General features: G+C 74.2%; 50 protein-coding genes and 1 riboswitch (2 of these 51 cut by a window edge). Of the genes, 15 read left to right on the top strand and 35 right to left on the bottom strand.

The genetic code is table 11. The features are described 5' to 3' along the window. A protein-coding gene (locus JQN83_RS23700) for a Na+/H+ antiporter subunit A (protein WP_208569347.1) crosses the window boundary here: on the bottom strand, positions 1-235 show its start. Its footprint begins 2,600 nt before the window's first position; the window shows 235 of its 2,835 coding nt (coding positions 1-235); the start codon lies at positions 233-235; the stop codon falls past the left edge of the window. 105 nt (positions 236-340) lie between these two features. After that, entirely contained in the window at positions 341-718 is a 378-nt protein-coding gene (locus tag JQN83_RS23695; RefSeq protein ID WP_208569346.1) for a hypothetical protein, read from the bottom strand. Between the two features lie 291 nt (positions 719-1,009). On the opposite strand from JQN83_RS23695, the gene JQN83_RS23690 reads away from it, so the two are divergent. Continuing rightward, a complete protein-coding gene (locus JQN83_RS23690) occupies positions 1,010-5,578 on the top strand; it encodes an ATP-dependent helicase (protein WP_208569377.1) in 4,569 nt (1,522 codons plus the stop codon). Positions 5,579-5,675: 97 nt separating this feature from the next. Here JQN83_RS23690 and JQN83_RS23685 read toward each other — a convergent pair whose 3' ends face one another. Further along, complete coding sequence (locus JQN83_RS23685; protein WP_208569345.1) at positions 5,676-6,221, bottom strand: hypothetical protein; 546 nt, start codon at positions 6,219-6,221, stop codon at positions 5,676-5,678. Between the two features lie 101 nt (positions 6,222-6,322). On the opposite strand from JQN83_RS23685, the gene JQN83_RS23680 reads away from it, so the two are divergent. After that, the gene (locus tag JQN83_RS23680; protein ID WP_208569344.1) at positions 6,323-7,117 is read left to right on the top strand and encodes an SAM hydrolase/SAM-dependent halogenase family protein; all 795 of its coding nucleotides are present in this window, start codon (positions 6,323-6,325) and stop codon (positions 7,115-7,117) included. Positions 7,118-7,141: 24 nt separating this feature from the next. After that, positions 7,142-7,402, top strand: a complete 261-nt coding sequence (locus tag JQN83_RS33305) for a CPCC family cysteine-rich protein (RefSeq protein WP_307799628.1) — start codon at positions 7,142-7,144, stop codon at positions 7,400-7,402. Positions 7,403-7,459: 57 nt separating this feature from the next. Here JQN83_RS33305 and JQN83_RS33300 read toward each other — a convergent pair whose 3' ends face one another. Further along, complete coding sequence (locus JQN83_RS33300; RefSeq protein WP_244253049.1) at positions 7,460-8,818, bottom strand: DUF8814 domain-containing protein; 1,359 nt, start codon at positions 8,816-8,818, stop codon at positions 7,460-7,462. A gap of 109 nt (positions 8,819-8,927) precedes the next feature. On the opposite strand from JQN83_RS33300, the gene JQN83_RS23665 reads away from it, so the two are divergent. After that, positions 8,928-9,749: a zinc finger domain-containing protein gene (locus JQN83_RS23665; protein WP_208569343.1), complete on the top strand. Its 822-nt coding sequence runs from the start codon at positions 8,928-8,930 to the stop codon at positions 9,747-9,749. Positions 9,750-9,938: 189 nt separating this feature from the next. After that, the gene (locus JQN83_RS23660; RefSeq protein WP_208569342.1) at positions 9,939-13,535 is read left to right on the top strand and encodes a hypothetical protein; all 3,597 of its coding nucleotides are present in this window, start codon (positions 9,939-9,941) and stop codon (positions 13,533-13,535) included. Positions 13,536-13,734: 199 nt separating this feature from the next. On the opposite strand, the gene pspM is transcribed toward JQN83_RS23660, so the two are convergent. From pspM to JQN83_RS23640, 4 genes are all read right to left on the bottom strand, one after another. After that, complete coding sequence (gene pspM, locus JQN83_RS23655; protein WP_208569341.1) at positions 13,735-14,523, bottom strand: phage shock envelope stress response protein PspM; 789 nt, start codon at positions 14,521-14,523, stop codon at positions 13,735-13,737. A 23-nt stretch (positions 14,524-14,546) separates the two neighbouring features. After that, positions 14,547-15,419, bottom strand: coding sequence for a PspA/IM30 family protein (locus tag JQN83_RS23650; protein WP_208569340.1), 873 nt, complete (start codon positions 15,417-15,419; stop codon positions 14,547-14,549). Positions 15,420-15,603: 184 nt separating this feature from the next. Beyond that, on the bottom strand, positions 15,604-16,038 hold the full coding sequence (locus JQN83_RS23645) for a helix-turn-helix domain-containing protein (RefSeq protein WP_208569339.1): 435 nt from the start codon (positions 16,036-16,038) through the stop codon (positions 15,604-15,606). 165 nt (positions 16,039-16,203) lie between these two features. Then, positions 16,204-16,779 carry a CinA family protein gene (locus JQN83_RS23640; protein WP_208569338.1) on the bottom strand — a complete coding sequence of 192 codons (576 nt, stop codon included), beginning with the start codon at positions 16,777-16,779 and terminating at the stop codon, positions 16,204-16,206. Here JQN83_RS23640 and JQN83_RS23635 point away from each other — a divergent pair. Beyond that, a complete protein-coding gene (locus JQN83_RS23635) occupies positions 16,778-17,119 on the top strand; it encodes a hypothetical protein (protein WP_208569337.1) in 342 nt (113 codons plus the stop codon). The two genes, JQN83_RS23640 and JQN83_RS23635, sit on opposite strands and share 2 nt — an antisense overlap. A gap of 99 nt (positions 17,120-17,218) precedes the next feature. On the opposite strand, the gene JQN83_RS23630 is transcribed toward JQN83_RS23635, so the two are convergent. The 7 genes from JQN83_RS23630 to JQN83_RS23600 all read right to left on the bottom strand — a co-directional run bounded on the left by JQN83_RS23630 (position 17,219) and on the right by JQN83_RS23600 (position 27,568). Next, entirely contained in the window at positions 17,219-17,884 is a 666-nt protein-coding gene (locus tag JQN83_RS23630) for a response regulator (protein ID WP_208569336.1), read from the bottom strand. Positions 17,885-18,016: 132 nt separating this feature from the next. Then, complete coding sequence (locus JQN83_RS23625) at positions 18,017-20,029, bottom strand: GAF domain-containing sensor histidine kinase (RefSeq protein ID WP_307799625.1); 2,013 nt, start codon at positions 20,027-20,029, stop codon at positions 18,017-18,019. A gap of 45 nt (positions 20,030-20,074) precedes the next feature. After that, the gene (locus tag JQN83_RS23620; protein ID WP_208569335.1) at positions 20,075-20,536 is read right to left on the bottom strand and encodes a hypothetical protein; all 462 of its coding nucleotides are present in this window, start codon (positions 20,534-20,536) and stop codon (positions 20,075-20,077) included. A gap of 230 nt (positions 20,537-20,766) precedes the next feature. After that, positions 20,767-23,958, bottom strand: a complete 3,192-nt coding sequence (locus tag JQN83_RS23615; protein ID WP_208569334.1) for a hypothetical protein — start codon at positions 23,956-23,958, stop codon at positions 20,767-20,769. A 297-nt stretch (positions 23,959-24,255) separates the two neighbouring features. Beyond that, positions 24,256-24,843: a CDP-diacylglycerol--glycerol-3-phosphate 3-phosphatidyltransferase gene (gene pgsA / locus JQN83_RS23610; protein ID WP_208569374.1), complete on the bottom strand. Its 588-nt coding sequence runs from the start codon at positions 24,841-24,843 to the stop codon at positions 24,256-24,258. A 77-nt stretch (positions 24,844-24,920) separates the two neighbouring features. Next, on the bottom strand, positions 24,921-26,462 hold the full coding sequence (gene rimO, locus JQN83_RS23605; protein ID WP_244253048.1) for a 30S ribosomal protein S12 methylthiotransferase RimO: 1,542 nt from the start codon (positions 26,460-26,462) through the stop codon (positions 24,921-24,923). Positions 26,463-26,644: 182 nt separating this feature from the next. After that, on the bottom strand, positions 26,645-27,568 hold the full coding sequence (locus JQN83_RS23600) for an ornithine cyclodeaminase family protein (protein WP_208569372.1): 924 nt from the start codon (positions 27,566-27,568) through the stop codon (positions 26,645-26,647). 127 nt (positions 27,569-27,695) lie between these two features. Next, positions 27,696-27,759: riboswitch (guanidine-III (ykkC-III) riboswitch) on the top strand. Between the two features lie 54 nt (positions 27,760-27,813). Here JQN83_RS23600 and JQN83_RS23595 point away from each other — a divergent pair. Then, the gene (locus tag JQN83_RS23595) at positions 27,814-28,128 is read left to right on the top strand and encodes a DMT family transporter (protein WP_204923907.1); all 315 of its coding nucleotides are present in this window, start codon (positions 27,814-27,816) and stop codon (positions 28,126-28,128) included. Positions 28,129-28,213: 85 nt separating this feature from the next. Here the strand turns inward: JQN83_RS23595 and JQN83_RS23590 are convergent, their stop codons facing one another. Beyond that, positions 28,214-28,741, bottom strand: a complete 528-nt coding sequence (locus JQN83_RS23590) for a DinB family protein (RefSeq protein WP_208569333.1) — start codon at positions 28,739-28,741, stop codon at positions 28,214-28,216. A gap of 159 nt (positions 28,742-28,900) precedes the next feature. Here JQN83_RS23590 and JQN83_RS23585 point away from each other — a divergent pair, with 159 nt between their 5' ends. Then, entirely contained in the window at positions 28,901-29,146 is a 246-nt protein-coding gene (locus tag JQN83_RS23585; protein ID WP_208569332.1) for a hypothetical protein, read from the top strand. Between the two features lie 190 nt (positions 29,147-29,336). Here the strand turns inward: JQN83_RS23585 and JQN83_RS23580 are convergent, their stop codons facing one another. Next, the gene (locus JQN83_RS23580; protein WP_208569331.1) at positions 29,337-31,811 is read right to left on the bottom strand and encodes an FtsK/SpoIIIE family DNA translocase; all 2,475 of its coding nucleotides are present in this window, start codon (positions 31,809-31,811) and stop codon (positions 29,337-29,339) included. Positions 31,812-31,924: 113 nt separating this feature from the next. Here JQN83_RS23580 and JQN83_RS23575 point away from each other — a divergent pair, with 113 nt between their 5' ends. Beyond that, a complete protein-coding gene (locus JQN83_RS23575; protein ID WP_208569330.1) occupies positions 31,925-32,401 on the top strand; it encodes a type III secretion system chaperone family protein in 477 nt (158 codons plus the stop codon). Continuing rightward, positions 32,398-34,002 (top strand): type III secretion system chaperone family protein, encoded by a 1,605-nt coding sequence (locus tag JQN83_RS23570; protein ID WP_208569329.1) that lies wholly within the window; start codon positions 32,398-32,400, stop codon positions 34,000-34,002. The genes JQN83_RS23575 and JQN83_RS23570 overlap by 4 nt, the downstream gene beginning before the upstream one ends. Positions 34,003-34,180: 178 nt before the next feature. On the opposite strand, the gene JQN83_RS23565 is transcribed toward JQN83_RS23570, so the two are convergent. Further along, the gene (locus JQN83_RS23565) at positions 34,181-35,416 is read right to left on the bottom strand and encodes a S1 family peptidase (protein WP_208569328.1); all 1,236 of its coding nucleotides are present in this window, start codon (positions 35,414-35,416) and stop codon (positions 34,181-34,183) included. Positions 35,417-35,601: 185 nt separating this feature from the next. On the opposite strand from JQN83_RS23565, the gene JQN83_RS23560 reads away from it, so the two are divergent. Together JQN83_RS23560 and JQN83_RS23555 are read left to right on the top strand one after the other, a co-directional pair. Then, complete coding sequence (locus JQN83_RS23560; protein ID WP_208569327.1) at positions 35,602-36,486, top strand: helix-turn-helix domain-containing protein; 885 nt, start codon at positions 35,602-35,604, stop codon at positions 36,484-36,486. A 179-nt stretch (positions 36,487-36,665) separates the two neighbouring features. Further along, on the top strand, positions 36,666-37,646 hold the full coding sequence (locus JQN83_RS23555; RefSeq protein ID WP_208569326.1) for an SMP-30/gluconolactonase/LRE family protein: 981 nt from the start codon (positions 36,666-36,668) through the stop codon (positions 37,644-37,646). Between the two features lie 72 nt (positions 37,647-37,718). Here the strand turns inward: JQN83_RS23555 and JQN83_RS23550 are convergent, their stop codons facing one another. The 5 genes from JQN83_RS23550 to JQN83_RS23530 form a co-directional block, all read right to left on the bottom strand. Next, positions 37,719-39,407, bottom strand: coding sequence for a ribonuclease J (locus tag JQN83_RS23550; RefSeq protein WP_145918435.1), 1,689 nt, complete (start codon positions 39,405-39,407; stop codon positions 37,719-37,721). Positions 39,408-39,459: 52 nt separating this feature from the next. Beyond that, positions 39,460-40,386 carry a 4-hydroxy-tetrahydrodipicolinate synthase gene (gene dapA, locus JQN83_RS23545; protein ID WP_208569325.1) on the bottom strand — a complete coding sequence of 309 codons (927 nt, stop codon included), beginning with the start codon at positions 40,384-40,386 and terminating at the stop codon, positions 39,460-39,462. Between the two features lie 46 nt (positions 40,387-40,432). Continuing rightward, a complete protein-coding gene (thyX, locus tag JQN83_RS23540; RefSeq protein WP_208569371.1) occupies positions 40,433-41,176 on the bottom strand; it encodes an FAD-dependent thymidylate synthase in 744 nt (247 codons plus the stop codon). Between the two features lie 215 nt (positions 41,177-41,391). Next, a complete protein-coding gene (locus JQN83_RS23535) occupies positions 41,392-42,105 on the bottom strand; it encodes a DUF2752 domain-containing protein (RefSeq protein WP_208569324.1) in 714 nt (237 codons plus the stop codon). Positions 42,106-42,109: 4 nt separating this feature from the next. After that, positions 42,110-43,339, bottom strand: a complete 1,230-nt coding sequence (locus JQN83_RS23530) for a winged helix-turn-helix domain-containing protein (RefSeq protein ID WP_208569323.1) — start codon at positions 43,337-43,339, stop codon at positions 42,110-42,112. A gap of 78 nt (positions 43,340-43,417) precedes the next feature. On the opposite strand from JQN83_RS23530, the gene JQN83_RS23525 reads away from it, so the two are divergent. Continuing rightward, positions 43,418-43,969: a GNAT family N-acetyltransferase gene (locus JQN83_RS23525; protein ID WP_208569322.1), complete on the top strand. Its 552-nt coding sequence runs from the start codon at positions 43,418-43,420 to the stop codon at positions 43,967-43,969. Here JQN83_RS23525 and JQN83_RS23520 read toward each other — a convergent pair. Beyond that, positions 43,868-45,235 carry a glycosyltransferase 87 family protein gene (locus JQN83_RS23520; protein WP_208569321.1) on the bottom strand — a complete coding sequence of 456 codons (1,368 nt, stop codon included), beginning with the start codon at positions 45,233-45,235 and terminating at the stop codon, positions 43,868-43,870. The two genes, JQN83_RS23525 and JQN83_RS23520, sit on opposite strands and share 102 nt — an antisense overlap. 36 nt (positions 45,236-45,271) lie before the next feature. Between JQN83_RS23520 and JQN83_RS23515 the strand changes: the two genes are divergently transcribed. Further along, positions 45,272-45,877, top strand: a complete 606-nt coding sequence (locus tag JQN83_RS23515) for a GNAT family N-acetyltransferase (protein WP_208569320.1) — start codon at positions 45,272-45,274, stop codon at positions 45,875-45,877. Between the two features lie 129 nt (positions 45,878-46,006). Beyond that, a complete protein-coding gene (locus JQN83_RS23510) occupies positions 46,007-46,387 on the top strand; it encodes a VOC family protein (protein ID WP_208569319.1) in 381 nt (126 codons plus the stop codon). 11 nt (positions 46,388-46,398) lie between these two features. Here the strand turns inward: JQN83_RS23510 and JQN83_RS23505 are convergent, their stop codons facing one another. From JQN83_RS23505 to JQN83_RS23455, 11 genes are all read right to left on the bottom strand, one after another. Continuing rightward, positions 46,399-46,869 (bottom strand): GNAT family N-acetyltransferase, encoded by a 471-nt coding sequence (locus JQN83_RS23505; RefSeq protein ID WP_208569318.1) that lies wholly within the window; start codon positions 46,867-46,869, stop codon positions 46,399-46,401. 198 nt (positions 46,870-47,067) lie between these two features. Beyond that, complete coding sequence (dapB, locus tag JQN83_RS23500; RefSeq protein ID WP_208569317.1) at positions 47,068-47,835, bottom strand: 4-hydroxy-tetrahydrodipicolinate reductase; 768 nt, start codon at positions 47,833-47,835, stop codon at positions 47,068-47,070. A 183-nt stretch (positions 47,836-48,018) separates the two neighbouring features. Next, positions 48,019-49,389 (bottom strand): M16 family metallopeptidase, encoded by a 1,371-nt coding sequence (locus tag JQN83_RS23495; protein WP_372444109.1) that lies wholly within the window; start codon positions 49,387-49,389, stop codon positions 48,019-48,021. Positions 49,390-49,511: 122 nt separating this feature from the next. After that, complete coding sequence (locus JQN83_RS23490) at positions 49,512-51,896, bottom strand: polyribonucleotide nucleotidyltransferase (RefSeq protein ID WP_208569316.1); 2,385 nt, start codon at positions 51,894-51,896, stop codon at positions 49,512-49,514. Positions 51,897-52,117: 221 nt separating this feature from the next. After that, entirely contained in the window at positions 52,118-52,387 is a 270-nt protein-coding gene (gene rpsO / locus JQN83_RS23485; protein ID WP_208569315.1) for a 30S ribosomal protein S15, read from the bottom strand. 217 nt (positions 52,388-52,604) lie between these two features. Continuing rightward, complete coding sequence (locus JQN83_RS23480) at positions 52,605-53,531, bottom strand: bifunctional riboflavin kinase/FAD synthetase (RefSeq protein WP_208569314.1); 927 nt, start codon at positions 53,529-53,531, stop codon at positions 52,605-52,607. A 122-nt stretch (positions 53,532-53,653) separates the two neighbouring features. Continuing rightward, positions 53,654-54,538, bottom strand: coding sequence for a tRNA pseudouridine(55) synthase TruB (gene truB / locus JQN83_RS23475; RefSeq protein WP_208569313.1), 885 nt, complete (start codon positions 54,536-54,538; stop codon positions 53,654-53,656). Between the two features lie 80 nt (positions 54,539-54,618). Beyond that, a complete protein-coding gene (locus JQN83_RS23470; RefSeq protein ID WP_208569312.1) occupies positions 54,619-55,944 on the bottom strand; it encodes an MATE family efflux transporter in 1,326 nt (441 codons plus the stop codon). Positions 55,945-56,701: 757 nt separating this feature from the next. After that, entirely contained in the window at positions 56,702-56,911 is a 210-nt protein-coding gene (locus JQN83_RS23465) for a DUF6186 family protein (protein WP_208569311.1), read from the bottom strand. After that, positions 56,911-57,318, bottom strand: coding sequence for a hypothetical protein (locus tag JQN83_RS23460; protein ID WP_208569310.1), 408 nt, complete (start codon positions 57,316-57,318; stop codon positions 56,911-56,913). Before JQN83_RS23460 ends, JQN83_RS23465 begins: the two co-directional genes overlap by 1 nt. A gap of 19 nt (positions 57,319-57,337) precedes the next feature. Beyond that, a protein-coding gene (locus JQN83_RS23455) for a DHH family phosphoesterase (protein WP_208569309.1) crosses the window boundary here: on the bottom strand, positions 57,338-57,671 show its final stretch. 767 nt of this gene lie beyond the right edge of the window; only the last 334 of its 1,101 coding nucleotides appear in the window; its start codon lies off the right edge, out of view; it ends in the stop codon at positions 57,338-57,340.

Below are 57,671 nucleotides of genomic sequence, written 5' to 3'. Positions count from 1 at the left end.
TCAGCCAGGACAGCGTCGTCATCCGCAACGCCACGTCGAGGTCCAGCTGCCCGATCCACTGGTACGTCTCGACGACCGCGCCCCCGTCGCGGACCGTCGGGGTGCGGGTCAGCGCCCAGCCGAACGCGGCGGCGGGCACCAGCGCGAGCGGATAGCAGGCGCGCGGACCCCACCACCGGACCAGCAGTGGCGCGAGGAGCGCCGCCACCAGGTGCAGGAGCAGCAGTACGAGCACGCGTCCTCCCGTCGAACTGGCGGCGCATACCGGGCGAATTGTCCCGTTCCGCACCGATCACACGCCAGTTCAGCCCCCGGTGGGGGCTTTTCGGGAAATCGCCCGTCAGCCGGGCGGAGTCTCGCCGCCGGGGAGCGCGGGCGTCAGCGCCCGCCGTGGCTCGACCAGCAGGTCGGGGCGACCGAGCTGGAGGGCGACCTTGTCGACCACCCGCTGGGCGACGGCGAGCGAACGCACCGGGAGCAGCTTGCCGCGGCTCTCCCGGCGGAGCACGAAGTAGTGCACGGCGACGCGCACCTGACCCCGGTCGGCCGCGCTGGCCTGGGCGGTGGAGACGACCAGCTCCCGCAGGCTGTCGGCGAGGCGCTCGGCCAGCTCCAGCTCGGGGCCGCGCAGGCTGGTCCGCAGGGCGGTGAGATGCCCTTCGACCTTGCGGATGAGCACGTCGGTGCCGGGCGTCGGGCCACGCTCCTCGACGAACATCCGATTCCTCTCACCCGTTGCGGCAGTCCGAGTGAAGTTACTTTATGTTGTGGGTCGCAAGCAAGCAGTTAAGTAAGACTTAACGTACTAATCGGCTAATTCGCTATTCGCTCGCGGCGTCGGACAGACCAGCATCCGCTCCGGCGGGATGTCACACCGTCGAGGCAGGATGGGGACGTGACGAGGCGGGGCAGGGAGGGCAGGGCGGACCCGGAGGGCAGGGCGGACCCGGAGAGCACGGCGAACCCAGAGGGCACGGCGGGCACGGCCGGCGCGGGCGACGGCCGGGAAGTGCCGGCCGGCTTCGCCCCGGCCACCCGGGAGTGGTTCAGCGCCGCCTTCGCCGCCCCCACCGCCGCCCAGCTCGGTGCCTGGGCCTCGGTGGCCGCCGGCCGCAACGCCCTGGTGGTGGCACCCACCGGCTCGGGTAAGACGCTCGCGGCGTTCCTCTGGTCGCTCGACCGGCTGGCCGACGCACCGCCGCCGGCCGACGCCCGGCGACGCTGCCGGGTGCTCTACGTCAGCCCGCTCAAGGCGCTCGCCGTCGACGTCGAGCGCAATCTGCGCGCCCCGCTCGCCGGCATCCGGCAGGCGGCCACCCGGCTCGGGGTGACCCCGCCGGACATCACCGTCGGGATGCGCACCGGCGACACCCCCGCCGACGAACGCCGGGCCTTCGCCCGCACCCCGCCGGACATCCTCATCACCACCCCCGAGTCGCTGTTCCTGCTGCTCACCTCGGCGGCCCGGGATTCGTTGCGCGGCGTCGAGACCGTCATCCTCGACGAGGTGCACGCCGTCGCCGGCACCAAACGCGGTGCCCACCTGGCGCTCTCCCTGGAGCGTCTCGACGGACTGCTGGAAAGACCCGCCCAGCGGATCGGCCTGTCCGCCACCGTCCGGCCGATCGACGGGTGCGCCCGGTTCCTCGGTGGTGCCCACCCGGTGGACGTGGTGCAGCCGGCCACCCCCAAGACGATCGAGGTGAGCGTCCAGGTCCCGGTGGAGGACATGACCCGGCTCGACGAGACCGAGCAACCCCTCCAGGACGACCTGGGTGGGCCCGGCCCACGCCGGGCGTCGATCTGGCCCGCCGTGGAGGAACGGGTCCTCACGTTGATCCGGGCACACCGCTCGACCATCGTGTTCACCAACTCCCGGCGCAGCGCCGAACGGCTCTGCGCCCGACTCAACGAGCTGGCCGCCGAGGAACAGACCGTCGGAGCGCCGGCCGCCGATGACCGGGCCGCCCGGAAGCCGGCCGACGCCGCCGGACCGCCGGCCGAGGTGATGGCCCAGTCGGGCACGGCGGCCGGGGCCGATGCGGTGATCGCCCGGGCCCACCACGGCAGCGTCTCCCGGGAGGAACGCAAGCAGATCGAGGAGGCCCTCAAGTCCGGCCGGCTGCCCGCCGTGGTGGCCACCTCCAGCCTGGAACTGGGCATCGACATGGGCGCGGTCGACCTGGTGGTGCAGATCGAGGCCCCACCGAGCGTCGCGGCCGGCCTGCAACGGGTCGGCCGGGCCGGACACCAGGTGGGGGCGGTGTCCCGGGGGGTGGTCTTCCCCAAACACCGGGGCGACCTGCTCTCGTGCACGGTGGTCGCGGAGCGGATGGCGACCGGCGCCATCGAGGAGCTGCACTACCCGCGCAACCCGCTCGACGTGCTCGCCCAGCAGATCGTGGCCATGGTCGCCCTCGAACCCTGGTCGCTCGGCGACCTGGCGGTGCTGGTCCGCCGGGCCGCGCCCTTCGCCGAGCTGCCCGACTCGGCGCTGCACGCGGTGCTCGACATGCTCTCCGGCCGCTACCCGTCGACCGCCTTCGCGGAGCTGCGGCCCCGACTGGTCTGGGACCGGGCCACCGACGTGCTCACCGGCCGGCCGGGGGCCCAGCGCCTCGCCGTCACCAGTGGCGGCACCATCCCCGACCGGGGCCTGTTCGGGGTGTTCCTGGCCGGGGCGCAGCGCGCCGCCCGGGTCGGTGAGCTGGACGAGGAGATGGTCTACGAGTCCCGGGTCGGCGACGTCTTCCTGCTCGGCTCCTCGTCCTGGCGGATCGAGGAGATCACCCCCGACCGGGTGCTCGTCTCCCCCGCACCCGGCCAGGCGGCCCGGATGCCGTTCTGGAAGGGCGACCAGCTGGGCCGGCCGGTCGAGCTGGGCCGGGCCATCGGCAGCCGGATCCGGGCGTTGCTGCGCCAGGACGACGCCACCGCCCTGACCGCCCTGCGGGCCGGTGGCCTCGACGACTGGGCGGCCGGCAACCTGATGGCCTACCTGCGTGAGCAGCAGGCCGCCACCCGCTCGCTGCCCGACGACCGCACGGTGCTGGTCGAACGGTTCCGCGACGAGCTGGGTGACTGGCGACTCGCCGTGCACAGCGTGCTCGGGGCCCGGGTCAACGGGCCGTGGGCGCTGGCGATCGGCCGCCGGCTGGCCGAACGCTACGGCGTGGACGCCCAGGCGATGCCCTCCGACGACGGGATCGTGGTGCGGCTGCCGGACACCGCCGACGAGCCGCCCGGCGCCGACGTGGTGGTGTTCGAGCCCGACGAGATCGCCCAACTGGTCGAGGAGTCGGTGGGCACCTCCGCGCTGTTCGCCGCCCGGTTCCGCGAGTGCGCCGCCCGGTCGCTGCTGCTGCCCCGGCGTGACCCGCGCCGCCGGCAGCCGCTGTGGCAGCAACGCCAGCGCGCGGCCCAACTGCTCGACGTGGCCCGCGAGTACGCCGACTTCCCGGTCACCCTGGAGGCCGCCCGGGAGTGCCTCCAGGACGTCTTCGACCAGCCCGCCCTGGCCGGGTTGATGCGCGACCTGGCCAGCCGCAAGGTCCGCCTGGTCGAGGTGGAGAGCGAACGCCCCTCGCCGTTCGCCCGGTCGCTGCTCTTCGGCTATGTCGGCGCGTTCCTCTATGAGGGGGACGCGCCGCTGGCCGAGCGGCGGGCCGCCGCGTTGGCGCTGGACTCGGCCCTGCTCGGGGAGCTGCTCGGTCGGGTGGACCTGCGCGAGCTGCTCGACCCGGCGGTGCTCGCCGAGACCGAACGGCAGTTGCGCTGGCGCACCGACCAGCGTCGACCCCGCGACGCCGAGGACGTCGCCGAGCTGCTGCGGGTCCTCGGCGACCTGACCGAGGCGGAGCTGGCCGAGCGGGGCGTTCCGGTGGAGTGGCCGGTGGAGTTGGCGGCGGCCCGCCGGGCGCTGCGGGTCCGGATCGCCGGCGAGGACCGCTGGGTGGGCATCGAGGACGCGGCCCGGCTGCGCGACGCGCTCGGGGTGGCACTGCCGGTGGGGGTGGCCGAGGCGTACCTGACGCCGGTGGCCGACCCGCTCGGCGACCTGGTCGCCCGGTACGCCCGCACCCACGGGCCGTTCGCCGCCGCAACCTGCGCCGCCCGCTTCGGGCTCGGGGTGTTCGTGGTGGAGCAGACGTTGCGTCGGCTCGCCGCGACCGGGCGGGTGGTCTCCGGCGAGTTCGCCCCGGACAGTGTGGGCACCCAGTGGTGCGACGCCGAGGTGCTGCGGCTGCTGCGCCGCCGGTCGCTCGCCGCGCTGCGCCGGGAGATCGAACCGGTGCCGCCCCGGGTACTGGCCGGCTTCCTGCCCCGCTGGCAGCAGATCGGCTCGTCGGCGCGCGGGGTGGAGGCGGTGGCCGCCACGATCGAGCAGTTGCAGGGCACGGCGGTGCCGGCCTCGGCGTGGGAGCGGCTGGTGCTGCCCGCCCGGGTCGCCGACTACTCCCCCGCCCAGCTCGACGAGCTGTGCGCCGGGGGTGAGGTGGTCTGGGCCGGCTCGGGGGCGATCTCCGGCGGCGACGGCTGGATCACCCTGGCGTACGCGGACGTCGCACCGCTGCTGCTCCCCCCGCCGGACGACACGTTCGCCGGCACCCCGTTGCACGCCGCCGTGCTGGACGCGCTCGCCGACGGGCAGGCGCTGTTCTTCCGCCCGCTGTCCGACCGGGTGGGCTCCGACGACGACACCGCCCTGACCGCGGTGATCTGGGATCTGGTCTGGGCGGGGCAGCTCACCAACGACACTCTCGCCCCGCTGCGGGCGGCGCTCGGCGCGGGCGGCGCGCACCGGTCCCGCCCGGCCGCCCCGCGTACCCGCTACCGTCGCCCGGGTCGGGTGGCGCTGCCCAGCCGGGGTGGCCCGCCCACGGTGGCCGGGCGCTGGTCGCGGCTGCCGGAGCGCGACACCGATCCGACCCGACGGGCCGCCGCCCTGGCCGATCTGCTGCTCGACCGGCACGGGGTGGTGACCCGGGGCGCGGTGGTGGCCGAGCAGGTCGTCGGCGGGTTCGCCGCCGTCTATCCGGTGCTCGCCGCGTTGGAGGAGCGCGGCGCGGCCCGACGGGGCTACTTCGTCGAGGGGCTGGGTGCGGCGCAGTTCGCGGTGCCCGGTGCGGTGGACCGGCTGCGGGCGCTCGCCGAGCCGACCGACCGGGGCCGGGGGCGCGGCGACGGGCCGACCGTGGTGCTCGCCGCCACCGACCCGGCCAACCCGTACGGCGCGGCACTGCCCTGGCCGGAACGGGCCGTCGACTCGGGCGACGACGCCGCACCGGGCACCGGGCACCGGGCCGGCCGCAAGGCCGGGTCGGTGGTGGTGCTGGTCGGCGGTGACCTGGCCCTCTATGTCGAACGGGGTGGGCGGACCATCCTCTCGTTCACCGCCGAGCCCGACGCGTTGGCCGCCGCCGGCAAGGCGCTCGCCGACGCGGTGCACTCCGGGGCGTTGGGGGCGATGTCGGTGGAGCGGGCCGACGGTGGGGCGGTGCACTCGTCCCCGCTGCGCGACGCGCTCGCCGCAGCCGGTTTCCGGGCCACCCCGCGTGGCCTGCGCCTGCGTGGCTGACCGGGCAGGTCACCCCGCGCCCGCGCCGCAGTCGTCCGGGCCGGGCGACACCGGTCGGGGTGACCCCACCGGCGTCGACCGGCCCGGGCTGCGGCAGTCAGCCGAGTTTGGCCAGTACGTCGTTGTAGCGCTTCTGCTCGGCGGCGCTGGTCCGGGTGCCCAGGTAGTTGAGCACCACCGCACCCGACCGGTACGCCTTGGTCCCCCACACGTCGGTCTGGTTGGTGGCGCTCGCCTCGTCGGGGAAGACGTAGACGGAAACGGCGTCGGTGACGAGCAGTTGGGCGCAGCCGACCCCCGCACCGTTGGGTCCGCAGTCCTTGGACCGGTCGCGCGGGTCGGGCGCCTTCAGGCCGGCGGCCGTGAACGCGTCGACCACCTTGCGGGCGGCAGGGGCGCTGGTCTTCTTCGTCGGCAGCACGAACGGCGGGGTGGAGGGGCTCTCCCGGGGGGTGGTGCCCGGCTTCGCGGTCTTCGGCGGTCCGTCCGCCGGGGCGGCCTCGGTGGTGGCCGGGGCTTTCGACCGGCCGTCGGCCCACGCCCCGCCGTCCCGCTCGTCGGCGGGGTCGTCGCCGCAGCCGGCCAGGGCCAGGGCGACGAGGACGGTGGCGGTCGTGGACAGGATGCGAAGGCGTTTCGTCACCCCGGCAGTCTGCCGAACCCGCTGCGGGGACGGCACCGGCCGGTCGGCCGATCGGGGTGTCCGGTCAGTGATAGTCGGCCCGCCGCACTAGCCTGCCGGGCATGGCCCCGTCCCCCTGGATCTCGCTGACCACCGACTACGGGCTCACCGACGGGTTCGTGGCCGTCTGCCACGGGGTGATCGGCCGGATCGCCCCGACCGCCCGGGTGATCGACGTGACCCACCTGGTGCCGCCGGGGGACGTCCGGCGGGGTGCCGCGGTGCTCGCCCAGGCCGTGCCGCACCTGCCGTACGGGGTGCACGTGGCGGTGGTGGACCCGGGGGTCGGGACGTCCCGGCGGGCGGTGACCCTGGTCACACCGGGCGGGTTGCTGGTCGGGCCGGACAACGGGGTGCTGCCGGCGGCGGCGCAGGCGTTGGGTGGGATCACCTCGGCGGTGCAGTTGACCGCGCCGGGGTGGCTGGCGGCGGAGGTGTCGGACACCTTCCACGGCCGGGACGTCTTCGCCCCGGTGGCGGCCCGGTTGGCTCTCGGTGACCCGCCGGCCGACGCCGGGCCGCAGGTCGACCCGGCGTCCCTGGTGATCCTGCCCCCGCCGGTGCTGCGCCGGGAGGCCGACGGGTTCACCGCCGAGGTGCTCAGCGTGGACCACTTCGGCAACGTGCAGCTCGCCGCCGGGGCGGACCTGCTGGCGTCGTTGCCCGCGGCGGTGCAGGTCGACGGTCGACCGGCGGTCCGGGGGCGGACGTTCGGGGATGTGGCACCCGGTTCGCTGGTCGTGCTCGTCGACTCCGCCGGCCTGGTGGCGGTGGCCCGCAACGGGGGTCGGGCGGTGGACCTGCTCGGGGTGGCCCCGGGGGCCACGGTCACGGTGCGGGGGCGTATCAGGGGGTGAGCTGCGCTCCCTGGCCGACGTCCGGTGTGGAATGCTGCTGCGGTGGGTGAAGTGTGGGTTCCGGTGGGCTGTCCCTGTTGTGCGTCCCGGACGGGTGGGGGCACCTGTCCGGTCTGTTTCTGGACCGATGACGGCCAGGGTGACGCCGATGCCGACGTGGTGCGGGGCGGGGCGAACGGTGAGCTGAGTCTCACCCACGCCCGGCTGAACTTCGCGGTGTACGGCGCGAGTCACCCCCGCTACCAGGACATGGTCCGCCCGCCCCGCCCGGACGAGCGGCCCTGAGCCGACCCGCCCCCTGACCCGGCCGGGTCGGGGAGGGTCCCGTCAGCGGTGCACCGGTCAGCAGGGTGACACGGTGCCGCCGTACACGGTGGACACGTAGGCGTGGCTGACGTACTGGCCGCCGGCCAGCCGGTTCCACCGGTTGGTGGTCCGGTACGTCCCGGCGACCGTCTGCCCCTTGACGTAGCACTGGATCGGCACGTTGGCGTGCGTGGCGGCCAGCCCCCGGGTCGGGTACGAGGTGCCGGGGCCGGTACGGACGTTCAGCGGCCCGGAGCCGATCACGCCGCGCGGGCCGGAGCCGGTCCACAGGTAGGTGACGTCCACCCAGGCGTTGTCGGTGAGCAGCAGGCCGTCCCAGAAGGTGCCGTCGGCGAGGTCGATGCCGGCCGGGTTGAGCACGGTACGGCCGAACTGGTCCTTGCCGCCGTTGTAGCCGTACTGGTAGGCGGCCTGCGCCTCGGGGCGGCCCTGCGGCAGGTCCTTCCAGTTCTCCCGGACGGCGGCGGGGTTCCAGTAGTCGTCGCGGGTGTTCCACGGGCCGACGTCCCACACCGGCGCGTACTCGCAGCGGCTGCCGCTGGTGGTGCAGACCCGCACGGTGTAGTCGCCGGTGTCGAGCGGGGAGAGCCCGCGCCGGGACGGCAGGGCGACGAAGTGGTCCCGGGGTTGGATGGTGCGACCGTTGGCGGTCACCCCGCCGACCTCGCCCTCCCGGGTGGCGAAGACCCGGTAACTGCGTACGGCGGTGGGGGCGGGTTTCTGGACGGCGGCGGTGTCGGCGGTGAGCTGGACCGCGCGTACCGTGGCGGCGGCCTTCGCGTCGCGGGTGGTGAGCAGCACCCGGGCCTGGACCCGGCTGACCGGCCGGTCGAAGGTGGCGGGGGCGGTGCCGGCCTCCCGCCACTCGGTCCAGCCGGTGGGCAGCCAGCCACGCACCTGGACACCGACGGCGGTGCCGGTGGGGGCCTCGGCGGTGAGCGCGGCGTGGACCCGGTTGGCCGGGCCGGCGAGGGTGTACGCGGGGGCGAGCAGCACTCCCTCGGCGATCGGCGCACCGAGGGCGGCGGGCCGGTTGTGTCGGGTCGGGCGGGGGTCGGCCAGGCGTAGCCGGCCGGCACCGAACCGGACGTTCACGTCGTCGCCGCCGACGACGGTGAGGTCGACGGACCAGTGTTCACCGGTGGTCGTCGTGCCGCTCTGCCGCCCGGACCGCGACGGATCGGGGGCGGACCGGTCCAGGCCCGACCGATCGGGGGCGGAGCGCTGCACTGTGGGACCCGACCGGTCGGGCGTGGAGCGGCCGGGGGCGTGGGGTGCGGCGTACGCGGTGGCCGGGGCGAGCGCGCCGACCAGGGTCACGGTCAGCAGACCGACCAACAGGGACGATGAGGCACCACGAGGGCCGAAAGCCATAATATTCTCCTCAGAACTCTCTAATAGTGCATTTTTTCGTAGATCGACAGGAAGCGCGCTACAAATAGCGATACATGCGAATTCTGCTCGGACGAGGGAGAATGCTGGGGTGCCCGAAGGAGACACCGTCTGGAACACCGCCCGCGTCCTGCACCGGGCGCTCGCCGGCACCCGGCTCACCGGCAGCGACTTCCGGGTGCCGACGCTCGCCACCACCGACCTGTCCGGCTGGACGGTGCGCGAGTCGGCCAGCCGGGGCAAACACCTGCTGCTCCGGCTGACCGCACCCCCGCAGGCAGCCCCGACCACCGCCTGGACGCTCCACTCCCACCTGCGGATGGACGGCGCCTGGCGGGCGTACGCCCCGGGGGAACGGTGGACGGGCCGGCCGGCCCACCTGATCCGGGTGGTGCTGCGCAGCCCGGAGGCGGTGGCGGTCGGTTACCACCTGCACGAGCTGGCCCTGCTGCCCACCGCCGACGAGGAGCGCCTGCTCGGGCACCTCGGCCCCGACCTGCTCGGCGACGACTGGGACCCGGCCGAGGCGGCCCGTCGGCTCGCCGCCGCGCCGGAGGTGACCATCGGGGAGGCGCTGCTGGACCAGCGCAACCTGGCCGGGGTGGGCAACCTCTACAAGTGTGAGCTGCTGTTCCTGCGCGGCCTCTCCCCCTGGACGCCGGTCGGCGCGGTGCCCGACCTGGCCGGCACGGTGACCCTGGCCCAGCGGTTGCTCGCCGCCAACCGGGGCCGGTGGACCCAGAGCACCACCGGCTCGCTGCGCCGGGGGCAGACCAGCTACGTGTACGGCCGACGGGCCCAGCCGTGCCGCCGCTGCGGCACCGCCATCGCCAAGGAGGAGCTGGGCGAACGGGTCACCTACTGGTGCCCGACCTGCCAGCCGCCACCCGCCCCGACCCCGGCGGCCGGCTGAGCGGGCGCGACCGACGCCGGGTCACCTCCCGTCTGGCGGGACGACCCGCAGACACGGACGAATGGGTAATTCCTATCCGGCCGCCGACGTCGCATGCTGCGGTGGAGTGCTCACCGTTCGTGACCATCGGATGCGACCGCCCACCACGCCGGGGTGTGGGGCGGCGGGTCCCCGTGCCCGGGGAGAGCCATGGCCCTGTTCCGCAGACTGCGACCACACTGGACGACCCGGGTCGTCCACACCGAACGGCCCACCGTGCCGGCGGCCCGCACCGGCGCAGCCGGTCCCACCCCGGCGAGCCTCGACCCGGCCGCCGTGCCGCACTACTTCGGGCCGGTGCCGAACTTCGCCGGCAGCCCGCTGCCGGTACCCGACCCGCAGGGCCGGGCGGTCACCGGCACCGGGCTGCGCAAGTTCGTCGACGCACTCCCCCAGCCCGGCCCCGCCGGACGCACCGAGCTGGGTGGTCACCTGCCCGTCGCCACCCCGGACACGGTCAGCTGGCCGGGCTGCGACTACTACGAGATCGGGCTGTCCGAGTACACCCAACGGTTGCACCGGGACCTGCCCACCACCCGGCTGCGCGGCTACCGGCAACTCAACCTGGGCACCGACCCGGACGGGCACAACACCGTCGCCCCGCCGGAGCGGCCCTACCACCTCGGGCCGTTGATCATGGCGCGGCGGGACCGCCCGGTACGGATCAAGTTCATCAACCAACTCCCCACCGGCCCGGCCGGGGACCTGTTCCTGCCGGTGGACACCAGCCTCCCGGGCGCCGGGGCGGGGCCGCTGGAGGGGCCGGCGCCCTACCCGCAGAACCGGGCCGTGTTGCAGTTGTCCGGCGCGCACACCGGCTGGATCAGCGCCGGCAACCCGTGGCAGTGGGTGACCCCGGCCGGGGAGATCACCCCGTACCCGACCGGGCCGGGCCTGACCCACGTGCCGGACATGCCGCCCCCCGGGGCGGGGGCCACCACGCTCTACTACCCGAACGCGCAGAGCGGCCGGCTGATGTGCCTGCAGGACAACACCCTCGGGTTGTCCCGGTTGACCGTCCTGTCCGGCCAGTTCGCCCTCTATCTGCTCACCGACCCGGTCGAGGACGGGCTGGTCGCCGACGGGGTGCTCCCCGCCGAGCAGCTCCCCCTGGTGATCCAGGACCGCACCTTCGTCCCCGACGACGCCCAGCTCGCCGCCGAGGACCCCACCTGGGACCGGGACCGCTGGGGTGCCCGGGGCAACCTGTGGCACCCGCACGTCTACCAGCCCTGGCAGGACCCGTACCGGGACTGCGGGCGCAACCCCACCGGGCGCTGGGACTACGGCCCGTGGCTGCCCGGCGCCGACGACCGGGACGCGCCCCGGGTCGGCCCGGTGGACAACCCGCACCACGATCCGGTGGCCGCCCCGCAGGAACCCCCGCAGGCCCCCGGGGTGCCGCACCCCAGCGCCGTGCCCGCGGCCTACGGGGACACCATGCTGGTCAACGGCGTCGCCTACCCCTACCTGCGGGTACGGCCGACGGCGTACCGGTTCCGGATCGTCAACGGCTGCGCCGACCGGGCCCTCAACCTCCAGCTCTACCGGGCCCGTTCCGACGGGCCGATGTGGCGGGCCGACGGGAGCCTCGCCGACGCCGACGCCGGTGAGGTGCCGATGGTGGACGCCGTGCGTACCCCCGGCCGGCCGGCGGACTGGCCCACCGACGGCCGCGACGGCGGGGTGCCCGACCCGGCCGCCGCCGGCCCGCCGATGATCCAGATCGGCAACGAATGCGGGCTGCTCCCCGCCCCGGTGGTGGTGCCCAACCGCCCGGTCGGCTACCGCTACGACCGCCGCGACCCGACGGTGCTCAACGTGGACTCGGCCGCGCTGCTGCTCGCCCCCGGCGAACGGGCCGACGTGATCGTCGACTTCTCCACCCTGCCGCCCGGGGCTACGGTGCTGCTCTACAACGACTGCCCGGCCCCGCTACCCGACGCCGACCCCCGCTACGACCGGCACACCGCCGCCGGGGACCACCGCGCCGAGGGCGGCGGCCCCACCACCCTGCCCGGGTACGGCCCGAACACCCGTACCGTGCTCCAGTTCCGGGTGACCGGCACCCCGACCCGCCGGTACGACCTGGACCGGCTCGCCGCCCGGCTGCCCGCCGCGTACGCGGCCAGCCAGCGCCCCCCGATCGTGCCGCAACGGGAGTACGACCGGGCGTTCGGCACCACCACCACCCCAGGGGTCGTCGCCCCCGCACACGCCACCTCGGCCACCTTCACCCCACCCGGCGCCGCCGCAGCGGTCACCCTGCCGGTCCAGGTGAAGACCGTCGGGACGGTCTTCGAATCGGAGTACGGCCGACGCGCCGGCCGGCTCGGGGTGCCCCACCCGAAAGCCAGCCCGCTCGGCCCGGTGACCCTGCCGCTCGGCCCGACCGAACCGGCCACCGAGATCCTCGTCGCGGCCGACCCGACGGCCGGCGCGGACGAACCCGCCGACGGCATCCAGCTGTGGCGGATCAGCGGCACCGGCCGGCAGACCCATCCGGTCCGCTTCGACGGCTGCGACGTGCAGGTGGTCCACCGCATCGGCGGCGACGGCACGGTCCGCGCCCCGGACGGCGGTGAGCTGGGCTGGAAACAGATCGTCCGGATCAACCCGGCCGAGGACCTGGTGGTGGCCCTCCGGCCCGAGGTGCCGCCGCTGCCGTTCAAGGTCGCCGACAGCCGGCGGCTACTCGACCCGACCCGACCGACCGGGGTACGCCTCGACGCCGTCGGTGTCAGCCCGTTCGACGGTCGTCCGGCGACGGTGGTCAACCATCTGGTGGACCTGGGGTGGGAGTTCCGCTGGTCCAGCGCCGCAGCGGGGTTGCGGGACCTGGGCATGAGCCGACCCCTGGTGCTGCGGGTCTCGCCCCGTGCACCGACCGGGTTGACCGCTACGCCGTTGCCCGGTTCGGCGACCGCGCTCCCGGCGATCGCGCTGGCCTGGACGGGCAACGGCAGCCGGCCGGCAGCCACCAGCCACCTGCTGCAACGGGCCACCGACGCCACCTTCGGCACCAGGCTGACCACCATCACCGTGGCGGGTACGGCGACCCGCTACACCGACGCCACCATCACCCCGGGGGTCACGTACCACTACCGGATCCGGACCGAGAACGCCGCCGGCTGCTCGGCCTGGTCGAACAGCAGCCCCGCGTCGGTACGCCTGCCCGCCCCGAGCGGACTGGCCGCGACGGTGCCGCCGGCCGCGCCCCTGCGGGTGGCGCTGCGGTGGGTGAACCGTTCCTTCGCCACCGGCCTCGACGTGCAGCGGGCCACCAACCCGACCTTCACCAGCGGTCCGGGCACCACCGCCGTGCCGGTGACCGACCGCCACCTCGATCCGGCGGTCGCCCCGGACACCACCTACTACTACCGGGTCCGGACCACCTACCTCGGTGCGGCGTCACCGTGGTCGACGGTGGCGGCGGTGACCACCCCGGCGGTGCCGGAGACCCCGACCAGGGTCGCCGCGACGGTCGGCGTCCCCGCGCCGGACACGGCGACGGTGTCGTTGACCTGGTCGGCGAGCCTGCCGACGGGGCCGGGGGCGGGGTTCGTGGTGCAGCGCGCGGTGGATCCGCAGTTCGCCCGGGAGGTGGCCAGCTTCACCGTCACCGGCCGGAGCTTCACCAACACCGGTCTGGCCCGGGGCGTCACCTACCACTACCGGGTCCGCTCGTTCACCGTGGTGGGCAACTCCCCGTGGACCGGCCCGGTGTCCGTTCACACCCCCCGCTGAGATCGACCGCCGACTCCGGCGGGCCACCCGAGGGACCGGCCGGGTGGGCGGGGCGACCCGGCCGGTCGCCGGTCGGTCGGACGCTGCGGTCGGCTGCCCGCCCGGGCGGGCACTCGGCCCCAGCCGGTGGTCGGCCAGCGGACGCCCCGGCCCAGCGGGTGGTCGGCCAGCCGGACGCCCCGGCCAGCGGGTGGTCGGTTCAGCGGGTGGGGGTGCGCAGGGGTTCGCCGACGGTGCGTAGTTCGGCCAGAGCGGCGGCGACGCCGTGCAGCAGGTCGGTCGCCTCCATCAGCCGGGCGGCGGCCGGGTCGGCGACGACCTCCGGTTGGGCGTCCTCGGCGACGTAGCCGGCGGCGGCGGCGACCAGCCCCTCGTAGGCGGTCACCCCGTCGACCAACTGGTCCCGCAGGGCCCGGTGGGCCTCGGCGAGCCGGGGCCGGGCCTCGGCCGGGGCCAGCCGCAGGGCGCGTTCCACGCCGGCCGTCCGGTCGGCCAGGTCCCGCAGCGACCGGTCGGCGGCCGCCGCCTCCGACACCGCCGGCTCGGCCAGGCCGGTGAGCCGGGGCGCGATCCCGGCCAGGGCGAGCGCGGCCCGGTCCAGCCGCGCCCAGGACTCGGCGGCGGAGGTGCCGCGCAACGCGAACCGGGAGCGGAACCGGCGGGCCTCGGCCAGCACACCGGGGCCGACCGGGAGGCGTTCGACGGCGGCGACCAGTCGGGCCCGGGACCGGGCGGCGACCTCGGCCGGGTCGAGGGCGGGTGGGACCGGGCGGGCGGCGAACGCCCGCAGGTCGATCCAGCGCCAGGCGGCCAGCGCGACGGCGCTACCCGCGGCACCGGCCCAGGCCGCGTCGGGCAACCCCAGTCCGGCGTACGGGGTCAGCACCGCTGCCGTGCCGGTGAGCCCACCGGCCAGGACGCTCCACCGGCGGGCGGAGCGCCGCAGCCGGCCCAGTCGACGGAAGTGTCGCGTTCGCTCGTCGGCCACCCGTACCTCCTCGTGCCGGCCGCTCAGCCGGCGGTGGTGTCCCCCACGCCGCGGTCGCGGCCCATGCTGGCCCGGATCTCGTCCAGCCGGGCGGCGGCGGCCGGGTCGGCCGTCGGGGCGGCCGGCTGGGCCTGCTGCTGCACCGCCGGCTGCTCCTGCCGGCCACCGAGCTGGTCACCGGCCATGCTGGCCCGGATCTGCTCCAGCCGGGACGAACCGGCGCTGTCCAGGGTCGACTTCTGGATCTCCAACATCCGCCCCTCGACGGAGTTGCCGGCCAGCTCGGCACGGCCCATCGCGTTGGCGTAGCGGCGCTCGATGCGGTCGCGTACCTCGTCCAGCGAGGGGGTGTTGGTCGGCGCGGTCATCGAGGACATCGACTCCAGCGAACGGGCCACGCTCTCCTGCATCTTGGCCTGTTCGAGCTGGCTGAGCAGCTTGGTCCGCTCGGCGAGCTTCTGCTGGAGGATCATGGAGTTGTTCTCGACCGCGCGCCGGGCCTGGGCGGCGGCACCGAGCGCCTGGTCGTGCAGGGTCTTGAGGTCCTCGGTGGCCTGCTCGGCCGAGACCAGCTGGGTGGCGAGCACCTGGGCGGACTGCTCGTAGCGACCGGCCTCGACCTCGTCGCCCTTGGCCCGGGACTGGTCGGCGAGGACCAGTGCCTGCCGGGCGTTGCCCTGGAGCCGCTCGACCTCGGTCATCTGCCGGGAGAGCTTCATCTCCAGCTGCCGCTGGTTGCCGATCACCGCCGCCGCCTGCTGGACCAGCGCCTGGTGTTGACGCTGCGCGTCCTCGATGGCCTGCTGGATCTGCACCTTGGGATCGGCGTGCTCGTCGATCTTGGCACCGAAGAGCGCCATCAGGTACTTCCAGCCCTTGACGAACGGGTTCGCCATCTCCGCGGTATCCCCTCAGTAGCGTCGCTGCGCCTCGGCCACACCGGGGCCGGACGGGCCGGACGGAGCGCCCCATCGTCGCAGCCCGACGCCAACAGGGTCGTTCGGGCTGCGGGAGTGCTCCGGCGACCTGCGATCAACACTACGCGGCGTCGGCCACCCCGGCCACGGGACCGGACGGGGGTCAGGCGGCGCAGACCACGTCACGGTCGCTGGGACGGACCCGGGAGCTACGCAGGGTGGCCTTCAGCGGGGAGTCCTGGCGGACCGAGACGGCGACCGCGCCGTCGGTGGTCACCTGACGCACGCCCCGGCCGGTGGCCTTGCGCACACTCCCGGCGGCGGCCGGGTCGTCCTGCACCGGCATGAGCACGCCCGGCAACTGCTCGGCGAGCGCGACGGTGTCGCTCACCTCGCGCAACAACTCGGACAGGCGGGCACCGAGCGCGTCACAGATGGCGGCGAGCAGCTCGCTTGAGGGTTCCTTCTGGCCGCGCTCGATCTCGGACAGGTAACCGAGGCTGACGTTGGCGGCGGTGGAGACCTCGCGCAGGGTGCGGTGCTGACCCTGGCGGCGCGCCCGAAGTGCGTCACCGATCACCCGGCGTAGCAGGACCATCGCACCTCCCCCTGACGGGATTCACTCTCCGGGCGGATGGTCGCCCGCGCCGGACGCGGTGGACCGCGCCGCCGCCGACGCCGTACGCCGGAGCCTTCCCGCAACCGTACCCGTTGGTGGGCCCGGCGACATCCCACCCCGGCTGTCGGATCTGGACAAGGCTGGTCAGCGACGGCCCGCACCGGCCGGGGGGACGGTGGCCGTCGGCCCGGTGCGCGGGCCCGGCCCGGTTTCCGGGAAGGCCCGGTGGATCCGCGCCGCCACCAGGCGTAACGCCTCGATCACCGTGGCCGCCCGGATGTGCTCCCGCCCCCCGTCGAGGTCCAGCCGACGGACCACCGGGCCACCCGGGCCGGCCACCGCGACATAGACCAGGCCGACCGGTCTGCCGTCCTGCGGCTCGGGACCGGCCACCCCGGTGGTGGCCAACCCCCAGTCGGTGGCGCAGCGCCGCCGACCCCCCTCGGCCAGGGCGATGGCCACGTCCGGATCGACCGGCCCGCGTTCGGCCAGCAACTCCTCGGGTACGTCGGCCAGCTCCGCCTTCAACTGCGTGGCGTACGTCACCAGTCCACCCCGGTAGACGGCGCTGGCTCCGGCGACGTCCACGATCGCGGCGGCCAGCAGCCCGCCGGTCAGGGACTCGACGGTGGCCAGGGTCTGCTGCCGCTCACGCAGGCTGTGCACCACCCCCGCCGCGGGGCTGCCCACCGGTTGCTCGTACTTCGCATCGGTCCCCATGCCGTCCTCCTTCCCCGAGTCCATCCCGCTACTCATGCTCTCCCACCTGATCATCGCTGCCGGTGCCGGTGCCGGGGCCGGTGCCGGGGCCGGGGCCGGTGCCGGGGCCGGGGCCGGGGCCGACGGCCCGCCGGGGTGGGCGGGTCCGTCAGGGCTGGTCATGCTGTCCCACCTGATCATCGGTGCCGGTGCCGGTGCCGACGGCCCGCCTGGGTGGGCGGGTCCGTCAGGGCTGGCGGGGCTGCCGGCCGGGCGGGTCCGCCGGGGCCGGCGGGTCCGCCGGGGTGGGCGGGTCCGCCGGGACGGGCCGGCCAGCCGGGGCCGGCGGGTCAGCCGGTGAGGCCGGGCGGGTCAGCCGGTGAGGCCGGGCGGGTCAGCCGGTGAGGCCGGGCGGGTCAGCCGGTGAGGCCGGGCGGGTCAGCCGGTGAGGCCGGGCGGGTCAGCCGGTGAGGCCGGCGTCCCGGGCCAGCAGGGCGGCCTGGACCCGGTCGGCGACGCCGAGCTTGGCGAAGACCGCCGAGAGCTGGTTGCGGACCGTCTTCTCGCTCAGCCCGAAGTGCCGGGCGATCCGGGCGTTGGTGTCACCGGCGGCCAGCCTACGCAGGATGTCCCGCTCCCGGGGGGTGAGCCGGTCGAACGGGGGCGGCAGCTCGACCGGCTGACGGCGCAGGCTGGTCAGCACCTGTGGGCCGATCCGGGGGCCGAGGACGAGCCCGCCGCCGGCCACCGTACGCAGCGCGTCGACGATCACGTCCGGGTCGGTGTCCTTGAGCACGTAACCCCGGGCACCGGCCCGCAGCGACCGGCCGACCACGTCCTCGTCGTCGGACATGGTCACCATCAGCACCCGGGTCTCCGGTCGGGCCTGCACGATCCGGCGGGTCGCCTCCACGCCGTCGCCGTCGGGCAGCGCCACGTCCATCGCGACCACCCCCACCGGCTCGGTCAGCGCGATGCCGACCGCCTCGGCACAGGTGGCCGCCTCCACGACGCCGTCGACCCAGGTCTCGCCCTCCAGCATGGTGCGCAGGCCACGGCGGACCACCGGGTGGTCGTCCACGACCAGCACCCGCACCGCCCCGCCACGAGCCCCGTCTCCCGTCACTGCCCTCCCCCTCCCGCCGAGCCTTCCTCCCCCCGACCCCCACCCGCCCCACCCCGCTCCGGATCCGGCCCGCTCGCGGTGATCAAGAGGTTCGCGTCATCCTCCGGGCGAATTCTGACGCAAACCTCTTGATCACCGGGGGCAGGCGGGGTGGGGGCGGGCGGGAGGGGTGGGGGTGGGGGGTGGGAGGGGGAGGCGGACTCGGACCAGGGTGCCGTGCGGGGACCGGTCGACGAACTCGCAGTCGCCGCCCAGTTCGGCGGCCCGTTCCCGGATCGAGTCCAGGCCCACCCCGCCGGGGCGGCGGGCGACGATGCCGGTGCCGTCGTCGGACACCTCGACGACCAGCGCCCGGCCCCGGCGCACCACCACGTCGCAGCAGGTCGCCCCGGCATGCCGGGCCGTGTTGGCCAGCGCCTCACCGACGATCCGGTACGCCGCCACCTCGACGGCGGCCGGCAACCGGTGCAGGGCGTCCGCGACACTCAACCGGACCGTCAGCGTCGGACCGTCGAAGCGCTGGCACTCGGCCCGCAGCGCCGACTCCAACCCCCGGTCCAGGGCGGCCGGACGGAGCTGGTCGACCAGTTGGCGTACCTCGCTGGTGCAGGTGAGCAGGTCGTCGGCGAGCCCGTCGAGGATGCGGGTCAGCCGGTCCTGGTCGGCGGTGGCGAGTTTGCGGGCCGCGCGTACCTGCATGGACATGCCGGCGAAGGTCGGACCGAGGCCGTCGTGCAGGTCCCGACGCAGCCGACGGCGTTCCTCCTCCCGGGCCGTCACCAGGCGCTCCCGGGAGTCCCGCAGGTCACGGATGAGCCGGGCGGTCGCGGCGGCCACCGAGGCGTGCATCGCGACGTCACTGAGCAGCCGCCGCTCGACCGGGGTGAACCGGGTACCGGCTGCCCGGCGGGCCACCACCAGCCGCCCCACCCACTCCCCGTGGGTCACCATGTCGAAGCGTTCCAGGGCGGTGGTGGCCTGGCCGTGCGCGGCGTGCACCCGGCCGGGCCGCCCGTCGTCGGCATGCTCCCCGCCGAGTTCCACCGCCACGTACGGCACCTGGAGCGAACGGACGATGGTGCCGGTCAGCAGCGGCAGCACCGCCTCCGGCTGGACCGTCCGCTCCAGCAGGTCACCGAGGCGGGCCAGCACCGCGTACGGCTCGTCACGGTCGCCGTAGAGCAGCCGGTTCACCCCACGCTGCACCCGGTGCCGCAGCGGCTCGAAGGTCACCGCGATCAGGCCGGTGGCCACCAGGGACGCGTTCGACGTGTCCCCGCGCAGCACGAGGTCCCGCAGCAGCGCGACGACCCCGACGAAGGCGGCGATCACCAGCAGGCTCATCACCAGCCAGACCAGGGTCCGGTTGATCACCTGTTCCAGCCCGTAGAGCCGGTGACGCAGCACCGCCAGGGTCATCGCGCCCGGGATCGCGATCACCATCAGCACCCACGCGCCGGAGAGGTTGAGCCAGTCCAGCAGGAAGCCGAGCAGGAACAGCGCACCGGCGGCCAGCAGGCAGGCCAACTGCTGACGGGCCTCGCCGACGGCCCGCCGCCAGCGCCGGGCGAGCCCCACCAGCACGGCGGCCACCAGCAGCAACTCGACCGCGACGGTCAGCAGGGCGACCCGGACCAGCAGCCGCGCGGTCGGGTCGGCGGCCGTCGTGGCGGACAGCAGCAGGCCCCGGGGGTCGCTGGTGGCGGCCACCGCCAGCGCCACGGCCACCACCACCGTGGTGACCACCAGCCCGACCGCGACCGGCCGGAATCCCCGGCCCGGCAGCCGGCCGTCGGGGAAGACCAGCAGGGCCAGGAAGATCAGGCCGTACGGCGGCCACCAGAGCCACTGCCCCAGCCAGGCCAGCGGGGTGACCGCGGGCCAGCTCAACGCCAGCACCGCCGCCCCGGCGACGAGTCCGGCGGCCAGCATCAGCCGGCCCACCGGGTGACCGGGCAGCCCGGCGAGCACCAACCCGCCGAGCGCGGTGAACGCGACCGCGATCGTGCCGGTCAGCGCCGCCGGCCCGAGCGCCGCCGGCTGCGGGTACCACCACTGCCCGGCCAGGACGAGCCCGGCGACGACCAGGCCCGCCCCGGCCAGGACCCGGCGGGACGGGGACAGCGCGGCGATCGGCGACGGCACGGCAGGCCCTCCGGGGGTTGGTCGTCGGTGGTGGGATCGGGTGGGTCAGTCGGCCCAACCGGCGGCGTGCATGGCGTTGTGCAGCCAGTTGCCGGAGTCGTGTTCGAGGTGTTCCGGCAGGGCCCCGATGATCTCGGACAGGTCCGGGTCATCGAGGCGGGGCAGCTCGGACAGCGCCCGCTCCAGCGAGATCCGGGAGCGGACGAGCACGTCCGGGTGATCGTGGACGTACTGCGTCACGTGCGCGACCACCGTGGCCAACCGGTTCCGGACGGCCTCCGGCTCCGCCGGGCCGGTGCCGGCCCGCAACTCCTCCAGCCGCCAGTCGGCGGAGAAGACGGGGTGCAGCCGTCGGCCGGTGACGTCGAAGAACTCGACCGCCCCGGCGAGCTTCTCGCCGAGGTCGGCGATCGACAGCAGGTCGGCCAGGTTCTGGTAGACGTGGCAGAACGTGTCGTTGGTGGCGATCAACAGGATCCGTCGGTCGTCGCCAGCGCTCAGCGTCATGATCACTCCTTGGATGCCGGTGCGTGGACGGCGGGGCGGGTCTCCCGGCACCCGCCCCGCCGCAGCGTAGGTGGTCGACCATCCACAGTGGCACCGCCGGGTGGACCGGCGGTCGTCGGTGAACGGTCGAACCATCGTCATCCAGGGGTCGTCCCGCCGACCCGGGACATTCGTCCCGGATCGGCGGGACCGATCGGCGTCACCCGGCCACGTCGGGCGTCCGTGGGCGGTCAGCCCGCCGGATGCATGCTCACCGTGGTCGCCCGGGTCATGTCGGTCGCCGCGGTCACCTCCGGCAGCCCCTCGGTGTGCCCGCCGGAACGCACCCGGGACGACCAGTGGTCGTACCGCTGGCCGAGCTGGCCGACCCGGACGAACGCCGCGCTGGCCAGGCAGGCGCTCAGCGGGTCACGCGGCTTGTCCGGCACGCTGGCCTGGACGCAGCCGGCACCGTACTGGCCCTGGTCACGCAGCGGGTCGAAGCCCGACCGCTCCCCCTCGCACGGATTCCAGTCGAACGTCTGGACGCAGTCGGCGTAGTTGTCCACCGCCTGCGCCATCGCGTTACGCAGGTGCTGGTGGCCCGACTGGTCGGCGTCACTACGCGGACGGCTGTAGTCGGCGGGCAACCCGTTGCCCCCGAAGAGCAGGCCGGCGAGGCTGTCGTCGAGTTCCAGCGCGGTGCCCCAGCCCAGCTCGGTGTACGCCTGCAACAGCCGCAGCGCGTCCGCGACCGCCTTGCCCTTCTGCCAGAGCACCCGGGACACCTCCCAGGTGTCGCTGCTCGGCGGGTTCGGCCCGGTGCCGGCCCGCATCACCCGGTAGAAGTACTTCTGCCGGCCGGACAGCATCGCGGCGGCCTTGCTGCGGGCCGACGTCGCCTGGGTGGCGACGACGGGGATCGCCGCCGACTCGAACGCCGGCTTGTACGTGCCCGCCCACCGGTCGGTGAGGTACTTGTTCTCGTCGTAGCAGTAGCCCTGCGGGATCGGGGACCGGACGTCCCACGAGCAGAACGTGCCGATGGGGAACACGCGGGTGGCGGTCTGCACCTCCTGCCAGTCCCCGCCGGCCCACTTCACCCGCGACCGCAGGGTGATCTGGAGGTCGCCGGTGGTGGTCTGGAACCGGGGCCCCTCGTGCTCCTCCACGTTGACGAAGTTCGCGTCGTAGCAGGTGGAGAACTCCGGGGCGTGCCCCGGCGGCATGGCGTGGCGGGCCAGGTGGAACGCGTTGGGCAGGTTGCTGCGGCGTACCGTCGACGGGATCGGCCGGCTGACCCGGCTCGCGGTGCACCCGCCGATCGACTCGGCCTCGGGAATCCGGTTCGCGGCCGGGATCTCCTGGTCCGGGCTGCCCCACATGTCGTGCACCGGCAGGGTGTCGCTGCCGTTCCAGACCACCGCCTTGCGCACGTTCTCCACCTGGGCGTTCCAGCCGGCGACCGCGGTGCGGTAGTCGGCCATCAGCGCGGTGAACAACGGGTTGGTGCCGCCGTCGGCGGCCGGCTGGCTGAACTGCCGCACCCGCTCGTTGATGGTCCGGCCGGTCTCGGCGACGGCGTCGCCCCGCCCGGCGGCCACCTGGGCGGCGAACTGCGGGTTCTCCAGTTGCAGGATGTTGTAGACCCGGGCGGCGGTGGTCCAGGCGGCGGCGTTGGCGACCGGGCCGACGGTCCAGGTGCCACCGACCCGGTTACGCGCCCACTGGCCGAGGTAGTTGATCGAGCCGGCGGGCAGGTGGGTGTCGAGCACGCTGACCGGGTCGGCGAGGCTGGTCCCGGCCGGCGCGGTGAAGGTGCCCTCGTCGGAGGCGTTGACGGTGGCGAAGGTGAAGGTCGGCGACTCGGCCTTCGGGTAGTAGGTGCCCAGGTAGTCCGGGATCGGCTGCCCGGTGATCTCCTTGTGGTGCACGTACGTGGTGATCACCTGGTTGAGCTGGCTCTTGGCGATGTTCTCCAGGGCCACGTGGGTGGCGAGCGCCATCGAGTCGACCTTGCGTTCGATGGTCTGCAACTGGGTGGCGATCCGGCCCAGGTTGGCGCGTACCTCGTCGAGGCCCTTGGTGAGCGCGTCGAGCTGGGCGACCAGCCCGGCGTACATCTCCTTGAGCGCCGACTCGATCCGGTCGAACCGCTTGTCGATGCCCTTGGCGAGCCGGTCGATCTGCTGGCGCAGCTTGCCGATCTCCGCCTGGATCGCGGCGTTCGGGTCACCGCCCCCGGCGAACAGACCGATCAGGCTCACCGCCGCGCCGAGCAGGTTGCCGGTCAGCACCGCCGTGCCCATCGCCGTCGCGGCCATGGTCAGCCCCTGCCCGAGCACCGTCGTCACGTACGTGTTGATCGCGGTCACCGAGGTCACCACGGCCTTGCCGATGGTCTCCAGCTGCTTGCCGAACTTCTTGTCGACGAAGCCGACCAGGGTGGACAGCACCGTGACGGTGGACCCGAGCCCTTCGAAGATCTTGCGGTTCGACTCGGTCTTCGCCTTCTCCGCGTCGACCACCGCCTGGCTCGGCTTCGGGTCCTGGTTGAGCGGGTACGTGTTGGCGTAGCCGACCACCTCGGTGATCCGGTTGTTGCCGTCGGTGTCGAGCACCTTCAGCGTCGCGTACGCCCGCTCCTGCACCAGCGCCTTGAAGGCGGTCGGGTCACCGCGGACGTCGCGGATCGCGGACAGCGGCACGTAGTAGCCGAGGGTGCCGGTGTTGCCGTCGGCGCGCGGCTCGTGGATCCGCGCGGCCAGCAACCCGTCGACCGGGGTACGCACCCCGGTGCCGGTCCGTCCCGCGAAGGCGCTGTCCCAGCCGGTGGCCAGCGCGTCGTCGGTGGCGGCCCGCCGGTGCAGCTCCCGCCAGGTGTCCTGGACCAGGTCCCGGGAGCGGGCGTTCCACGCCGCGTCCTGGTAGCCGCCCCGGACCAGGTTCAACGCGTCCGGCACCACGTTCGCGCCCTCCGCGCCGACCGTGCTGGCCAGGAAGGCCCGCACCGCCGGGCCGGTGGTCACCGCGCCGGTGGACTCGCCGAGCCGGGCCAGCACCGCCATCGCCACCGCGAACCGGGACCGGTCCTCGGCCCGCGCGTCGCTGACCGCCGCGTCGGCGACCGCCCGGGTGGTGGTCACGTGCCCGGCCACCTGCGTCGCGTCGGCACCCGGCTGGCCGGTACGCCAGTCGAGTAGTTCAGCGGTGAGCAGCGCGTCCTTCAGCCCGACGGCCCCGGCGTCGCGTAGTTGCACGACGGCCCCGAACAGCGCCCCGTGCACCGCCTGCTCGTCGAACGGCACCGGGTCGGCGGCGCGGGCCGGACTCTGGTGCATGGTGACCGCCAGCACCGCCGTCAGGCCGGCCGCCCACAGCCGGCGGCTGCGCCACCCGCCGCCCGGGGACCGTCCCCGGGCATGTCTCGTCGCTGTCCGCACCGCTGCTCCTCCCGCCACCGGGCGCAACCCCGCCCGCCGTCGCCGGGCGTCGACCCGGTCGGGCCGACGCCGCACCGGGCCACTGGGGCCGGTGCGGTGCCGACTCTGCTGGGCGGAGCGTCCCGGGCGGCAGGGACAGCCGTCCCGCCGCCCCGGGATTGCGGCGGGGGGCCGGGAGCCGACGGGGGCGGCTGCCGGGATCGACGCCGGCTACGCGCGGGCCGCGCGGTGCGGGCTGCGGGGCCGGGAAGTCCCGGTCAGGGGCGGGACGGCGGCTGCGGGGCCGGGAAGTCCCGGTCAGGGGCGGGGCCGGCGCAGGCGCAGGGCCTGGGCGACGTAGTCGAAGCCGGTGACCACGGTGACCAGCACGGCGGCGGCCATGATCCAGGGGCCGACGGCGACCAGGGCGGCCGGCATCGGCCACAGGTACCAGGCAATGGCCAGGATCTGCAACGCCGTCTTGAGCTTGCCGCCCCGGCTGGCGGCGATCACGCCGTGCCGGATCACCCAGAACCGCAGCCCGGTGATGCCCAACTCACGGACGAGGATCAGCACCGTCACCCACCAGGGCAACCGGTCGTAGACGGACAGCAGCACCAGGGCCGCGCCGGTGAGCGCCTTGTCGGCGATCGGATCGGCCACCTTGCCGACCGAGGTGACCAGACCGAACCGGCGGGCGATCCAGCCGTCCACCAGGTCGGTCATCGAGGCGAACGCGAAGATCAGGCAGGCGGCGATCCGCCACCCGGTGTGGGTCATCCCGGAGGCGACCACCGACGCGGCGAAGACGGGCACCAGCACCAACCGCAGCAGGGTCAGCCCGTTGGCCGCGTTGAGCACCGGCACCCGGGCCACCGGCGGCGCGGACTCCGCCGCCCCGGTCACCGCCGCGCCCCGCTCCGGTCGTCGAGGCCCACCTGGCACCGCCCCACCTGGCTCCCCCGCTCCGTCCGGGCCCACCGTCACCGTTCCGCGCCGGGCGCCGCCGAGATCATCTCATCCGGCACGGCCACCAGGTCGACGCCCTCGGTCGCGGTGACCGTGGCCCGCACCAGGTCACCGGGGCGCAACGCGGCCAGGTCGACCCCGCCGCCGACCGGGGCGACCAGGGTGGTCGAGCCGTCGACCTCGGGGGCCTGGTGCGCCGCCCGCCCCTCCACCACGCCGTCGTCGACGGTGTCGACGAGCACCTCGACCGTGCTGCCGAGCCGCTCCTCGGCCCGCTGCGAGCACAACTCGTCGGCGAGCGCGGCGAGCCGGTCGTAGCGGCGCTTGACGGTGGCGGCGGAGAGCTTGCCGGGCAGCCCGGCGGCCTCGGTGCCGTCCTCGTCGCTGTAGTCGAACACGCCGATCGCGTCGAGCCGCGCGTCGGTCAGGAACCGGACCAGCTCGGCCACGTCCTGCTTGGTCTCGCCGGGAAACCCGACGATGAAGTTGCTCCGCGCACCCGCCTCGGGGGCGAGGGCACGGGCGCTGGCCAGCAACTCCAGGAACCGGTCGGTGGAGCCGAACCGGCGCATCCGGCGCAGCACCGGCTCGCTGGAGTGCTGGAACGACAGGTCGAAGTAGGGGGCCACGCCGGGGGTGGTGGCGATCGCCTCGACCAGGCCGGGACGGGTCTCGGCGGGCTGGAGGTAGCTGGCCCGCACCCGGACGATGCCGTCGATCGCGGCGAGCTGCGGCAGCAGCTTCTCCAGCGCCCGCGGGTCACCCAGGTCCTTGCCGTACGACGTCGAGTTCTCGCTGACCAGCACCAGCTCGCGGACGCCGGTCTTGGCCAGCCACTCCGCCTCGGCGAGCAGCTCGTCGGGGGTACGCGAGACGAACGCGCCCCGGAACGCGGGGATCGCGCAGAACGCGCACCGCCGGTCGCAGCCGCTGGCCAGCTTCAGCGAGGCCACCGGGCCGGTGTCGAGCCGACGGCGCAGCACCTGCCGCAGGTGCGCCGGGGTGTGCGCGTCGGTCTCCGGCGCGACCCGGGTGGGGGTGCCGTGGCCGGGCAGCGACACCGCCGACTCCCGCCGGGCGACCGGGGTGAGCGGCAGCAGTTCGCGCCGGTCCCGGGGGGTGTGCGCGCCGATCGCCTCGCCGGCGAGCACCGAGTCGAGCCGGGCGGCGATGTCCGGGTAGTCGTCGAAGCTGAGCACCGCCTGCGCCTCGGGGAGGCTGTCGGCCAACTCCCGGCCGTACCGCTCGGCCATGCAGCCGGCGGCGACCACCTTGGCCCCGGTGTCGGCGGCGGCGAGCAGGGTCTGGATCGAGTCCTGCTTGGCCTTCTCCACGAACCCACAGGTGTTGACGACCACCACGTCGGCACCCTCGCCGTCGGTGGTGACCTGCCAGCCGTCGGCGTGCAGCCGGGCGGCCAACTCCTCCGAGTCGACCTCGTTGCGGGCGCAGCCCAGGGTCAGCAGGGCGACCCGTCGGCCGTCGGCGGACGGCGGCGCCAGGTCGCGGCGGGGCGTCGGGCCGGCGTTGTCAGGCGTGGGGGTGGCAGACACCATCCGAGGGTACCGGGCGCGGGAGCGGGCCCGACCGACGGCGGCGTGCGGTGTAGGCCGGTTCACCCCGCCGCCCGGCCCATCGTTGATCAAATGACGAAAATGCGCACGACACGCCGGGAACACTCGCCGGAATTGCAATCCGATCATGGCGCACCCGCCCGCCGCAGCCGACGTACCGCCGGTCAGACCGTCGTCGCGCCCACCCGGACCAGGCGGTCCAGCAGGGCGACCTCGGTGCCGGCCAGGCCGGTGGAGCAGAACACCGACACCTGGTCCGCGCCGGTCCGGCCGGGGACCGCCCCGGCCAGCACCGCCCCCAGGTCACGCAACCGTCCCGGGTACGGCCCGACGGCGGTCAACATCGGCGGGTCGTACGCCGCCGCCTGGGCCGGCGAGTCGGTGACCAGCACGTCGGCGGCGTCGAGCAGGTCGGTGCCGAACTCGTGCCGGTGCACCTGCTTGAAGCCGACGGTGTTGACGTGGGTGCCCGGGGCGAGGTCGGTGGCCGCCAGCACTGGGGTGACGCTGGTGGTGGCGAGCACCACCACGTCCCGGTCGCGGACCGCCTCGGCGGCCGAGCCGACGGCGCGGGCGGGGATCCCCAGTTCGGCGCGGACCCGGGCGGCGAACGCCTCGCGGCGGGCCGCCGAGCGGCTGTGCACGGTCACCTCGCGCAGGGGCCGGACGGCGGCGGTCGCCCACACCTGCGTCCACGCCTGCCCGCCGGAGCCGATCACGCCCAGGGTGGTGGCGTCCGGGCGGGCCAGGGCTTCGACCGCCACCGCGCCCAGCCCGCCGGTACGCCGGGAGCCGAGTTCCGCGCCGACGGCGATGGCCCGGACCGCCCCCGTCCGGGCGTCGTGCAGCACCACCAGCTGCTCGCCGGCCGGGTGGCCGAGGGTGTCGTAGGAGCGGAAGCCGTACCACTCGTCGGTGAGCTGCCCGGCGGTGAGCACCATCCGCCCGCCGGCCAGCGGTGCGGACGCCCGGGGCGGGGCGACGAGCCGGCCGGCGTGGGCGGCCAGCAGGGCGTCCCGCATCGCCGCGACGGTGGTCGGCGCGTCCAGGGTGGCGGCGACCTGCCGGTCGTCGAAGAGCAGCGTCATGTTCCCCATGCTGCAACCTCAAGCTGACTTCAGCTCAAGGTGTGGTGGGGAGGATCACCCCACCCCGCCGGCCGGCGGTGCTAGCGTCGGTCGTGGTGGCCGCGTGGGCAGGTCGGTGCCGCGGCTCCTACCGGCCCGCAGCCACCCCGGACGAGTCGTGGGCGTACCCGGTCAGGCCAAGACGCCCCGTGACCAACCGACTCGTCCCGGCCGGTCCGGGACCCGCACCCCCGAGGTGATGCCCGATGGCCTGGATCGTGCTGGTGCTCTCCGGACTCCTGGAGACCGCGTGGGCGGTCTCCCTCGACCGCAGCGCCGGATTCACCCGACCGCTCCCCTCGGCCGTCTTCGCGGTCACCCTGGTCGCCAGCATGGCCGGCCTGGCGTACGCGCTGCGCGACATCCCCGTCGGCACCGGCTACGCGGTCTGGGTCGGCATCGGGGCCGTCGGCACCGCCGTGGTCGGCATGGTGGCCCTCGGTGAGTCGACGAGCCTGCCCCGACTGCTCAGCCTGCTGCTGGTGGTGGCCGGTGTGGTCGGCCTCAAGCTCTTCCACTGAGCCGCCCCACGCCCGCGGCCGGGCCGGCTGCCGGTGGACGGCCGGTCCCGGCTGCCGAGCCCGCTCCCCGGGACCGGCCGACGGGTCAGGGCCGGCTCGCGTGCCGCAACAACCGGAGTTGGCCGACCTCGGCGACGTTCTTCATCAGCTCGGCGTTCACCCAGGCGATCATGTGGGCCACGGTGTACGCGGGGTCGTCCCGCCACGGGAACGACGCGGTCGCATCGAGGTCGACGTCGCTGAGCTGGTCGAACACCGCCAACCAGGTGGTACGCAGGTCACCCAGCCACGCCGCCGTCCGGTCCCGGTCACCGGGCCAACCGATCTCGTCACGGTCCCGCGGCCTGCGCCCCCGCGCATGGTCGGCAGCGACCGTCCACCACCAGCCGATGTGCCAGGTGATCCACCCGATCGTCGGGACCGGGACCGGGTCGGGCTCGACGTCCGCCCAGTCCGGCGTCCATCCGCCGTCGGCATCCGGGCGCATCGTCCAGCAGTACGCCACGGGTTCCCAGAGCAGGTCCGCCGGCTCCAGGCGCTCCAGGTGGTACTCGAACAGGGACCAGGTCAGATCGAACTGCGACCGCAACAGGTCACGACGGGATGCCGGCACCGGGTGATGCTGCCACACCGGCCGGCCGGATCGATCGGAATTTCCGCGCCGGCACCACAGCGGGCCGGGTGGGATATCGCCGCCGGGTGCGTAGTTTCCGTCCGGTGTGGGTAGTGATCGATCACCACAGCACTCATGTTCCCGACCACGGAGGACGTCATGGCCGACACCCACGCACCCGCCCGCCCGCGCACCAACGCCGCACGCATCTGCACCATCCTGGCGTTCGTCTTCGCCGTCGTCGCGCTGCTGATCGCCCCGGTCATCTTCGGTGTCATCGGCCTGGTGCTCGGCATCGTCGGCGCGGTGCTCGGCGACAAGCCGCTGGGCTGGTACGCCGCCGCCGCGAACGTGGTGGCCATCATCCTCAGCCTGGTGATCGTCAGCGCCATGATGAACAGCTGACTGACGCCTTCCCGCGAACGGGCCCGCCGGCATCCCGGCGGGCCCGTCGCACGTCCACGGTCCATCGCACGTCCACGGTCCATCGCACGGCGACGGTCCATCGCACGTCCACGAACCGTCGCACGCTCACGCTCACGGTCCGTTGCGGACCCGACCGGTGGGACCGTCGCACCGACCGGCCCCGCCCGGGTCAGTCCACGTCGCCGCGCAGGCCGTCGAGGACCTCTTCCAGCTCGTCCGGCTTGACCAGCACGTCGCGGGCCTTGGAGCCCTCGGACGGGCCGACCACTCCCCGGGTCTCCATCAGGTCCATCAACCGGCCCGCCTTGGCGAACCCGACCCGCAGCTTGCGCTGGAGCATCGAGGTCGAGCCGAACTGCGAGGTCACCACCAGCTCCACCGCCTGCACCAGCAGGTCCAGGTCGTCGCCGATGTCCTCGTCGATCTTCTTCTTGTTGTCCTGCGCCGGGGCCAGCACGTCGGAGCGGAACTCCGGCTCCCGCTGGTCCTTGCAGAACTTCACCACGTCGGCGATCTCACGCTCGGTCACCCAGGCGCCCTGGATGCGGACCGGCTTCGACGCGCCCATCGGCAGGAACAGCCCGTCACCCCGGCCGAGCAGCTTCTCCGCGCCCGGCTGGTCGAGGATGACCCGGGAGTCGGCGAGCGACGAGGTGGCGAACGCCAACCGGGACGGCACGTTCGCCTTGATCAGGCCGGTCACCACGTCGACGCTCGGCCGCTGGGTGGCCAGCACCAGGTGGATGCCGGCGGCGCGGGCGAGCTGGGTGATCCGGACGACCGAGTCCTCCACGTCGCGCGGGGCGACCATCATCAGGTCGGCCAACTCGTCCACGATCACCAGCAGGTACGGGTACGGCCGCATCTCCCGCTCGCTGCCCGGCGGGGCCTTGATCTCGCCGTTGCGCACCTTGCGGTTGAAGTCGTCGATGTGCCGGACCCCGTTGGCGGCGAGGTCGTCGTAGCGCATGTCCATCTCGCGGACGACCCAGTCCAGCGAGTCGGCGGCCTTCTTGGCGTTGGTCACGATCGGGGTGACCAGGTGCGGGATGCCCTCGTACCCAGTCATCTCGACCCGCTTCGGGTCGATCAGCAGCAGCCGCACCTCGTCCGGGGTGGCCCGGGTCAGGATGGACACCAGCAGGGTGTTGAGGCAGCTCGACTTGCCCGCGCCGGTGGCCCCGGCGATCAGGATGTGCGGCATCTTCGCGAGGTTGGCCACCACGAAGCCGCCCTCGATGTCCTTGCCGAGGGCCACCACCATCGGATGGTGGTCGCTGGCGGCGGCCCGGGACCGCAGCACGTCACCGAGGGCCACGTTCTCCGGGTCGGTGTTGGGGATCTCCACCCCGACCGCGCTCTTGCCCGGGATGGGGCTGAGGATCCGCACGTCGGGCGACTTCACCGCGTACGCGATGTTGCGGGAAAGCTGGGTGATCCGCTCGACCTTGACCCCGTGGCCCAGCTCGACCTCGTAACGGGTGACGGTCGGGCCCCGGGTGAAGCCGGTGACCTCGGCGTCCACCCCGAACTGGTCGAAGACGCCGGTCAGCGCGGCGATCACCTCGTCGTTGGCCTTGCTGCGGGTCTTCGGGGCCGCGCCACCGGTGAGCATGTTGGCCGGCGGCAGCACGTAGTCGCCGGCCAACCCGGTCAGCGCGAGCTGCTCGGCCCGGGTGGGCGGGGCGGAGTGCTCCGGCGGCTCCACCGGCTTGCGGCTGGCCGGCACCCGGCTCGCCGGCCGGCGGGGCAGCACGATCGTCTCCTGGAGGTCCACCTCCGGGCCGACGTCGGCGAAGTCGTCCGGGTCGACCGGCGGTGGGGCGGCCTTGCGGGCCGGCCGGCGGCGGGCCGGCTTCGGGGCGACCGCCGTCTCCGGCTCCTCGTCGTCCTCCGCCGGGGCGTCGGGCGGGGCGACCAGCGTGCCGGCGAGCAGACCGAGCCGCTCCGGGATCTTGTTGATCGGGGTGGCGGTGACCACCAGCAGGCCGAAGACGAGCAGCAGGATCAGCAGCGGCATGGCCACCCACGCGGTGACCCCCCGCTCCAGCAGGTCGCCGATCCCGGCGCCGACCAGGCCGCCGGCGTAGTCGCGCTGCACCGGGTCCACCGGATTCTGTCCGATGTGCAGCATCGCCGCCGTGGCGACCAGCATGGAACCCCAGCCGATCAGGCCACGCCCCCGGTGCTCCGGGTCCACCGGGGTACGCATCAGCCGCCACGCGCCGATCATCAGCAGCACCGGCACCACCACCGCGATCGCGCCCAGGAACAGGCGCACGGTGTCGGCCAGGCGCGCACCGAACGGGCCGGCACCGGAGAACCAGATCGCCACCGCGCTGAGGATGGCCAGGCCGAACAGCAGCAGCCCGGCACCGTCACGGCGGTGCTCCGGGTCCAGCTCCCGGGCCGAGGCCGCCTGCCGACCGGCGGCCCGGAACCCCCACCCGACCCCGTGCGCCAGACCCATCCACAGTGCCCCGACGGCACGACCCACGTAGGCCGCCGGAGCGGGCCGGGGGGCCGGGCGCCGTCGCGCCGTCGCCCGGGTGGTCTTCTTCGCCGGCTGACGGGCACGACTGTTCGTGGTACCGCGCGGCGACGCGCCGCGTCGCCGGCTCGCCTGAGAGGTACGGCCCGCCATAGAGTCACCGTAACGGCGTTACCCGGCAGACCGCCGCTTTTCCGGGTCGTGTCCGCGCGTCGCAGCGCGTACCACGCCCGCAGACGTGTTATTCGCCTCAGAAGGGATGCCCGATGGCGTCGCCTGCTTTCGCGGACCGTCCGGACCCGCTGGCGGGTCACCCGCAGGCCCTGCGTCCGCTGACCGCCGACCTGGTCGCCGCCGTGCTGGCCCACCGGGGGTACGCCGTGGTCACCGACGACGACGGGGAGCTGGTGGGCCGCTGGGACGACAGCCTGATCTGGTTCCTACGCCGGGGCACCCTCGACGAGCTGCTCCAGATCCGCACCGTGGCGGCACCCACGTTCGGCATCGACCACGTGCCGGCGCTCTACGCGTTCTGCAACACGTGGAACCACGACCAGCTCTGGCCCAAGGCGTTCGTGCACGTCGGCGACGACGGCCGGGCCCAGGTCTGCGGTGAGGTGGTCACCGACCTGGAACGGGGGGTCACCCCGCACCAGCTCGACCAGTTGCTCGACTGCGGCATCACCGCCGGCTGCCGGCTCGCCGCCGCCGTCGGCCTGCTGCCCGGGGGGACGCCCGGATGACCGCCGGGTTCCGCCCCGGGGCGGACCGGCCACCCGCCCGCCGCGATCCCGCCCTGGCGTCCGCGCTCGCCGGGGCTGCGGATCTGCCCGACGGCGAGGCCCGGCTGGCCGAACTCGACCGGATCGCCGCCCGCGCCGACGCACTCGGCGACCCGCACTCCGCCCTGGACGCCCGGTTCGCGCTGGTGGCGGCATACCTGCGGCACGGCGGGCGGTGGCGGATCATCGAGCCGGTACGCCGCCTGCTGGCCGCCGTCGACGGCTCCCCCGACCTGCTCGACGGCCGGCCCGGCGACGCGGAGCTGCTGCGGCGGCACCTGCGGCAGGCGGTGGAAGCGGCGATCGGCACCCCCCGGATCGGGCTGGACCAGGCGCAGTCGTTCCTCGACGCGCTGGCCCGGCGGGTCGGCGAGGACGCGGGTGTGGTCGCCCAGCTGCGCTGCCGGCTCGCCGACCACTGCGGCGACGAGCCGACCGCCCGCCAGTGGTACGAGCGGTGGACGGCCGCCGAGGCGGACCCGGAGGCCGGCTGCCCCGGCTGCCTGCTGGTACGCCGCGCCGACCTGCTCGCCGGTTGGGGCGACGACCGGGCCGCACTGGACACGCTGCGCCCCGCGCTCGACGGTGGGGTCGACTGCACCGACCAGCCGGAACGGGCCCTCGCGGTGGGGCTGCTGCCGTGGCTGCGCACCGGGGCGACCGCACGGGCCGCGACGGCGCACCTGCGGGCGTACCGGCGGCACCGGCGGGAGCGGGCGGCGTTGCCGTACCTGGCCGCGCAGTTGCGGTTCTGCGCGTTGGCCGGGCACCCGGACCGGGCCCTGGACATCCTCGCCGAGCAGCTGCCCCGGCTGGACCACCCCTACGACGACCTGTCGGCGATGGAGTTCGCCGCCGCCGGGGCGCTGGTCTGCGCGCTCGCCGTCGAGGCCGGCCGGGACAATCGACGGGTACGCCGTCCCGGCCACGGCGACCGGCCCGCCGCCGAGCTGGACGTGGCGACCCTCGGCACCGACCTGTCCGCCGAGGCGACCCGGTTGGCGGGCAGCTTCGACGCGCGCAACGGCACCGGCCACCACGCCGGCCGGATCGCCGCCTGGCTGGCCGGACGACCGACCGGTGACCCGGTGCCCCTGCCCGAGCCGGACGGCGTCGACGAGCCCGACGACGAACCGTTCCTGCCCTCGGCCGAGGAGCCCGCCCCGCTGAGCCTGACGCAGCTCACCGCCGTGCTCGACGTCCGGGGCGACGTGTACGCGGTGGACGCCGCAGGCGTGGTGGTGGGTCGCTGGGACGAGGCGGTCGTGCAGTTCCGCCTGTTGGGCGGGCACGGGGAGATCCTGCACGCCCGGGTGGTGGCGGCCCGGCGGCTGGCGGCGGGACGGCTCGCCGAGGCGTACGAGTTCTGCAACGCCTGGAACCACGACCGGCTGCTGCCGAAGGCGTACGTGCACGAGCTGCCCGGCGGTGAGCTGGTGCTGGCCGGCGACGTCACCACCGACCTGGCGCACGGGGTGGCCCCGACACAGCTCGGCATCCTGGTCGACGCGGCGGTGAGCACCGGCGTCGCGTACGCCAGGGCCGTCGCCGCCCTGCCCTGACCCGCCCGGCGCCGAACAGCCCAGCCCCCGAACAGCCCAGCGCCGTGCCGCCGCCCCGGGCGGCCCGGACGCGGCGCGACCCCCGACCACCGGGCGGTGGGGGTCGGGGGTCGCGGTACCGGAGGCCCCGGCGCAGCCTGCCGACAGCGGCAGGGGGCGGGCGCGGCGGGTAGTGCGGTCAGCGCACCGACCCGGCGGTCCGCGCCCGCATCCGGGTGGTGGTCTGCGGCTGCGCGTCCTGCCGGCCGTCGGCGGTCACCAGGGTCAGGTTGTTGCGCTCCAGGATCTCGTTGACCGGCTGGAAGAAGGTGACCCCGCCGACGGTGCAGTCACCGGAACCGCCGGAGGTGACACCCTGCGCCTGGTCGCCGGAGATCCACGAACCGCCGGAGTCACCCGGTTCGGCGCACACGTCGGTGCGGGTCAGCCCGGTGACCGTCCCCTCCGGATAGTTCACGGTGGCGTTACGGGCCTGGACGACACCGCAGCGGGCCCCCGTGGTGGAGCCGGAACGGCAGATCGACGCCCCCACCGGCATCTCGGTGGAACCGTTGACCGGCACCACGCCGCCGTTGAAGTCGTTCACCACCCCCTGCGGGGTCCACTGGCCGTTCGTGCGCACGACCGCCCAGTCGTCCCCGGGGAACGACGACGCCGCGAAGACGCCCTGCTGGGCCTGGTTGAAGCCGGTCGTCCGGTCGCCGACCCGCCCACAGTGCCCGGCGGTGACGAACCCGCCCACCACCGAGAAGCCGATCGAGCATCGGCCCACGTCGTTGATGAAGAACGGGTCCCCGCCGACCAGGTCGAACAGCGGACGCGGCTGCTCCCGTGAGGTGGTGATCCGGACCGCCCCGGCCGGGGCCCCGCTGCCCGCCGCCCACCGGCGGGCCCGCGACTCGGCACCCGGCTGGGCGAGCACCACCACGGAGTTGGTGGCGACGTCGACGTACCAGCCGGTGATCGCCGGGGACGCCTGCCGACCCACCGAGTCGAGCCGGCTCTTGGCCGCGTCCAGCTCGGTGACCGCGCGGTCCACCGGCCTGGGCACCGCACCGGCGGCCCGGACCCGCTGCGCCTGCGCCGGGTCGGCGACCGCCACGTTGAGGGTGGAGCCGTCGTCGCTGAGCCACGCCCCGCCGTAGTCGTTGCCGAGGGCGGCCCGCAGCCGGGCCAACCGCCCGGTGGCCTGCTGCTCGGCGGTCAACCGCCGGACCGCCTGGTCCCGGCTGATCCGCAGGTCACGGCTGAGCGCGTCCACCACCTCCGGAGCCACCCCGCCGGTGGCCTTCGGGCCGGTCCCACCGGCGTTCGGCGTGCCCTGGTCCCCGGCGAACGACGGCAGGGTGACCCCCGCCGTCAGTCCCGCTGCCGCCAGCACGACGCCGATCGCTGTCATCCGTCTGCGGTCCATCCGTCATGCTCCTCCCGGCCGACGCGGGGTACGCCCGCCGCGGTGGGGTACGGAAACGGGTACCGCCCGGATGAGCCGATCCACACTTATCGACGGAACGTGTCCATCCCGTCACGCAGCCGGGCGTCCTGGCTACCCCTGACAGGGTGTGGTTGGCCGGGTGGCCGCCGCCAATACTGGGAGTCATGCAGGCATCAGGACAGCTCGGCGAGTTCCTCCGCTCGCGCCGCTCCCGGCTCAGCCCCGGGGAAGCCGGGGTGGTCACCTACGGCGGACGGCGACGGGTGCCGGGGCTGCGTCGGGAGGAGCTCGCCCTGCTGGCCGGGGTCAGCGCCTCCTACCACGCCCGGCTGGAGCAGGGCCTGGCCACCAACGCCTCCCCCGAGGTGCTGGACGCGCTCAGCCGGGCCCTGCGCCTCGACGACGCCGAACGCCGCCACCTGTCCGGGCTGGCCGCCGGTGGTCGCCGCCCGGTCACCCGCCGGCCGCCGCCGGAGCGGGTCGATCCGACCGTGCGGCAACTGGTCGCCGCACTCGGCGACGTACCCGTGCTGGTGCTCGGCCGTCGCCTCGACGTGCTGGCCTGGAACGTCGCCGGGCACGCCCTCTTCGCCGGGCACCTGGAGCCGGCGGCGGTGGACCGACCGGACCGGCGGCCGAACATGGCGCGGCTGATCTTCCTCGACGCGCACACCCGTGACCTGTACGTCGACTGGCCGGCCAAGGCACGAGCCGTGGTGGCGACCCTGCGGGCGACCTCCGGGCAGCACCCGGCGGACCCGTTGCTCGCCGCGCTGGTCGGCGAACTGGCGGTACGCAGCCCCGAGTTCGCCGCCGCGTGGGCCGACCACCGGGTCAAGGCCGGCGGCCACGCCGGCTACGAGATGCGACACCCGGTGGTGGGCATGCTGGCCGTCACCCAGCAGACCCTGCGGACCGAGGACGACCAGGTGCTGGTCGTCGCCACCACCGCGCCGGGTTCCCCGTCCCAGGCGGCGATGACGCTGCTCGTGCACACGGCGGTCACCGGCCGGGCCGCCGACCGGCAGCCGTTGCCCGCATCCGGCTGACCCCGCGCCCCACCCGGGCAGCAGAGCGGCTCTGCTGCCCCACCCGCACCGGCGGGCCGGCGTGAGCCGGCCGGTCGACGCTGCGCCGACACCGCGAGACGAGGGCACCTGACCGGGTGCCGGACCGTCCGCGCCCGAAACCGGGCCCACTCCCGGGCCCCTCACCAGAAGGACGAACCATGCGCAGAAGAATCCTCACCCTCGCGGTGGCCGCTGCGGCGGCCGGCGCCCTGGCCGTACCGTCGGCGGTCCCGGCGTCGGCGGGCATCCCGGCCTCCGCCGTCGCACCGGCCCGGTCGGCCCCGGCGGCACGGATCGCGGTCCACTTCGACCTGACGCGGGGGCAACTGCCGGAGAACATCACCCTGGGCCCCGACGGCACGGCCTACCTCACGTTCGCGGCGGCCCGGCAGGTCGCCGCCGTCGACCCGGCCGGCCGGACCCGGGTGCTGGCCACCCTGGCCGCGCCGGCCGACGGCGGCGTCGCCACCCCCGTGCTCGGTTTCGCCCTGACCAGCGGCATCGTCCGCACCGACGACGGCACGATCTATGTCCTGTACGCCAGCGGCGACGCCGCCAGCACCGGTCTGTACCGGATTCCGCCGGGTCAGAAGCCCCGGCGGATCGCCGCGCTACCGGCCGACGGGCTGCCGAACGGGCTGGCGCTCGACCCGACGAGCCGGACGTTCTACGTCACCGACTCGGTGCGCGGCACCATCTCGACCGTCCCGCTGGCCGGTGGTCCCGCCCGGGTCTGGTCGTCGGCGTCCGCGCTCGCCCCGACCGGTTTCCTCGGCGTCAACGGCGTCAAGGTCCGGGGTGGCGCGGTCTGGGCGACCAACCTGGACCAGGGCACCCTGCTGCGGATTCCGCTGCGGGCGGGCCGGCCGGGTGCCGTCGAGGTCAGGGCGACCGGGCTGGTCGGCATCGACGACTTCGCCTTCGCCCCCGACGGCCGGGTCGTCGCCGCCCTCAACGGGCCCAACACGGTGGTCGACATCGACCCCGACGGGCGGACCCGGACCCTGCTGACCGGTGCCGACGGGCTCCAGAACCCGACCTCGGTGGCCGTACGCGGGCACACGGTCCTGGTGGCCAGCGCCGCCTACGTCACCGCGACCGACCCCAACCTGATCGTGGCCACCCTGCGCCACCGCTGAGCCGACCGGTAAACGGGCCGGCCACCGTCGTCACGACGGTGGCCGGCCCACGGTGTCCGGTGGGGAACCCGCTCAGACCTCGACCACGGTCGGGACGATCATCGGACGGCGGCGGTACGCGTCGTTGACCCAGCGCCCCACGGTGCGTCGAACGATCTGCTGGAGCTGGTGCGGATCGGTGATGCCGTCCGCGGCGGCCCGGTTCAGCGCCTCGGTGACCAGCGGGATCACCGGGTTGAACGCGGCCGGGTCCTCGGAGAAGCCCTTCGCCGACAGGGTCGGGCCGGCGACCACCTTGCCGGTGACCGAGTCGACCACCACCGTGGTGGCGATGAAACCGCCGTCGCCGAGGATCCGCCGCTCGGTCAGCAGCGACTCGCTGACGTCGCCCACGGCCAGGCCGTCGACGTAGACGTAACGGCTCTTCACGTGCCCGACCACACTGGCCCGACCCTCGACCAGGTCGACGACGTCGCCGTCCTCGCAGATCACCACCCGGTCCGGGGCGACGCCGGACTCGATGCCGAGCCGCGCGTGCGCCCGCAGATGCCGCCACTCGCCGTGCACCGGCATCAGGTTGCTCGGCCGCACCACGTTGAGCAGGTAGAGCAGTTCACCGGCGGGGGCGTGCCCGGAGACGTGCACCTTGGCGACGTCCTTGTGCACCACCACCGCGCCGGCCCGGGCCAGCCGGTTGATCACCCGGTAGACCGAGGTCTCGTTGCCGGGGACCAGCGACGAGGCGAGCACGACGGTGTCGCCGGGGGCGATGGTGATGTGCCGGTGGTCGCCGCTGGCCATCCGGCCCAGGGCGCTCATCGGCTCACCCTGCGAACCGGTGGACATCAGCACGATCTGGTCGGGCGGCAGCGTGGTGGCCTCCTCGATCCCGATCACCAGGCCGGCCGGGATGTTGAGCAGGCCGAGGTCGCGGGCGATGCCCATGTTGCGGACCATCGACCGGCCGATCAGCGCCACCTTGCGGCCGTGCTCCAGCGCCGAGTCGAAGACCTGCTGCACCCGGTGCACGTGCGAGGCGAACGAGGCGACGATGATCCGCCCCTTCGCCTTCGCGAAGATCGAGTCGAGCACCGGCCCGATCTCCCGTTCCGGGGTGACGAAACCGGGGATCTCGGCGTTCGTGGAGTCCGACAGGAGCAGGTCGACACCCTCCGCACCGAGCCGGGCGAAGCCGGCCAGGTCGGTGATCCGGCCGTCCAGTGGGAGCTGGTCCATCTTGAAGTCACCGGTGTGCAGCACCAGGCCCGCCGGGGTACGCACGGCCACCGCGAGCGCGTCCGGGATCGAGTGGTTGACCGCGAAGAATTCGCACTCGAACGGGCCCAGCCGCTCCCGGCCACCCTCCCGTACGGTGAGCGTGTAGGGCTGGATCCGCCGCTCGGCCAGCTTCGCCTCGACCAGGGCGAGGGTGAACTGGGAGCCGACCAGGGGGATGTCCGGCTTGTGGGCGAGCAGGTACGGCACCGCGCCGATGTGGTCCTCGTGGCCATGGGTCAGCACGATCGCCTGCACGTCGGCCAGCCGGTCCAGGATCGGCCCGAAGTCGGGCAGGATCAGGTCCACGCCGGGCTGCTCGACGTCGGGGAAGAGCACCCCACAGTCGACGATGAGCAGCTTGCCGTCGTACTCGAAGACGGTCATGTTCCGACCGATGGCACCGAGTCCGCCGAGCGGGATGATCCGCAGCCCGCCCTCGGGCAGCGGCGGGGGCAGTTCACCCTCGAATTGCGCCTCGGTCACGCGTCCACCTCATTCTGCGACGCCGTAACCCGGCGTCCGTCGTGTCGTTCGGTCATTCGGGCAGGTCCAGGCCCGCCGCCGCGCAGTCCGCGCGCAGCAGGGCCAGTTCGTCGTCGGTGGCGTCCGCCAGCGGCGGACGCACCGGCCCGGCGGGCAGGCCCGACACGTTCAGGCCCGCCTTCACCAGGATGGTGCCCGGGCTGCGGAAGATCCCGGTGAGCAGCGGCATCAGCCGCCGGTGCAGGGTCAGTGCCGTGCCGGAGTCGCCCGCGTCGTACGCCTCGATCATCTGCTTGACGAGCGCGCCGGTGAAGTGGGTCGAGGTGCCGACCAGGCCGACCCCGCCGATCGCCAGGGTAGGCAGGGTGAGCGAGTCCTCGCCGCTGTAGAAGGCGAGGTCGGTGCGGCTGGTCACCCAACTGGTGGCGGTCAGGTCACCCTTGGCGTCCTTGACCGCGACGATCCGTTCGTGTTCGGCCAGCCGCACCAGCGTCTCGGTCTCGACGGCCAACCCGGTGCGGTGTGGCACGTCGTAGAGCATGATCGGCAGGCTGGTGCCGTCGGCGACCGCGGTGAAGTGCCGCAGCAGGCCCCGCTGCGGCGGCTTGTTGTAGTACGGCGTCACCACCAGCAGGCCGTGCGCGCCGGCCTTCTCCGCCGCGGCAGCCAGCTCCATGGTGTGCCGGGTGTCGTTGGTGCCGACGCCGGCCACCACCTGGGCCCGGTCGCCGACCGCCTCCACCACCGCCCGGAGCAGGGCGTCCTTCTCCGCGTCCGTGGTGGTCGGTGACTCGCCGGTGGTGCCGTTGATCACCAGCGCGTCGTTGCCCTGCTCGTCGACGAGGTACGTCGCCAGCTGGACGGCGCCGTCGAGATGCAGGGAGCCATCGGCGGTGAACGGGGTCACCATCGCGGTGAGCAGTCGCCCGAACGGGCGCGACAGCCCCCGGTCGGGGGTGGCAGGGTGGTCGTGCGTCATGCTCACAACCTAGCGGACGAGCACCGGACGTCCGGTGGGGAAGGGCTCAGGACAGCTGTGCGTGCGGGCTCGTCGCCACCTCGGTGCCGTCGGGCAGGGTGGTGACGGCGAAGTCGGCGAACACGTTCGGGGCCACCCGCTGGAGCTGCCGCAGGCACTCCACGGCCAGCTCACGGATCTCCACGTCGGCGTGTTCGGTGGCCCGCATCCCGATGAAGTGCCGCCAGGCGCGGTAGTTGCCGGTGACCACGATCCGGGTCTCGGTGGCGTTGGGCAGCACCGCCCGGGCCGCCTGCCGGGCCTGCTTGCGGCGCAGCGTCGGGTTGGGTTCGTCGGCGAACCGCTGCTCCAGCCCCTCCAGCAGCTCGGTGTACGCCCGGACGCTCGCCTCGGCGGCCTCGACGAACCGCTTGTGCAGCTCCGGGTCGTCGGCGATCACCGCGGGCTCGACCATCGCCGCGTCCCGCTCCGGGACGTAGCGCTGGGAGAGCTGGGAGTAGGAGAAGTGCCGGTGCCGGATCAGCTCGTGGGTGAACGAGCGGGACACCCCGGTGAAGTAGAAGGTCACGCTGCCGTGCTCCAGCACCGACAGGTGCCCGACCTCCAGGATGTGCGCCAGGTAGCCGGCGTTGGTGGCGGTCGCCGGGTTCGGCTTCTTCCAGCTCTGGTAGCAGGCCCGGCCGGCGAACTCGGCGAGCGCCTGGCCGCCCTCGGCGTCGGTCGACCACGGCACGTCGTCGGGGGCCTGGAACTGGGTCCACGCGATCAGCTGCACCTGGGGCTGCACCATCTCCGGCATTCCTGCGACTGTAGTGGCCGGGTGGGCTGCGGGGAAACCCGGGCCGCCGCCCCTGACCAGCGCGATCACCGACGGTGCGGGTTCCGGGCGGCCGGCGGGTGGCCAAGGTCTCGCACCGGGGCCACCGGGTGACGTCGTCGCAGCCGACCGCCCGCCCCGGTGGGTCACGGTCGGGCCGGCGACGGGGGCTGCCCGGCGCGGCCGGGTCAGACGTAGAGGGCGGTGAACGGGGGCCAGGGCAGGTTGCGCAGCACCGAGAAGGCCAGCCAGACGGCGAGGAACCCGCCGATCACCGGGGAGCTGAGCCGCAGCTCGGGCAGCCGCCACCCGAACGCCTGCTTACCGGCCCAGGCGACGAAGAGGTAGGCCAGGAAGGGCACCGCGAAGACGAAGACGACGTGGTGCCGGGCGGCGGCGGGCAGGTCGGCGTGCAGGAGGTACCACAGCGCGCGGGTGCCCCCGCAACCCGGACAGTCCAGCCCGGTGGTCAGCTTGAGCAGGCAGCTCGGCGGGGCGTCCGGGTCACTGGTGGTCGGGTCACTGACCAGCGCGTACGCCATCCCTGCGCCGACGCAGCCGAGGGCTGCCAGCGGGGCCGCCCAGCGCGGCGAACGGGCGTGCAGCCGGAGCACGAAGCGGGTGAGCCGGTCCGGCTCGGGCTGCTGCCACGCCACCGGCGGCCCCGCCGACCAGGAGCCGGGGGGCAGCCCCTCGGCGTTTCCGCCCACCCCCGGGTGCGGGTGCCCGTGGACGGCGGCCGGGTCGGTCGGCGTGCCGACGGGGTACGGACCGGTCGGCGTGCCCACGGGGTACGGGTCGCTCAGCGTGTGGGTGGTGCCGGCCGGCGCGGAACCGGTCGACGTCGGATCGGTGCCCTGCCCCGACCGGGAAGGCCCGGTCGGCCCGTCAACGCTCGTCACGGCCTCACGGTACACCGGTGAGGCTGCGCAACACGGCGGCCAGCGGGGCGGCCAGGTCACCCGCCGCAGGTGGGGCGACCGCGTCCAGGCCGAGCCAACCGGCGAGCCGACGCAGCTCGGCGGCGAGCGCGACGGCGGTCTCCCCCGGGTCGACGCCGGGCTCCTGCCAGGCCGCCGGCACCAGCAGCACCCCGGCCTTGCGGTCGGCCTTGAGGTCGACCCGGGCGGTGAACCGCTCCCCCTGCAGGAACGGCAGCACGTAGTAGCCGTGCACCCGCTGCGCGGCCGGCACGTAGATCTCGATCCGGTAGGCGAAGCCGAACAGCCGTTCGGTGCGAGCCCGCTCCCAGACCAGCGGGTCGAACGGGCTGACCAGGGTGTTGCCCCGGACCCAGCGGGGCAGCCGGGCGTCGACGTGCCGCCAGGCCGGCTGCCGCCACCCCTGCACCGTCACCGGCACCAGCTCACCGGCCTCGACCAGCTCGGCGACGGCCTGCCGGGCGCCGGCCAGTGGGAGCCGGAAGTAGTCCCGCAGCTCCGGCTCGGCAGCCACCCCCAGCGACCGGGCGGCCACCGCGACCAGGGTCCGGTACGCCTCGGCGTCGGTCGGCGTGGGCGCGTCGAGCACGGCCGCCGGCAGCACCCGTTCGGGCAGGTCGTAGCGGCGGGCGAAGGAGGGCGTCCGGTCGGCGGCGGTGACCTCGCCGGCCCAGAAGAGGAACTCCAGCGCCCGCTTCACCGCCGACCAGTTCCAGCCCCAGTGGCCGGTCTCCCGGGGCGCGTCGTGCTCGATCTCGGCGGCGGTCAGCGGCCCCCGCGCGGCGACCTCGTCACGGACCCAGGCGACCAGGTCGGGCTGCTCCTCGGCGATCCGCCGCATCCCGCCCCAGGCGTCGTCGCGGGCCTTGGCCATCCGCCAGCGCAGCGCGGGGTGCAGCCCCACCGGCACCAGGGACGCCTCGTGCCCCCAGTATTCGAACAGCTCCCGGGGGCGGCGGTAGGCGGCGGTGTCGAGCAGGGCGGTCGGATAGGGCCCGAGCCGGCTGTAGAGCGGCAGGTAGTGCGCGCGTTGCAGCACGTTGACCGAATCCATCTGGATCAACCCGACCCGGTCGAGCACCCGGCGCAGGTGCCGGCGGGTGGGTGCCCCGGTGGGCGTCGGGTCGGCGAACCCCTGGGCGGCGAGCGTCAGCCGCCGGGCCTGGGCGAGCGAGAGCGATTCCGGTGCGACCATCGCCGACGACCCTAGACCAACGGTACGACACCGGAGCGGACGCTGGACCGACCGCCCGTCGAGGCATAGAACGGACACATGCTCACCATCCGTCGCGAGGAGCCGGACGACGCCGAGGCGATCGCCCGGGTGCACATCCACGGCTGGCAGGCCGGTTACGCCGGCATCATGCCGGCCGAGGTGCTGGTCCGGCTCAACCCGGTGGCCTGGGCGCAGCGCCGACGGGACGTGGGCACCGCCGACCCGGAGCACCCGTTCACCACCCTGCTCGCCGAGGTCGACGGGGTGCCGTCCGGGTTCACCACCTTCGGCCCGTACCGCAACAACCAGGACCGGGGCGACCTGGACCCGACGTACGGCGAGGTGCTGGCGGTCTACGTGGAGCCGGCGCGCTGGGGTGACGGCACCGCGCAGGCGCTGTTCGCCGCCGCCCGGGACGGGCTGGCGGCCAACGGCTGGCGGGAGTACCGGGTGTGGGTGCTGGCCGACAACGTCCGCGCCCGCCGGTTCTACGAGCGGGCCGGCCTGTCAGCCGACGGTGAGCGGTCCCGCTACCGGGTGCCGCTGGCCGGCGGCGGACCCCCGGTCCACCTCGACGAACTGCGTTACACCGGCCGGCTCCCCGGCTGACCCGGTCGGCCGGGGAGCCGCACCGGGCGGGCCGGCGGGCCGGGTCGTCCCGTCCCGGCCGGTGGGCCCCGACGGGCCGCCCGGCCGGCCGCCGACCGGGGCGGCCCAGGTGCGGATCGGCAGCAGCGCCAGCAGCGCGAGGCTGATCCAGACGTAGGTGTTGCTGCCCAGGAAGCCGGTGACCCCGGTGAAGTCCTTCTCCCAGGCCCAGACGATCCGGCTGCACAGCAGCACGTAGCAGACCACCGCGAGGGCCAGCAGCGCCCGCCGTCGCAGGCCGCCGGCAGGCGCGGCGACGGCGTTGTCGACCAGCAGGATCAGCGCGGGGATCAACCAGACCAGGTGGTGCACCCAGGTGACCGGGCTGACCAGGCACATCAGCGCGCCGGTCAACGCCAGCCCGGTGGCCTCGTCGCCGACGGCCACGGCGGCCCGGCAGCGCCAGGCCCAGACGGCCAGGGTGACCAGCACCAGCGCCAGCCAGGCCAGGGTGCTCGGATGCTCCGGGTTCAGCCGGGCCACCACCCCGCGCAGCGACTGGTTGGACACGAACGCCAACTCGCCCACCCGGTCGGTGTTCCACAGCGCCGACGTCCAGAACTCCCGGGTGGCGTCGGGGAAGAGCGCGGCGGCGAGCAGCGTGGCGGCGGCCGAGGCGGCGACGGCGGTGGCGGCGGCCCGGAAGCGCCTGGTGACCAGCAGGTAGACGATGAAGACGCCCGGGGTCAGCTTGATCGCGGTGGCCAGCCCGATGCCCACCCCAGCCCACCGGTTGCCGGCCGGCAGCAGCCGCAGCAGGTCCACCGCCACCAGGAACAGCAGCAGCATGTTGACCTGGCCGAAGTTGATCGTCTCGCGCATCGGCTCGAACGCGGCGGCCAGACAGAGCGCCACCGCCAGGACGAACCAGCGGGTCCAGCCGGCCCGCCTGGCGACCGGGTCGAGCAGCCACCAGACCAGCACCGCGCTGACCACCACCGTGGCGGCCACGCTGACGGTGATCGCCGCCGGCCACGGCAGGTACGCCATCGGCAGCATCACCAGCGCGGCGAACGGCGGGTAGGTGAAGCCGTACTGGGTGCCGGGCTTGAGGTAGTCGTAGATCTCGCCGTGGTCGTGCACCCAGAAGGTCAGCGCGCCGTAGTAGACCTTCAGGTCGAAGAATCCGTGCCGGACGGCCGCCACGGAGAGGAAGGCGGCCACCGCGACGGCGAGCACCACCACCGCGACGACCTGCCCGGTCGTCCGCCTGGCCCCCTGCGCCACCGTCGTCTCCCTCGCTGTGGCCTAGGCTTTCGTGCCATGGCTCTGGGGTTCGTCCGCCCGGCGCGTCCGGAGGACGCCGCCGAGATCGCCCGTGTGCAGCTCGCGACCTGGCGGGTCGCGTACCGTCGGCTGCTGCCCCGGCACGTGCTCGACAACCTGGACGAGGCGTGGCTCGCCCGGCGGTGGAGCGCGGCGGTGCAGGAGCCGCCCTCGGCCGCGCACCGGGTGCTCGTCGCCGTGGAACAGGCCGAGCAATCCTATCTGGTGGGGTTCGCGGCTTCCGGGCCGGCGGACGCCGAAGCGCTCGCCCCGGGCGAGCCGGCCACGGCGCTGGGCGCCGGGGTGGTCGCGGTGACCGACCTGCTGGTCGAGCCGCGCTGGGGGCGGCGTGGGCACGGCAGCAGGCTGCTCTCCGCCGCCGTGGACGGCTGGCGGGCCGACGGGTTCACCCACGCGGTGGCCTGGGCGTTCGACGGCGACGAGGCGACCCGTAAGTTCCTCACCAGCACCGGGTGGGAGCCGGACGGCGCCGCCCGCGCGCTGGACGTCGACGACATGCTCGTCCCCCAGGTACGGCTGCACGTCGCGGTCCCCACCGAACCGGACGACACACCCGCGCCGGAGCCGACCGACACGCCCTGAACCGGCCGAAACTGTCGGCCCGCCCCGACCCGGCCGAAACTGTCGGCCCGCCCTGAACCGGCCGAAACTGTCGGCCCGCCCTGGTAGACCGGAGGCGGCGGGGTGCCACCGACGGTGAGGGAGACGGGCATGTTCCGGGACACGAAGGCGTTCAGCGGGTTCTCGGCCGACGACACCGACCGGGCCCGGGAGTTCTACGCCGGCAACCTCGACCTGCGGGTGTCGCAGCTCGGCGGCCCCGGTGGGCTGCTGATGCTGCACCTGGCCGGGGACCGGGACGTGGTGGTATATCCCAAGGCCAACCACGTGCCGGCGACGTTCACGGTGCTCAACTTCCCGGTGGCCGACGTCGACCGGGCGGTCGACGAGCTGACCGCCCGGGGGGTGCGGTTCGCGCGCTACCCGGGGTTGCCGCAGGACGACCGCGGGATCATGCGGGACAACGGGCCGACGATCGCCTGGTTCACCGACCCGGCCGGCAACATCCTGTCGGTGATCGAGCAGGAGTGACGCCGCCGGGGTCAGCGGCTCAGCTCGGCGACCAGTTCGTCGTCCTCCATCACGCCGGTGGGGGCGAAACCCAGCGAGGTGTAGAGCCTGGCGGCAGCCGTGTTGTCCGGGTGGTACGACAACCGGACGGGGTGGGTGGCGTCCGGCCCGGCCAGCCAGTCGGCGAGGGTGCGCACGGCGGCCCGGCCCACCCCCCGGCCCTGCTCGGCGGCGTCGACCACCATCCCACCGATCCACCGCGACCCGTCGTCGTCCACGCCCCACATGACGTGACCGGCCACGGCGTCGTCGGCGTACACGGCCAACGACGTCCAGACGTCGGAACGCATGGTCAGCAGCAGGTACCGGGCCGCCAGCGCCGGCACCCAGTCGCGTTGGTCGTCACGGGGGGCCAGGTCGGCCACCGCCCGCCAGTTGTCGTCGTCCACCGGGCGCAGGGTGACCCGCCGCCCGGTCCGATCGGTGAATCCGGAATCCAGCACCGGGGCAGCCTAGGGCCGGCCCGGCGCACCACCAAACGAATTGGCCGACACCACCCACGGCACCCGGCTCCGCCCGCGGTCCGTGTCCCCACCCGGCGTGCCCCGCCGCGCCACGTCAGGCCCGGACACGCCGGCCGAGACGCGGGCTGAGCTACGCGGCGCGCGGCTGAGCTGGGCAGGGCAGTGAGTGAGGTGAGGCTAGTCGAGCAGGGCGTCCAGGCCGACGGTCAGCCCCGGCCGCTGCCGGACCGCCCGCACGGCCAGCAGCACCCCGGGCATGAACGACACCCGGTCGTACGAGTCGTGCCGGATGGTCAGCGTCTCGCCAAGGGTGCCGAACAGCACCTCCTGGTGGGCGAGCAGGCCGGTGGCGCGGACCGCGTGCACGCGTACCCCGTCGATGTCGGCGCCCCGCGCCCCCGGCACCTCATCCTTGGTGGCGTCCGGCATCGGGCCGAGACCGGCCTCGGCGCGGGCCTGCGCGACCAGCCGGGCGGTGTGGGTGGCGGTGCCGCTCGGCGCGTCGAGCTTGCGCGGATGGTGCTGCTCGATGATCTCCACGGACTCGAAGTGCCGGGCCGCGCGGGCGGCGAACTGCATCATCAGGACCGCGCCGATGCCGAAGTTGGGGGCGATCACCACCCCGACGTCGGGCCGGTCGGCCAGCCAGCCGCGCACCTGCTCCAGCCGCGCCCGGGTGAAGCCGGTGGTGCCGACCACCGCGTGCACACCCCGGTCGACGCACCAGCGCAGGTTGTCCATGACCACGTCCGGGGTGGTGAAGTCGACGACCACCTCGGCGGCCTCGGCCCCGGCCAACTCGTCGCCCTGGTCGACCGCCGCCACCAGCGTCAGGTCGTCGGCCCCGTCGACCGCCCGGCACACCTCGGCGCCCATCCGGCCCCGGGCACCCAGCACACCGACCCGGATCGACCCGTCGCGGCCCTGCTCCTGCTCGTCAGTCACGCGGCACAACTTATCCCAATCGGGACGTGGGCCACCGTCGGACCACCACCGTCCCACCGGCCGGTCCCGGCCCGGACTCCGGATCCGACCGCGAGCCGACGCCCACCGGGACGCCGGCCGGTCGGGCCGACGCCGGGACGGCAGTGCGCGGCCGGGAACGGCACCACCGACCGTGCGGCGGGCTCAGCCGGCGAAGTCGTGCTCCCCGAACGGGCCGACCACGGCCAGCGACATCGGCCGGCTCAGCAGCTCGGCGGCCAGGGTGTTCACGTCGGCCACGGTCACCGCGTCGACCCGGGCCAGCAGCTCGTCCACCGGCATCAGGTCGCCGTAGAGCAGCTCGCCCTTGGCCAGCCGGCTCATCCGGGAACCGGTGTCCTCCAGGCCCAGCACGAACGAGCCCTTGCTCATCCCCTTGCCCCGGGCCACCTCCGCCTCGGTGAGCCCGTCGGCGGCCACCCGGGCCAGCTCGGCGCGGGTCAACTGGAGCACCTCGTCGACCTTGCCCGGCGCGCAGCCGGCGTAGACGGCGAACAGGCCGCTGTCGGCGTACTGGCTGGCGTAGGAGTAGACCGAGTAGGCCAGGCCACGCCGTTCGCGGATCTCCTGGAACAGCCGGCTGGACATCCCGCCGCCGAGGACGTTGTTGAGCACCCCGAGGGCGAACCGCCGCTCGTCGACCCGGTCGATGCCGGGGCAGCCGAGGATGACGTGCGCCTGCTCGGTCTCCTTCGGCTCGACCAGGACGGCGGCCGGCTTCGTGCGTACCGTCGGGGTGGTCGGCCGGGGGGTGCCCGGCTCGGCCGGGTCGGTGTCCAGCGGGGTGCCGTGCAGCGCCTGGCGGACCAGCCGGACCACGGCGGCGTGGTCGAGGTTGCCGGCGGCGGCGATCACGATCTGCGGCGCGGTGTAGCGGCGGCGGTAGAAGCTCTGGATCTGCCTGCGGGTCATCGGGGTGACCGTCTCCTCGGTGCCGGAGATCAACCGGCCGAGGGGGTGGTCGCCGTAGACGGCGCGGGCGAACAGGTCGTGCACCTCGTCGCCGGGCTCGTCGTCGTGCATGGCGATCTCTTCGAGGATGACCCCGCGTTCGGTCTCCACGTCGGCCGGTTCCAGCAGCGAGTCGGCGACCGCGTCGCACATCACGTCGATGGCCAGCGGCAGGTCCTCGTCGAGGACCCGCGCGTAGTAGCAGGTGTATTCCTTGGTGGTGAAGGCGTTGGTCTCGCCACCCACCGCCTCGATCTCGGAGGAGATCTCCAGGGCGGTGCGCTTGTGGGTGCCCTTGAACAGCAGGTGCTCCAGGAAGTGCGCCGCGCCGGCCTGTGGACCGGTCTCGTCCCGCGAACCGACGGTGACCCAGATGCCGAACGAGACGCTGCGCATCGTCGGGATCGCCTCGGTGAGCACCCGCAGCCCGCTCGGTAGGACGGTCCGCCGCACCGTGCCGCCCAACGGGTCGTCACTGATCGTGCGGGTGACCGCCCGGGACGCCGTACCGGCGCGGCCGGGCTGGCCGGTGGTGGCGTGCCGGCGGACGTCGGGTGGGGCCACCGGCCGTCGAGCCGGGGGGAACGGCGAACGGCTCACGCAAACCTGCTCTCCGTGCGACGAGGGGTGGAGGGAGACACACCGGCCGGGTGACGACATCGCGTCGTCACCCGGCCGGTCACTGCTCAGCTGTGCCGGGTACGCCGACGCGGACGCTCGCCGCCGTCGCCACCCTCGCCGCCACCCGGGCCGCGCTCGCCACGCTCCGGGGCACGACCGCCCCGGTCGCCACCACGGTCACCACGGTCACGCGGACCCCGGTCACCGCCCCGACCGGCCGGCCGGTCGCCACCGGCGGCCTCGCCGGCCTCACCGGCGGCCGGCGTCTCGGCGCCCTCCGGCCGGACCTTGTCCAGGTAGATCTTGCCGCGGGCGTCGATGTCCGCGATCTCCACCTCGACCTTGTCGCCGACGTTGAGGAAGTCCTCGACCCGCTCGACCCGCTTGCCGTCGCCCACCTTGGAGATGTGCAGCAGGCCGTCGCGGCCGGGCAGCAGCGAGATGAACGCGCCGAACGCGGCGGTCTTGACCACCGTGCCGAGGAACCGCTCGCCGGCCTTGGGCAGGGTCGGGTTCGCGATCCCGTTGATCCGGTCCACGGCGGCCTGCGCCGACGGGCCGTTGGTCGCGCCGACGTAGATCGTGCCGTCGTCCTCGATGGAGATCTCGGCGCCGGTCTCGTCCTGGATGGCGTTGATAGTCTGCCCCTTCGGGCCGATCACCATGCCGATCTTGTCCACCGGGATCTTGACGGTGGTGACCCGCGGCGCGTAGTCCGACATCTCGGCCGGGGCCTCGATCGCCGCCTGCATCACGCCGAGGATGGTCTGCCGGGCCTCGTTCGCCTGCTGGAGCGCGGCGGCGAGCACGTCCGACGGGATGCCGTTGAGCTTGGTGTCGAGCTGGAGCGCGGTGACGAACTCCGGCGTGCCGGCGACCTTGAAGTCCATGTCACCGAACGCGTCCTCGGCACCGAGGATGTCGGTCAGCGTCACGTACTGGGTCTTGCCGTCCACCTCGTCGGAGATGAGGCCCATCGCGATGCCGGCCACCGGCGCCTTGAGCGGCACACCGGCCGACAGCAGCGCCAACGTCGAGGCGCAGACCGAACCCATCGACGTCGAGCCGTTGGAGCCGAGCGCCTCGGACACCTGCCGGATCGCGTACGGGAACTCCTCGCGCGACGGCAGCACCGGCAGCAGGGCCCGCTCGGCCAGCGCGCCGTGGCCGATCTCCCGCCGCTTCGGCGAGCCGACCCGGCCGGTCTCCCCGGTCGAGTACGGCGGGAAGTTGTAGTTGTGCATGTAACGCTTGCGGTTCTCCGGGGAGAGGGTGTCCACCATCTGCTCCATGCGCAGCATGTTCAGCGTGGTGACCCCGAGGATCTGGGTCTCGCCCCGCTCGAACAGCGCGGAGCCGTGCACCCGGGGCAGCACGCCGACCTCGGCGGTGAGCGCCCGGATGTCACGCGGACCCCGGCCGTCGATGCGGACCTGCTCGCGCAGCACCCGGTTGCGGACCTCGGACTTGGTCAGCGACCGGAACGCCGCGGACAGCTCCTTCTCCCGGCCCTCGAACCGGCTGCCCAGCTCCTCGGCGACCTTGGCCTTGATCCGGTCCAGGGCCTCCTCGCGGTCGGCCTTGCCGGCGATCTGGAGCGCCTCGGCCACCTCGGCGCGGACCAGCTCGGCCACCGCCTGGTAGATGTCGTCCTGGTAGTCCAGGAAGACGGGGAACTCGGTGACCGGCTTGGCGGCGACCTCGGCCAGCTCGCTCTGCGCCCGGCACAGCTCGCGGATCGCCGGCTTGGCGGCCTCCAGGCCGCTGGCGACGATCTCCTCGGTCGGGGCGGTCGCGCCGCCCGCGATGAGGGCGACGGCGTTCGGCGTCGCCTCGGCCTCGACCATCATGATCGCGACGTCGCCGTCGTCGAGCGTGCGGCCGGCCACCACCATGTCGAACGTGGCGCGGGCCAGCTCCTCCAGGGTCGGGAAGGCCACCCACTGGCCGTCGACGTGCGCGACCCGGGTCGCCCCGATCGGGCCGGAGAACGGCAGGCCGGACAGCTTCGTCGACATCGAGGCCGCGTTGATGGCCACCACGTCGTACGGGTGCTGCGGGTCGAGCGCGAGGACGGTCTCGACGACCTGGACCTCGTTGCGCAGGCCCTTGACGAACGACGGGCGCAGCGGCCGGTCGATCAGCCGGCAGGTGAGGATCGCGTCCTCGCTGGGCCGACCCTCACGGCGGAAGAACGAGCCGGGGATGCGGCCCGCGGCGTACATCCGCTCCTCGACGTCGACGGTCAGCGGGAAGAAGTCGAACTGCTCCTTCGGGTGCTTACCGGCGGTGGTGGCGGAGAGGACGACCGTCTCGCCCAGCTGGGCGATGACGGAACCGGCGGCCTGGCGGGCAAGCCGACCGGTGGAGAAAGTGATCTCGCGGGTACCGAAGGACCCGTTGTCGATCACAGCGGTGCGGGATTCGGTGCCGAGGTTGGTCTCGGTCATGTGCGGCGGTACTCCTTCGCGTCGTGGGCGCACGACACCGGAGCTGCTCAGACGGCCGGTCTTCGATCGAAGCGCCCGGGTGGCCGGCATGATGCCGGGATGCCCGGGGGCCACTACCGGAGACCGGTACGCTGACCGGCTCCCTCTCGGGTGGTCGCGCGGCCCTCTTCTTCTGGTGGTGCCGAGCGGGGGAGCGGCCCGGTGGCCACTCCCCCGTCACGTCATCGGCGCAGGCCGAGCCGCTCGATCAGCGACCGGTAGCGACCGATGTCCTTCTTCTGGACGTAGTTGAGCAGCCGACGGCGCCGACCGACCAGCAGCAGCAGCCCCCGGCGGCTGTGGTGGTCGTGCTTGTGCACCTTCAGGTGCTCGGTCAGCTCCGCGATCCGCTTGGTGAGGACCGCGACCTGGACCTCCGGCGAACCGGTGTCGCCCTCGGCGGTCGCGTACTCCGTGCGGATCTTGGCCTTGGCTTCCTGGTCGAGCGCCATGTTCTCCCTGTTTCGGTGGGTTGACAACTGATGTCCGTCGTTCGGGTCCGAACGGACCGGGACGGACGAACCTCGCACCCGCGGCGTCGTGCAGGCACGCGAGGCCCCGCGTCGGTCATCCGACGTCACCGCCACACTACCAGCCCGTCGGGGAAGCGCCCGGTCAAGGCCCACGCGGCGGGCGTCGGCGGCCCGCCCACCCCGCCCGCCGGGTGGGTCAGGCGACCGCCAGCCGGGTCCGCGCGACGTCCTCGGCCATCTGCACGAGCAGCGGTTCGATCGCGTCGTACCGGATCTGGCCGCGCAGGTGGGCGGCGAAGTCGAGGGCGACCCGCTCGCCGTACAGGTCGCCTGCGAAGTCCAGCACGTGCGCCTCGACCCGGCGCTCCCGGCCGGCGAACGTCGGGTTGGTGCCGATCGAGATGGCCGCCGGCAGCCGTTCGGTCCCCCGGCGCACCAGCCAGCCGGCGTAGACCCCGTCGGCGGGCACCGCCGTGTGCGGTGGGCAGAGCAGGTTGGCGGTGGGGAAGCCCAGCTCCCGGCCACGCTGGTCACCCAGCACCACGACCCCTTCGAGCCGGTGCGGCCGGCCGAGCACGGCCGCCGCCGCCGCCACGTCCCCGGCCTCGATCCGGGCCCGGATGTACGTCGAGGAGAAGACCGTGCCGTCGGCGGTGACCAGCGGGGCGTTCTCCACCCCGAAGCCGAAGGTCCCGCCGAGCTGTTCGAGCAGCGCCACGTTCCCGGCGGCCCGGTGCCCGAAGCGGAAGTTGTCCCCCACCACGACCAGCATGGCGTGCAGGTGTTCGACCAGGATGTCGTGCACGAACGCCTCGGCGGGCAGCCGGGACAGCTCGGCGGTGAACGGCACCACACAGAGCACGTCGACCCCGAGCGCCTCGATCAGCTCCGCCTTGCGGGTGGGCTCGGTGAGCACGGCCGGATGCGATCCGGGTCGGACCACCTCGGCCGGGTGCGGGTCGAAGGTCACCACCACCGACCGCACGCCCAACTCCCGGGCCCGCGCCACGGCGTGTCCGATGGTCGCCTGGTGTCCCTGGTGCACGCCGTCGAAGACGCCGATGGTGACGACCGACCGCCCCCAGTCACCGGGTGCCGCCTCGTACCCCCGCCACCGCTGCATGCCGCTCCTTCCCTGCTCCGCCACTGACCGGCTCCCACCCGTACCCACCCGCCGGTCGTCCCGGCCGTCGTTGTCGCGCCCGCTCCCGCCGCACCGTCCGACCGGACCGGCCGGCGGCCCGGTCAGGCCGGGGCGAGCACGATCTCCGCGCGGGCCCGGCCGTCCCGCTCGCTGACGATAGCGATCAGGCCACCGTCCGGTCCGAAGACGGCGTACGGTCCGGCGATGCCGACCGGGTCGAGCGGCCCACCGTGGGAGAGCACCTTCGCCTCGTCGGCGGTGGCCTCCCGACGGGAGAAGTACCTGTCGGCGGCGGTGTCGAGGGGCAGGTTGACCACCTCGGGCGCGCGCTGTTCCAGGGTCTCGAGGGTGGCCGACTCGGCGAGGGTGAAACTGCCCACAGCGGTGCGCCGCAGCGCGGTGAGGTGCCCGCCGACGCCGAGTGACCGGCCGGCGTCGCGGGCCAGCGCCCGGATGTACGTCCCGGACGAGCAGTCGACGTCGACGTCGACGTCGACCACGTCCGGGATGTCCCGCCGGATCGCCGACACGTCCAGCCGGGAGACGGTGACCCGGCGGGCGGGCAGTTCGACGCTCTCGCCGTCCCGGACCCGCTTGTACGCCCGCTCCCCGTTGATCTTGATGGCGCTGACCGCGCTGGGCACCTGGTCGATCTCACCGGTCAACGGCCCGAACGCGGCCCGGATCGCGGCGTCGGTCAGCTCCCCGGCGGGCGTGGCGGTGAGCACGTCGCCCTCGGCGTCGTCGGTGACGGTGGCCTGGCCGAGCCGGACCGTCGCGGTGTAGCTCTTGCCCGCCCCGATCACGTACGTCAGCAGCCGGGTGGCCCGACCCACCCCGATCACCAGCACCCCGGTGGCCATCGGGTCGAGGGTGCCGCCGTGCCCGACCCGGCGGGTGCGGGCCAACCGGCGGATGCGTGCCACCACGTCGTGCGACGTCATGCCGCCGGGCTTGTCGACCACGATCAGACCGTCACCGTTCACGACCGCCAAGCCTGCCAGACGGGTCCACCCCGCCCGCCACCGCACGGCACAATGCCGGACGGCCAGCCGGCCGTGGCGGCTCAGCGCACCGCGCCGACCACCGCCCACCGGCCGGAACGCAGCCGCAGCAGGACCCCGACGAGCCGGATGATCACGAACAGGGTGAGGCCGGCCCAGATGCCCCCCAACCCGAGGTCGAACGCGAAGGAGAACCAGATCGACGGCAGGAAACCGCCGAGCGCCGCGACGACGGTCAGGTCGCGCAGGTAGCGGACGTCGCCGGCACCGATCAGCACGCCGTCGAGGGCGAACACCACCCCCGCGAACGGCTGCATCGCCGCGAACCACGGCCAGGCCACCATCGCCTGGCCGCGTACCTGGGGATCGGAACTGAACAACGACGGCACGACGCCGGCCCCGGCCGCGATGAGCACCGCGAAGCCCACCCCGCACACCCCGCCGAGCAGCGCGAACCGCCGGGCCAGGGCGCGTGCCCCGGCGGCGTCGCCCGCGCCCAGGGCGGCACCGATCAACGCCTGCGCGGCGATCGCCAACGCGTCGAGCAGCAGGGCGGTGAAGAACCACAGTTGCAGGGCGATCTGGTGGGCACCCACGGCGGCGGCGCCGAACCGGGCGGCGACCGCGGTGGCGGACAGGAAGCTGGCCTGGAAGGCGACCCCCCGGATGAGCAGGTCCCGGCTGAGCACCAGCTGCTGGCGGATCAGGGCCGGGCGGGGCCGCAGGTCGGCCCGCTCCCGCAGCAGCGCGCCGACGAAGAGGCCACCCGAGACGGTCTGGGCGATCACGTTGGCCACCGCCGAACCGGGCAGGCCCAGCCCGGCGGGGTAGACCAGCAGCGGGCAGAGCAGCGCGGAGAGCAGGTTGGGCCCGAGCACGAACAGCAGCGGCCGCCGGATGTCCTGGATGCCGCGCAGCCAGCCGTTGCCGGCGGCGGCCAGCAGCAGGCCGGGTGCGCCGAGGGCCGCGATCCGCAGCCACTGCCCGGCGGCGTCGGCCACCTCGCCACCACCACCGGCGAGGGTACGCGCCAGCGCGTCCCCGCCGAATTGCATGCCGACGGCCAGCAGGACGCCCACCCCGAGCGCCAGCCAGGAAGCCTGGACGCCCTCGGCCAGCGCCGCGGCCCGGTCACCGGAACCGAACCGTCGGGCCACCCGCCCGGTGATGCCGTACGCCAGCACGGTGCCGAGCCAGGCGGTGAGGGTCAGCACCGTGCCGCCGACGGCGAGCGCGGCCAGCGGAACCCGACCCAGGTGCCCCACCACGGCGGTGTCGACCAGCACGTAGAGCGGCTCGGCCGCGAGCACCACCAGGGCGGGCAGGGCGAGGGTGGCGATCCGGCGCGGTGAGGCGAGCGCGGTGGCGGTAGGAGTGGACTGGCTCATCGCCGCCGATCCTGACACGCCACCGGTAAGGAACGCAATCCCCGCCAACACTTACCGAAGGCTGGCCGGCGGAGGTGGTCCGGCACCCGCCCCCGGCACCCGTCCGCTCGGACCCGCCCGGCGGACACCCCGGCACCGCGCCGGGCGGGCCCGGGCAACGGACGGCGGTGCCACTCGACCGGGCGGACCCGGGCGGGCGAAGAGTCCGCCCGGCGGTGGGGTCACCGCCGGGGCGGCAGCGTCACTGACGGGTGTCCATCGAGGTCTGCAGCGCGCGGCGCATCTGCTCGCGGGCCTCGTCGGTGGTCTCGGTCTTGGGCTTGGTCGCCATGGCGGTGTCCTTCCAGGGTGCGGACCACCGGAACAGGTGGCCCTACGGGCGGTCCTGCTGAGCGCCGGGAAGGCGGCCCGGGATCACCGGAGCGGCTCGCCTGGCAGCGTTGAGCCCGGGTCGGTCAGACCCTGGAGGGAGGCGGCACCGGGTGTGGCACCACCGCCCACGACCTGCGTCGCGACGCGACGTCGGCCTTTCCCAAGTTAACGTTTACTTTCCACATGGTGTCCACTCTTCCCGTCATCTGGACGCCACGGCAGCCACCCCGGGCGGCCGGAAACGGACGGCCCACCGCGCGCGGACAGGAACGCACGTCGCGGGCGCAGGGGCGCGCGACATGCCGGTGCCCGGCGGGAGACCCATCGACAGATGTGCGGAGGGCGGGCGGGTGGCGGAGGGCGGGCGGGTGGCGGACGGTGGTGCTCAGCGGGCCAGGAAGTGCCAGCCCAGCCACCACCAGAATCCGAACAACCCGATCCGGCCGACCGGCACCGGGCCCACCTCGTACCGCATCACGTAGGCGCAGACGTCGCCCAGGGACGGAATCCGGGAGCCCTCCCGGCGGGAGGCCCACTCGACCACCGCGAAGAGCACCAGGGAGGTCAGGAAGCCACTGATGGCGAGGGTACGCATCACCGGCGCACCAGCCCCCAGAAGGCGGCCAGCCAGGCGAACCAGGCCGCCGAGCGGACCAGTTCGTCCTCCAACAGCGGATCGGCCAGCCGGGACAGGGTGGGGAACTCGTCCCCGACCGCCATGACGAAGGTGGCGCCTTCCAGCACCCCGAACAGCGCCGCCGGGAGCAGCCACCAGGCGGTGCCCCGGCCCAACCGGCGTGGTGCCGGCCGGCGCTGCACCCGGTTGCCGAGGCCGAGCCAGATCAGCGCGCCGCCGGTGCCCAACGTCCAGAGGTTGGCCAGGGCGGAGAACGACGGGAACTGCCCGCCGACCAGGGAGAGGCAGGCCAGCACCGGCACGGTGACCACCGGCCGGTCCCAGGTGCGGGAGACGTCCACGGCGATCTCGTGCGGCTGCTCCATCGTCCGATTCTCCCCGGGCTCACCCTGTGCGGGAAGACCGACACCCGTCGGCGTCGCCGTGACCTGCGGTCAACGCCCCGCCCAACTCCGCCCTGATCAGGGCGATGACCTGGTCGACGTCACCCTGCCCGGTGAATCCGGCGGCGAACCGGTGACCTCCGCCACCCAGCGCCACCGCCACCGCGCTGACGTCGACCGCACCCTTGCTGCGCATCGACACCGCCCACGCGTGCGGCCCGACCTGCTTGAGCACACACGCGACGTCCGCCTCGGCGGTGCAGCGCACCGAGTCGATCAGCGACTCCAGCACGTACGGCCGCTGGTCGTGGCGGTCCAGGTCGTCGAGGGTGGCG

Source organism: Micromonospora antibiotica (assembly GCF_017599305.1).
Lineage (GTDB): Bacteria > Actinomycetota > Actinomycetes > Mycobacteriales > Micromonosporaceae > Micromonospora > Micromonospora antibiotica.
Note: the sequence above shows the minus strand (reverse complement) of the source record. Positions and strands in the feature narration are given on the sequence as shown.

Excerpts from the sequence above, each read along its gene's own strand:
- JQN83_RS23650 (WP_208569340.1), bottom strand. The coding sequence starts at position 15,419 with ATGGCGAACCCGTTCGTCAAGGGCTGGAAGTACCTGATGGCGCTCTTC.
- JQN83_RS23460 (WP_208569310.1), bottom strand. The coding sequence starts at position 57,318 with ATGGAGCAGCCGCACGAGATCGCCGTGGACGTCTCCCGCACCTGGGAC.
- thyX (WP_208569371.1), bottom strand. The coding sequence starts at position 41,176 with ATGGTGCAGCCCCAGGTGCAGCTGATCGCGTGGACCCAGTTCCAGGCC.
- JQN83_RS23525 (WP_208569322.1), top strand. The coding sequence starts at position 43,418 with ATGCTCACCATCCGTCGCGAGGAGCCGGACGACGCCGAGGCGATCGCC.
- JQN83_RS23555 (WP_208569326.1), top strand. The coding sequence starts at position 36,666 with ATGCGCAGAAGAATCCTCACCCTCGCGGTGGCCGCTGCGGCGGCCGGC.
- JQN83_RS23480 (WP_208569314.1), bottom strand. The coding sequence starts at position 53,531 with ATGCAGCGGTGGCGGGGGTACGAGGCGGCACCCGGTGACTGGGGGCGG.
- JQN83_RS23680 (WP_208569344.1), top strand. The coding sequence starts at position 6,323 with ATGGCCCCGTCCCCCTGGATCTCGCTGACCACCGACTACGGGCTCACC.
- JQN83_RS23640 (WP_208569338.1), bottom strand. The coding sequence starts at position 16,779 with ATGGGGACCGATGCGAAGTACGAGCAACCGGTGGGCAGCCCCGCGGCG.
- JQN83_RS23635 (WP_208569337.1), top strand. The coding sequence starts at position 16,778 with ATGCCGTCCTCCTTCCCCGAGTCCATCCCGCTACTCATGCTCTCCCAC.
- JQN83_RS33300 (WP_244253049.1), bottom strand. The coding sequence starts at position 8,818 with ATGGCTTTCGGCCCTCGTGGTGCCTCATCGTCCCTGTTGGTCGGTCTG.
- JQN83_RS23565 (WP_208569328.1), bottom strand. The coding sequence starts at position 35,416 with ATGGACCGCAGACGGATGACAGCGATCGGCGTCGTGCTGGCGGCAGCG.
- JQN83_RS23580 (WP_208569331.1), bottom strand. The coding sequence starts at position 31,811 with ATGGCGGGCCGTACCTCTCAGGCGAGCCGGCGACGCGGCGCGTCGCCG.
- JQN83_RS23575 (WP_208569330.1), top strand. The coding sequence starts at position 31,925 with ATGGCGTCGCCTGCTTTCGCGGACCGTCCGGACCCGCTGGCGGGTCAC.
- JQN83_RS23490 (WP_208569316.1), bottom strand. The coding sequence starts at position 51,896 with ATGACCGAGACCAACCTCGGCACCGAATCCCGCACCGCTGTGATCGAC.
- JQN83_RS23695 (WP_208569346.1), bottom strand. The coding sequence starts at position 718 with ATGTTCGTCGAGGAGCGTGGCCCGACGCCCGGCACCGACGTGCTCATC.
- rimO (WP_244253048.1), bottom strand. The coding sequence starts at position 26,462 with ATGGTGTCTGCCACCCCCACGCCTGACAACGCCGGCCCGACGCCCCGC.
- JQN83_RS23570 (WP_208569329.1), top strand. The coding sequence starts at position 32,398 with ATGACCGCCGGGTTCCGCCCCGGGGCGGACCGGCCACCCGCCCGCCGC.
- JQN83_RS23515 (WP_208569320.1), top strand. The coding sequence starts at position 45,272 with ATGGCTCTGGGGTTCGTCCGCCCGGCGCGTCCGGAGGACGCCGCCGAG.
- JQN83_RS23510 (WP_208569319.1), top strand. The coding sequence starts at position 46,007 with ATGTTCCGGGACACGAAGGCGTTCAGCGGGTTCTCGGCCGACGACACC.
- JQN83_RS23585 (WP_208569332.1), top strand. The coding sequence starts at position 28,901 with ATGGCCGACACCCACGCACCCGCCCGCCCGCGCACCAACGCCGCACGC.
- JQN83_RS23470 (WP_208569312.1), bottom strand. The coding sequence starts at position 55,944 with ATGAGCCAGTCCACTCCTACCGCCACCGCGCTCGCCTCACCGCGCCGG.
- JQN83_RS23660 (WP_208569342.1), top strand. The coding sequence starts at position 9,939 with ATGGCCCTGTTCCGCAGACTGCGACCACACTGGACGACCCGGGTCGTC.
- JQN83_RS23645 (WP_208569339.1), bottom strand. The coding sequence starts at position 16,038 with ATGGTCCTGCTACGCCGGGTGATCGGTGACGCACTTCGGGCGCGCCGC.
- JQN83_RS23595 (WP_204923907.1), top strand. The coding sequence starts at position 27,814 with ATGGCCTGGATCGTGCTGGTGCTCTCCGGACTCCTGGAGACCGCGTGG.
- JQN83_RS23600 (WP_208569372.1), bottom strand. The coding sequence starts at position 27,568 with ATGACGCTGCTCTTCGACGACCGGCAGGTCGCCGCCACCCTGGACGCG.
- JQN83_RS23620 (WP_208569335.1), bottom strand. The coding sequence starts at position 20,536 with ATGACGCTGAGCGCTGGCGACGACCGACGGATCCTGTTGATCGCCACC.
- dapA (WP_208569325.1), bottom strand. The coding sequence starts at position 40,386 with ATGACGCACGACCACCCTGCCACCCCCGACCGGGGGCTGTCGCGCCCG.
- JQN83_RS23530 (WP_208569323.1), bottom strand. The coding sequence starts at position 43,339 with ATGGTCGCACCGGAATCGCTCTCGCTCGCCCAGGCCCGGCGGCTGACG.
- JQN83_RS23465 (WP_208569311.1), bottom strand. The coding sequence starts at position 56,911 with ATGCGTACCCTCGCCATCAGTGGCTTCCTGACCTCCCTGGTGCTCTTC.
- rpsO (WP_208569315.1), bottom strand. The coding sequence starts at position 52,387 with ATGGCGCTCGACCAGGAAGCCAAGGCCAAGATCCGCACGGAGTACGCG.
- JQN83_RS23560 (WP_208569327.1), top strand. The coding sequence starts at position 35,602 with ATGCAGGCATCAGGACAGCTCGGCGAGTTCCTCCGCTCGCGCCGCTCC.